General features: G+C 43.5%; 49 protein-coding genes (1 of these 49 only partly in view). 25 read left to right on the top strand and 24 right to left on the bottom strand.

The genetic code is table 11. The features are described from left to right. From rlmD to ACP26M_RS17085, 3 genes are all read left to right on the top strand, one after another. Positions 1-314: the end of a 23S rRNA (uracil(1939)-C(5))-methyltransferase RlmD gene (gene rlmD / locus ACP26M_RS17075; protein WP_426581720.1), read on the top strand. 1,096 nt of this gene lie to the left of the window's left edge; only the last 314 of its 1,410 coding nucleotides appear in the window; the start codon falls outside the window, past its left edge; the stop codon is at positions 312-314. Positions 315-431: 117 nt separating this feature from the next. Next, the gene (locus tag ACP26M_RS17080) at positions 432-827 is read left to right on the top strand and encodes a hypothetical protein (RefSeq protein WP_091172158.1); all 396 of its coding nucleotides are present in this window, start codon (positions 432-434) and stop codon (positions 825-827) included. 131 nt (positions 828-958) lie between these two features. After that, a complete protein-coding gene (locus tag ACP26M_RS17085; protein ID WP_091172302.1) occupies positions 959-1,471 on the top strand; it encodes a phosphoribosyltransferase family protein in 513 nt (170 codons plus the stop codon). Between the two features lie 134 nt (positions 1,472-1,605). Here ACP26M_RS17085 and ACP26M_RS17090 read toward each other — a convergent pair whose 3' ends face one another. The 4 genes from ACP26M_RS17090 to ACP26M_RS17105 are packed head-to-tail and all read right to left on the bottom strand — an operon-like array spanning position 1,606 to position 4,840. Then, on the bottom strand, positions 1,606-2,106 hold the full coding sequence (locus ACP26M_RS17090) for a shikimate kinase (RefSeq protein ID WP_426581723.1): 501 nt from the start codon (positions 2,104-2,106) through the stop codon (positions 1,606-1,608). Between the two features lie 10 nt (positions 2,107-2,116). After that, positions 2,117-3,175: an ABC transporter permease gene (locus ACP26M_RS17095; protein ID WP_426581725.1), complete on the bottom strand. Its 1,059-nt coding sequence runs from the start codon at positions 3,173-3,175 to the stop codon at positions 2,117-2,119. 4 nt (positions 3,176-3,179) lie between these two features. After that, a complete protein-coding gene (locus ACP26M_RS17100; RefSeq protein WP_426581727.1) occupies positions 3,180-4,343 on the bottom strand; it encodes a BT_3928 family protein in 1,164 nt (387 codons plus the stop codon). A 5-nt stretch (positions 4,344-4,348) separates the two neighbouring features. Beyond that, positions 4,349-4,840, bottom strand: coding sequence for a DUF1599 domain-containing protein (locus tag ACP26M_RS17105; protein WP_090534301.1), 492 nt, complete (start codon positions 4,838-4,840; stop codon positions 4,349-4,351). 177 nt (positions 4,841-5,017) lie between these two features. Between ACP26M_RS17105 and folP the strand changes: the two genes are divergently transcribed. Beyond that, entirely contained in the window at positions 5,018-5,872 is an 855-nt protein-coding gene (gene folP / locus ACP26M_RS17110; RefSeq protein WP_426581730.1) for a dihydropteroate synthase, read from the top strand. A gap of 158 nt (positions 5,873-6,030) precedes the next feature. Here folP and ACP26M_RS17115 read toward each other — a convergent pair whose 3' ends face one another. The 4 genes from ACP26M_RS17115 to recJ all read right to left on the bottom strand — a co-directional run bounded on the left by ACP26M_RS17115 (position 6,031) and on the right by recJ (position 10,913). Further along, complete coding sequence (locus ACP26M_RS17115) at positions 6,031-6,558, bottom strand: REP-associated tyrosine transposase (protein WP_426581732.1); 528 nt, start codon at positions 6,556-6,558, stop codon at positions 6,031-6,033. A gap of 205 nt (positions 6,559-6,763) precedes the next feature. Further along, complete coding sequence (locus tag ACP26M_RS17120) at positions 6,764-8,305, bottom strand: GH3 auxin-responsive promoter family protein (protein WP_426581734.1); 1,542 nt, start codon at positions 8,303-8,305, stop codon at positions 6,764-6,766. Positions 8,306-8,312: 7 nt separating this feature from the next. Then, entirely contained in the window at positions 8,313-9,053 is a 741-nt protein-coding gene (gene lptB / locus ACP26M_RS17125) for an LPS export ABC transporter ATP-binding protein (RefSeq protein ID WP_091172299.1), read from the bottom strand. 156 nt (positions 9,054-9,209) lie between these two features. Further along, positions 9,210-10,913, bottom strand: a complete 1,704-nt coding sequence (recJ, locus tag ACP26M_RS17130; protein ID WP_426581737.1) for a single-stranded-DNA-specific exonuclease RecJ — start codon at positions 10,911-10,913, stop codon at positions 9,210-9,212. 83 nt (positions 10,914-10,996) lie between these two features. On the opposite strand from recJ, the gene ACP26M_RS17135 reads away from it, so the two are divergent. Then, positions 10,997-11,770, top strand: coding sequence for an MBL fold metallo-hydrolase (locus ACP26M_RS17135; RefSeq protein ID WP_426581739.1), 774 nt, complete (start codon positions 10,997-10,999; stop codon positions 11,768-11,770). Here ACP26M_RS17135 and ACP26M_RS17140 read toward each other — a convergent pair. The 3 genes from ACP26M_RS17140 to gcvP form a co-directional block, all read right to left on the bottom strand. Beyond that, the gene (locus ACP26M_RS17140; RefSeq protein ID WP_426581741.1) at positions 11,767-12,186 is read right to left on the bottom strand and encodes a response regulator; all 420 of its coding nucleotides are present in this window, start codon (positions 12,184-12,186) and stop codon (positions 11,767-11,769) included. The two genes, ACP26M_RS17135 and ACP26M_RS17140, sit on opposite strands and share 4 nt — an antisense overlap. Positions 12,187-12,362: 176 nt before the next feature. Beyond that, positions 12,363-12,737: an antibiotic biosynthesis monooxygenase family protein gene (locus ACP26M_RS17145; protein ID WP_426581743.1), complete on the bottom strand. Its 375-nt coding sequence runs from the start codon at positions 12,735-12,737 to the stop codon at positions 12,363-12,365. A gap of 60 nt (positions 12,738-12,797) precedes the next feature. Further along, the gene (gene gcvP, locus ACP26M_RS17150; protein WP_426581745.1) at positions 12,798-15,689 is read right to left on the bottom strand and encodes an aminomethyl-transferring glycine dehydrogenase; all 2,892 of its coding nucleotides are present in this window, start codon (positions 15,687-15,689) and stop codon (positions 12,798-12,800) included. A 127-nt stretch (positions 15,690-15,816) separates the two neighbouring features. Between gcvP and ACP26M_RS17155 the strand changes: the two genes are divergently transcribed. The 3 genes from ACP26M_RS17155 to ACP26M_RS17165 all read left to right on the top strand — a co-directional run bounded on the left by ACP26M_RS17155 (position 15,817) and on the right by ACP26M_RS17165 (position 24,916). After that, positions 15,817-18,783: a gliding motility-associated C-terminal domain-containing protein gene (locus tag ACP26M_RS17155; RefSeq protein ID WP_426581747.1), complete on the top strand. Its 2,967-nt coding sequence runs from the start codon at positions 15,817-15,819 to the stop codon at positions 18,781-18,783. Positions 18,784-18,899: 116 nt separating this feature from the next. Further along, entirely contained in the window at positions 18,900-22,394 is a 3,495-nt protein-coding gene (locus ACP26M_RS17160; protein WP_426581749.1) for a gliding motility-associated C-terminal domain-containing protein, read from the top strand. Positions 22,395-22,561: 167 nt separating this feature from the next. Next, on the top strand, positions 22,562-24,916 hold the full coding sequence (locus ACP26M_RS17165) for a gliding motility-associated C-terminal domain-containing protein (protein WP_426581751.1): 2,355 nt from the start codon (positions 22,562-22,564) through the stop codon (positions 24,914-24,916). Here ACP26M_RS17165 and ACP26M_RS17170 read toward each other — a convergent pair. After that, positions 24,899-25,630 (bottom strand): pyridoxine 5'-phosphate synthase, encoded by a 732-nt coding sequence (locus tag ACP26M_RS17170; RefSeq protein ID WP_176622280.1) that lies wholly within the window; start codon positions 25,628-25,630, stop codon positions 24,899-24,901. The two genes, ACP26M_RS17165 and ACP26M_RS17170, sit on opposite strands and share 18 nt — an antisense overlap. Before the next feature lie 55 nt (positions 25,631-25,685). Between ACP26M_RS17170 and ACP26M_RS17175 the strand changes: the two genes are divergently transcribed. Further along, positions 25,686-26,009 (top strand): hypothetical protein, encoded by a 324-nt coding sequence (locus tag ACP26M_RS17175; protein WP_426581754.1) that lies wholly within the window; start codon positions 25,686-25,688, stop codon positions 26,007-26,009. A gap of 193 nt (positions 26,010-26,202) precedes the next feature. Next, entirely contained in the window at positions 26,203-27,204 is a 1,002-nt protein-coding gene (locus tag ACP26M_RS17180; protein ID WP_426581756.1) for a polysaccharide deacetylase family protein, read from the top strand. A 383-nt stretch (positions 27,205-27,587) separates the two neighbouring features. Here the strand turns inward: ACP26M_RS17180 and ACP26M_RS17185 are convergent, their stop codons facing one another. Then, positions 27,588-28,499, bottom strand: coding sequence for a serine hydrolase (locus ACP26M_RS17185; RefSeq protein WP_426581758.1), 912 nt, complete (start codon positions 28,497-28,499; stop codon positions 27,588-27,590). Positions 28,500-28,585: 86 nt separating this feature from the next. Here ACP26M_RS17185 and ACP26M_RS17190 point away from each other — a divergent pair, with 86 nt between their 5' ends. From ACP26M_RS17190 to ACP26M_RS17205, 4 genes are all read left to right on the top strand, one after another. Then, on the top strand, positions 28,586-29,041 hold the full coding sequence (locus tag ACP26M_RS17190; RefSeq protein WP_426581760.1) for a hypothetical protein: 456 nt from the start codon (positions 28,586-28,588) through the stop codon (positions 29,039-29,041). Positions 29,042-29,210: 169 nt separating this feature from the next. After that, positions 29,211-30,254 (top strand): tetraacyldisaccharide 4'-kinase, encoded by a 1,044-nt coding sequence (gene lpxK / locus ACP26M_RS17195; RefSeq protein ID WP_426581762.1) that lies wholly within the window; start codon positions 29,211-29,213, stop codon positions 30,252-30,254. Beyond that, positions 30,238-31,053 carry a purine-nucleoside phosphorylase gene (locus ACP26M_RS17200; protein WP_090534201.1) on the top strand — a complete coding sequence of 272 codons (816 nt, stop codon included), beginning with the start codon at positions 30,238-30,240 and terminating at the stop codon, positions 31,051-31,053. The genes lpxK and ACP26M_RS17200 overlap by 17 nt, the downstream gene beginning before the upstream one ends. Beyond that, positions 31,053-33,152, top strand: a complete 2,100-nt coding sequence (locus tag ACP26M_RS17205; RefSeq protein ID WP_426581764.1) for a putative porin — start codon at positions 31,053-31,055, stop codon at positions 33,150-33,152. Before ACP26M_RS17200 ends, ACP26M_RS17205 begins: the two co-directional genes overlap by 1 nt. 103 nt (positions 33,153-33,255) lie before the next feature. Here the strand turns inward: ACP26M_RS17205 and ACP26M_RS17210 are convergent, their stop codons facing one another. Continuing rightward, positions 33,256-33,813 carry an REP-associated tyrosine transposase gene (locus tag ACP26M_RS17210; protein ID WP_426581766.1) on the bottom strand — a complete coding sequence of 186 codons (558 nt, stop codon included), beginning with the start codon at positions 33,811-33,813 and terminating at the stop codon, positions 33,256-33,258. A 108-nt stretch (positions 33,814-33,921) separates the two neighbouring features. After that, positions 33,922-34,290, bottom strand: coding sequence for a glyoxalase superfamily protein (locus ACP26M_RS17215; RefSeq protein WP_426581768.1), 369 nt, complete (start codon positions 34,288-34,290; stop codon positions 33,922-33,924). Positions 34,291-34,518: 228 nt separating this feature from the next. Between ACP26M_RS17215 and ACP26M_RS17220 the strand changes: the two genes are divergently transcribed. The 5 genes from ACP26M_RS17220 to ACP26M_RS17240 all read left to right on the top strand — a co-directional run bounded on the left by ACP26M_RS17220 (position 34,519) and on the right by ACP26M_RS17240 (position 43,115). Continuing rightward, positions 34,519-35,553, top strand: coding sequence for a sensor histidine kinase (locus tag ACP26M_RS17220; protein ID WP_426581770.1), 1,035 nt, complete (start codon positions 34,519-34,521; stop codon positions 35,551-35,553). After that, entirely contained in the window at positions 35,553-36,254 is a 702-nt protein-coding gene (locus ACP26M_RS17225) for a LytR/AlgR family response regulator transcription factor (protein WP_426581772.1), read from the top strand. Before ACP26M_RS17220 ends, ACP26M_RS17225 begins: the two co-directional genes overlap by 1 nt. A 401-nt stretch (positions 36,255-36,655) precedes the next feature. Beyond that, complete coding sequence (locus tag ACP26M_RS17230) at positions 36,656-39,457, top strand: TonB-dependent receptor (RefSeq protein WP_426581774.1); 2,802 nt, start codon at positions 36,656-36,658, stop codon at positions 39,455-39,457. Continuing rightward, complete coding sequence (locus ACP26M_RS17235; protein WP_426581776.1) at positions 39,448-40,254, top strand: DUF4249 family protein; 807 nt, start codon at positions 39,448-39,450, stop codon at positions 40,252-40,254. The genes ACP26M_RS17230 and ACP26M_RS17235 overlap by 10 nt, the downstream gene beginning before the upstream one ends. A 350-nt stretch (positions 40,255-40,604) precedes the next feature. After that, positions 40,605-43,115 carry a TonB-dependent receptor domain-containing protein gene (locus ACP26M_RS17240; RefSeq protein WP_426581778.1) on the top strand — a complete coding sequence of 837 codons (2,511 nt, stop codon included), beginning with the start codon at positions 40,605-40,607 and terminating at the stop codon, positions 43,113-43,115. A gap of 193 nt (positions 43,116-43,308) precedes the next feature. On the opposite strand, the gene ACP26M_RS17245 is transcribed toward ACP26M_RS17240, so the two are convergent. Continuing rightward, a complete protein-coding gene (locus tag ACP26M_RS17245) occupies positions 43,309-45,117 on the bottom strand; it encodes a MutS-related protein (RefSeq protein ID WP_426581780.1) in 1,809 nt (602 codons plus the stop codon). A 63-nt stretch (positions 45,118-45,180) separates the two neighbouring features. Between ACP26M_RS17245 and rlmH the strand changes: the two genes are divergently transcribed. The 5 genes from rlmH (at position 45,181) to ACP26M_RS17270 (ending at position 48,376) form a co-directional block, all read left to right on the top strand. Continuing rightward, positions 45,181-45,654 carry a 23S rRNA (pseudouridine(1915)-N(3))-methyltransferase RlmH gene (gene rlmH, locus ACP26M_RS17250; RefSeq protein ID WP_426581782.1) on the top strand — a complete coding sequence of 158 codons (474 nt, stop codon included), beginning with the start codon at positions 45,181-45,183 and terminating at the stop codon, positions 45,652-45,654. Positions 45,655-45,810: 156 nt separating this feature from the next. Then, positions 45,811-46,749: a cation diffusion facilitator family transporter gene (locus ACP26M_RS17255; protein WP_426581784.1), complete on the top strand. Its 939-nt coding sequence runs from the start codon at positions 45,811-45,813 to the stop codon at positions 46,747-46,749. Between the two features lie 66 nt (positions 46,750-46,815). Beyond that, positions 46,816-47,097 (top strand): hypothetical protein, encoded by a 282-nt coding sequence (locus ACP26M_RS17260; protein ID WP_188834759.1) that lies wholly within the window; start codon positions 46,816-46,818, stop codon positions 47,095-47,097. Positions 47,098-47,161: 64 nt separating this feature from the next. After that, on the top strand, positions 47,162-47,569 hold the full coding sequence (locus tag ACP26M_RS17265) for a Dabb family protein (protein WP_091172094.1): 408 nt from the start codon (positions 47,162-47,164) through the stop codon (positions 47,567-47,569). Positions 47,570-47,656: 87 nt separating this feature from the next. Then, on the top strand, positions 47,657-48,376 hold the full coding sequence (locus ACP26M_RS17270) for a hypothetical protein (RefSeq protein WP_426581787.1): 720 nt from the start codon (positions 47,657-47,659) through the stop codon (positions 48,374-48,376). 31 nt (positions 48,377-48,407) lie between these two features. On the opposite strand, the gene ACP26M_RS17275 is transcribed toward ACP26M_RS17270, so the two are convergent. The 3 genes from ACP26M_RS17275 to ACP26M_RS17285 all read right to left on the bottom strand — a co-directional run bounded on the left by ACP26M_RS17275 (position 48,408) and on the right by ACP26M_RS17285 (position 50,046). Next, positions 48,408-48,914: a DUF5606 domain-containing protein gene (locus ACP26M_RS17275; protein WP_090534224.1), complete on the bottom strand. Its 507-nt coding sequence runs from the start codon at positions 48,912-48,914 to the stop codon at positions 48,408-48,410. Positions 48,915-48,993: 79 nt separating this feature from the next. Further along, the gene (locus ACP26M_RS17280) at positions 48,994-49,431 is read right to left on the bottom strand and encodes a peptidylprolyl isomerase (RefSeq protein ID WP_090534226.1); all 438 of its coding nucleotides are present in this window, start codon (positions 49,429-49,431) and stop codon (positions 48,994-48,996) included. A 111-nt stretch (positions 49,432-49,542) separates the two neighbouring features. Then, a complete protein-coding gene (locus tag ACP26M_RS17285; protein ID WP_426581790.1) occupies positions 49,543-50,046 on the bottom strand; it encodes a hypothetical protein in 504 nt (167 codons plus the stop codon). Between the two features lie 275 nt (positions 50,047-50,321). Between ACP26M_RS17285 and ACP26M_RS17290 the strand changes: the two genes are divergently transcribed. Then, on the top strand, positions 50,322-51,503 hold the full coding sequence (locus ACP26M_RS17290) for an asparagine synthetase B (protein ID WP_218117107.1): 1,182 nt from the start codon (positions 50,322-50,324) through the stop codon (positions 51,501-51,503). A 169-nt stretch (positions 51,504-51,672) separates the two neighbouring features. Here ACP26M_RS17290 and ACP26M_RS17295 read toward each other — a convergent pair whose 3' ends face one another. The 5 genes from ACP26M_RS17295 to dctA all read right to left on the bottom strand — a co-directional run bounded on the left by ACP26M_RS17295 (position 51,673) and on the right by dctA (position 57,567). Then, complete coding sequence (locus ACP26M_RS17295) at positions 51,673-52,203, bottom strand: hypothetical protein (RefSeq protein WP_426581792.1); 531 nt, start codon at positions 52,201-52,203, stop codon at positions 51,673-51,675. A 306-nt stretch (positions 52,204-52,509) separates the two neighbouring features. Continuing rightward, complete coding sequence (locus tag ACP26M_RS17300; protein ID WP_426581794.1) at positions 52,510-54,048, bottom strand: serine hydrolase domain-containing protein; 1,539 nt, start codon at positions 54,046-54,048, stop codon at positions 52,510-52,512. 294 nt (positions 54,049-54,342) lie between these two features. After that, positions 54,343-55,221 (bottom strand): succinate--CoA ligase subunit alpha, encoded by an 879-nt coding sequence (gene sucD / locus ACP26M_RS17305; protein WP_090534235.1) that lies wholly within the window; start codon positions 55,219-55,221, stop codon positions 54,343-54,345. A gap of 204 nt (positions 55,222-55,425) precedes the next feature. Beyond that, on the bottom strand, positions 55,426-56,040 hold the full coding sequence (locus ACP26M_RS17310; RefSeq protein WP_426581797.1) for a hypothetical protein: 615 nt from the start codon (positions 56,038-56,040) through the stop codon (positions 55,426-55,428). Between the two features lie 300 nt (positions 56,041-56,340). After that, complete coding sequence (gene dctA / locus ACP26M_RS17315; RefSeq protein ID WP_426581799.1) at positions 56,341-57,567, bottom strand: C4-dicarboxylate transporter DctA; 1,227 nt, start codon at positions 57,565-57,567, stop codon at positions 56,341-56,343. Positions 57,568-57,671 lie beyond the last annotated feature (104 nt).

The following is a 57,671-nucleotide window of genomic DNA, read 5'->3' on the forward strand; positions in this document are numbered from 1 at the left end:
ATATCACCAACACCAAGTTTTATGCCGGTGATATGAAGGATGTATTGGTAGCCGATTTCGTAGCAGAGCATGGCACGCCGGATGTGATCATTACCGATCCACCGCGTGCAGGCATGCACCCGGATGTGGTAGCCCGCTTAATGGAGATTGAAGCCCCTAAAATTGTTTACGTAAGCTGCAATGCCGCCACCCAGGCCCGCGATTTGCTGGTATTAAAAGAGAAATACGACACGGTAAAAATTCAGCCGGTAGATATGTTTCCGCATACCCAGCACGTGGAGAATGTGGTGTTGCTTGTTTTGAGAAGTGTATAGTTCATGGTTGATGGTTCATAGTTATCGGCTTGCTGATAATAGAATCTTAATCAAAAAAACCGGTGTAATCCCCTAAAAAAATCAACGAAATCAGCGTAATCAAAAAAATCAACGGTCATGAACCCTGAAGAACTGCTTAACGAAGGAAATGAACGCAACAAACCGGCGGCCGATAGTCCGCTGATAAGTTTGGAGCGCGACCTAAAATATTTTAACGAATCAATTAAAGAGGTATCGGAAGAGATCATGAACGAGGGTCTTTCTTCTTACCCCATTTTTATAGCTCACCAGCACGAACTTAGTTTAGGCGAATTAATCCTTGATCGTCATGATTTAAACTCGGAATGGAGCATTCATGCTTCTACATTGGAAGAATTTGTAGAACGAGACGTTATAAAGCCTGTACTGAAAGAACGCTTTATTAACAGCTACAAAGATCCGTACCAATTTATGTGCGTATTTGTAGTGGTTCCCGAAGGCGCAAACTTTGTGTTTTTCCCTTACGCTAAGTAAGTTTTATTTATATAAATTTGAGACGTGCGGCCCCTTCTCCCGAAGACGCAATATGGAATGGACTATTTTAGTTGAATCCTGCTTCCGCATAAAAGCTCCTTTAAAAAGAGCAATAAATAATGCTGATAAAAATGCCTGAAAAAAAGCTTCTCATACTAAATAAGCAACAGATCCAGCAAAAGCTCGACAGGATGGCCTACCAGATACTGGAGGATAATTTTGACGAGAATGAAATACTGATAGCCGGTATTCTGCCACGCGGTAACCACATTGCCGAACGCCTGAAAACCATACTTGACGGTATTGCGCCTTTCAAAAGTCGTATCATCACCATCGAGCTCGAAAAACAAAGCAGCAGCCTGAGCGCCAATATTGATTTTGAGGTTGAGGAATGCAGCAATAAAGTGGTGATACTGGTTGATGACGTACTAAACAGCGGTAAAACCCTTGCTTATGGCTTTGGTGTGTTTTTAGATGTTCCGCTCAAGAAACTTCGTACCGCGGTATTGGTTGACCGTAATCATAAAAGCTTCCCCATCACAACAGACTTTGCTGGTGTAGCCCTTTCAACCGTTATCAAAGAGCATGTTGATGTAGTGCTTGATGAAGAAGATGGCGAAGAGGATGCGGTTTATTTGAGGTAAGATAATTAATTTTGTTATTTACACCCGTCATTGCGAGGAACGAAGCAATCCCCTATTAGCAGGTCCGCCCTGTATAGTTAGCGATTGCTTCGTTCCTCGCAATGACGGAAATATAATTCTCTCCTTCCTGATTATTATACCCCCAACGCCTCTTCCAGCTTCTCAACCGACATATCAATCCCTTCAACAATATTTGTTGCCTGCAGATAAAAGCCTTCGCGTTCGGCCAGTTTGCCGGTTATAAATCCAATCAGTTCATCGCCTTTTTTCCCTTGCAATACCGGACGAATGGTTTTGCTGCTCTCCAACCTGTCGGCCAGGGTTTTGGGAGATAGTTTTATGTAGAGGGTTTTACCGTTGGCATTCATCCAATCCATGTTATCAAAAAAACAAGGCAATCCTCCACCGGTTGATACCACCGTATTTTCGGCATATTCAGTTTCTTTCAATACCTGCGATTCCAGTTTACGGAATGCATCTTCGCCAAATGAGGAAAAATATTCGGCTATGCTCATGCCTGCTTTGGCTTCGAGCACATGGTCAAGATCAATAAATTCATAGCCCCATTTAGCGGCCAGTTTGCGGCTCCAGGTTGTTTTGCCACACCCCATAAAGCCTACAATAAAATATTTCATAAAAATTTCTTCAGCTTAATTTTACCCGCGGATCAATCCAAACATAAATAACATCCACCAGGATACTGATCACTACAAATATAAACGCGATAAACAATATAGAGCCCATCACCACCGGAAAATCCGACATTTCCAAAGCATCAACAGTAGCTTTGCCTAATCCGTTATAACCAAAAATGTATTCCACAAAAAACGAACCTGCCAAAAGCGACGCAAACCAGTTGGCAATGGCGGTAATTACCGGGTTCATGGCATTTTTAAGTGCATGACGGTAAATAATCGTCCGGTTATTTAATCCTTTCGCTTTGGCAGTTCGGATGTAATCCTGCCCCAAAACATCAAGCATCGCATTGCGGGTAAGCTGCACAATAATAGCCAATGGACGCAAACCCAAAGTAATTACCGGCAGTACCAGATTTTTCAGCGTAATCACCTCCCCTTTAAACGGGTCATAGCTATACAAACTGCCCGACATATTTAAATGCGTGTAATTACTCAGCACAAAACCAAAGATCCAGGCAATGATAATCCCGGCAAAAAAAGAAGGGGCAGAAATGCCCAGTGTTGAAAAACTAATAGCCAGTTTATCAATCCAGGTATCTTTATTAACCGCGCTTGCCACGCCCAAAAAAACACCGATAATAATGGCGAAGATCATGGCCACAACTGCAAGCACCAACGTATTCGGGATCACTTCCATCAGCAATGAGGCTACATCCTTACGGGTTTGGTACGAACGTCTCAGGTAAGGCCATTTCAGTGCAAGTACTTTACTCTTGCTCACCGGGAATAGTTTTACATAGCCGTAGCGCTGTTGCTCGTCAGCCGTATTAAGATGGATACCTAATGGGGAAAGATCGTTCAGATAATAGGCGAATTGCACCGGGACTGGTTTATCCAGCCCAAACTCTTTGCGTACGGCCTGAAGCGATTGTACGTCGGCACGCTGCCCCTGGGTCATGCGGGCAGGGTCGACAGGTAAAATATTGAACAGGAAAAAAACAACAAACACTACCCCCAGCATTACTGCCAGCCCGTACATTAATTTGCGGAGCAGGTAGGGGATCATTTGGTTATTTCTGTAAGTATTCCTTTACTATGTCTTCGTATTTAGGCACCGAATGATAATGCCACTTATTAATAACGGTGCCATTCTTAATTAACAAAACGCCCGGATTGGACCTCACCATTGATTTCAGCGGAACACCGTCTGCATAAAAGATCTCGCTGATCAGTTTATGCTCTTTGGCAAACGCTTTGGCATCGGCTGCGGAATTTGAGGTGAGCAGTACGGTACGGATATTATAATTATCAGTCAAATTAATGGCCAATGCGTTGAGGCGACTGATCGCATCTTTATCTGTTTCGCTCAAATCATAGGCTACAATGAACAGGCTATAAAAAGGGCTCGAAAGTAATTCTTTGGTATAGTCATTCCGCTGTTCATCCTGAATAGCCAGGTCACGAATTTTAGGCTCATATCCCTTTTTTACCAGGCGGTTTTCCGGGTCACCAACAACCTCCCAACTGGCGTCCTTCCAGATATCGCTTTTAAGGTATTCCTTATCGTTCATCACCTTGGTAGCACCTGTCTTTTTGTTTTTGAGGTGATAGGTAAGTTCAAACTCGTCAAGAGGTGCACCGGGCGGGATCTTCATTTCATCGGGTAGGTTAGCACCTATTTTGTATGGCAAAAAATCAATGACCGGCGAAAAGTTGTAGGTGTATACGCCGAAGCCAACCGAAACTACGGCAGCACAGATCAGCCACTTATCGCCAACCTTCGCGCTAAATAATGGCTTAATTTCTTTGCGTTTTACAAACAATACCAGCACCAAAGCAAGCAAAACCATGTCCTTACTGAAGGACTGCCAGGGCGTTAAAGGGATAGCATCGCCAAAGCAGCCGCAGGTTTGCACCACTTTAAAAAAAGCCGAATAAAATGTAAGGAAGCCAAAAAAGATGATCAGCAATAACAATCCCCAGGCAACCTTAACAGCGCGGGCACCAATGAGCAAAGCGAAACCCAGCAACATTTCAAGCGCGCATAATACAATAGCCATCGTAAGCGCAAGCCCATTGAGGAAAGTCATATGAAAAACCTCAAAATACTCAACCAGCTTATACGAAAAGCCCAGCGGATCATTGGCTTTGATCGCTCCCGAAAATATAAACAACAAGCCCACCAATAAGCGTGGGATCCATATTACAGCGCTATTTGATGATGTATTTTTCATAAGCTTTATTTGCCGAGATGTATATTAAGCTTGATGAGCGCGAAAACGGCATAGTTCAGCATATCCTGGTAGTTGGCTTTTACACCTTCTGAAGCTTCTGTAAGGCCTTGATTATCTTCTATTTGTTTTACGCGGAGCAGTTTCATCAGTATCAGATCTGTCAATGAACTGATGCGCATATCGCGCCATGCTTCGCCGTAATCATGATTTTTGGCAAACATCAGTTCTTTGGTTTCATTCACCTTCTCGTCAAACATCTGGCTCACATGATCAGGGTTAAGCTCGGTCGACATTTCGGGGCCGCATTCCAGCTGCATCATGGCAATCACACAATAGTTAACAATGCCAATGTATTCGCCGGTGATATCATCGCCCACTTTTGAAATTTTCTTCTCTTCCAAAGTGCGGATGCGCTGGGCCTTGATAAAAATCTGATCGGTAATGGATTGCGGACGGAGGATGCGCCATGCGGTGCCGTAGTCGCGGGTCTTTTTCATGAAAAGGCCTTTACATATATTAATTACGCCTTCGTATTCTGCTGCTGTATTAGTCAAAAGATGATGTGTTTTGTTTGTTGTAACGTTGTAAAGCTTAAATGTTGGAAGGTTTTGAAGCCTGCGCCTGTAAAGTTAGTTAACTTTGCCGTATTATAACTTTGCAACACTTAACTAACCGTGACTAAAAATACATTTTTCCGTAAAAAAGTTACACTTAATGCCGGGGGCCGATTGATTGATCTTTCATCGCCAAAAGTGATGGGCATTATCAATATCACACCCGATTCGTTTTTTGCCGACAGCCGCAAACCCGGTGTTGATGAAGCCTTAAAACAAGCAGAAAAAATGCTCGCTGATGGTGCAACATTTTTGGACATTGGCGCGTATTCATCGCGCCCCGGAGCGGTTGATATTTCAGCACAGGAAGAAACAGACAGGTTATTGCCTGTTGTTGAAGCTATTGCTGCCCAATTTCCGGAAGCTATTATATCGACGGATACTTTCCGCGCCGGTGTTGCCGAAGCGGCTATAAGGGGCGGCGCACATATTATCAATGATATATCAGGAGGCATGCTTGATGGTGACATGTTTGCTATTGTTGCCCGCCTGCAGGTGCCATATATTTTGATGCATATGAAAGGCACCCCGCAAACCATGAACCAACTGGCAGAGTATGATGATGTATTTGGTGAGGTGTTTGATTATTTTATCTCGAAATACAGCGAATTAAAACGCCTTGGCGTACATGACGTGATCCTCGACCCGGGCTTCGGCTTTGCCAAAAAAGCTGAGCATAGCTATGAATTGATGAGCCGGATGAATGAATTTAATATGTTGGGTTTACCGGTGCTTACTGGCATCTCCCGTAAAAGGATGATCTACGGTTTATTGGGGAATACGGCGGAAGAGGCGTTGAATGGTACTACAGCTTTAAATACTATTGCATTGACGAAAGGTACCAATATTTTGAGGGTACATGATGTGAAAGAGGCCGTGGAGGCGGTGAAGATTTGGGAGGCTTACCAGATTTGAGCTTCGGCGGCCGGGAGGCCGCTTGATAGTTTGGCACTCGGCAGGAGCCGAGCGCCGGCGCTTTTTGTTTATTCCCCTACATACACCACGCTGACGCTCGGCTCCAGCCGAGTGTCGACTATTTTGCGGCCTCCCGGCCGCCGTAACCAAAACAAAGGTCACTCATCAACTTTAAAAACCGAATCCGGATTAGCGCTACTATACACATACGCGATCGGATCATTAACGATCATCGCTTCAACCGGGTTATTATGGATATAATCTGCCTTCTGATCAAATACTTTGGCAGTTATTAGTTCAGTCGGATGAGTTGTTCTTTGCCAAAACTGGTACTCGCTATTTTGTTGCGTAGTATTTGCAAAATACCGGAACATATAAAGCAGCCATTCTTTTCTGCTTTCTGTTTGACTATCAATTATCATCGCTATAATCCGCTTAGCGGTATAACTTTTCAAGTCTCTGATAATTTGAGGCAGCTTTGCTTCCTCAGATTCAACAATCAGATGAATATGGCTACTCATTATACAATAAGCATACACCTTTAAACCCTTGTTTTTTCTGCAAAATTCCAGGTTATTTAAAAAATCTTCGCAATATTCAGACCGGGTGAAAACATCTATCCAGCCAACTACCGTGAGGGTTACAAAAAACGGGCGATCTGTATTGGCTTTTCTAAATTCCGACATTCTTTGGCTTAGGCTTCGATTTTGCTACGGCGGCCGGGAGGCCGCTTGATAGTCGACACTCGGCTGGAGCCGAGCGTCAGCGTGTTTGTTTATTTATTTATTTTATTTCTATTTTCCCGCCACCGCTCGGCTCAAGCCGAGTGGTAAATATCCCCAGGCCTCCGGCCTGCTACTCACTATAACAACTTTATATTTTTCTTGCTTCTTAATTCTTAAAGTCCTGATTCTGAAAAGCCCCTTCCATCATTTTCAAAATAGCATCAACATATTCCCTGTCATTAGCCAGGCGTGGTACCTTATGCTGACCGCCTAATTTTCCCTTTTCCCTCATCCAGTTAAAGAAAGTACCATCAGGCGCGCGACGAACTATCGGGCGGCGAAGGGCAAGGTCTTTAAAACGTTTGGCGTCATAGTCGGAGTTGATGCGGCGCAGGGTTTCATCCAACAGGTCAACAAAACGCTCAAACTCGGCCGGTTTCTTTTCAAATTCAATAATCCACTCATGGGCACCGCATTCATTGCCGTTAAAATATACGGGAGCTGCGGTGTATTCCCTGATAATGGCGCCTGTTTGCGAGCAGGCCTCGTCCAATGCACGTTCGGCATTGTCAATGATCACTTCTTCGCCAAAGGCATTAATAAAATGTTTTGTACGACCGGTGATCTGGATCCTGAATGGCGAAAGGGATGAAAACTTAATGGTATCCCCTATCATGTAGCGCCACAGGCCGGCATTGGTTGATATGATGAGCGCGTAGTTTTTGTTCAGTTCCACCTCATCAAGGGTAAGCGTTTCAGGGTTTTCATCGTGAAGGTTTTCGATCGGTAAAAACTCGTAAAAAACACCGTAATCAAGCATCAGCAGCATATCGCCGGGCTCTTTGGTATCTTGTATGCCAAAGAAGCCTTCGGAAGCGTTATAATTTTCGAGGTAATACATATCCTCGTGAGGGATCAGCTTTTTAAACTGCTCGCGGTAAGGTGTAAAATTCACCGCGCCATGGAAATACATTTCCAGGTTGGGCCAAATTTCAAGCAGGTTATTTTTGCCGGTGATCTCCAGGATACGTTTAAACAGCACCAGGTTCCAGGTGGGTACCCCGCTGATACTGGTAACATTAACATCCTTGGTAGCATGGGCTATCTTTTCAATCTTTTCCTCAAAATTTTCGAGCAAAGCGATATCCAGGTGCGGTGTACGGTGAAACTCAGCCCACATGGGCAGGTTTTTCATAATCACTGCCGAAAGATCTCCAAAGGAAGTATCCGGACTTAATTGACTGATCTGGTGGCTGCCCCCGAGCGTCAGGATTTTCCCCGTAAACATACGGGCGTTAGGCTGATTATTGAAATAAATGGTAAGCAGGTCCTTACCACCTTTAAAGTGGCATTCTTCCAACGCTTCTTCACTTACCGGGATAAATTTGCTCCTGTCACTGGTAGTGCCTGATGATTTGGCAAACCAGCGGATCTCTGAAGGCCACAGCACATTTTTTTCGCCTTTAAGCATCCGCTCAATGTAAGGCTTTAATGTATCGTAATTTTGTATGGGGACGCGCTCCTTAAACTGGCCCAGATTTTCGATACTTTTATAATGGTGTTTTTTGCCCCACTCCGTGTTTTCAGCAACCGATACAAGTTGCTCAAACCATTCTTCCTGCACTTCATTAGGGTACTTCATAAAAAGCTCTATCTGGTGGATACGCTTTTTCATGAACCAGGTAAATACGGAGTTAAAGAGGGTCATAGGGTTATTATTGAGGAAAAACCTTTCTTTTAAGCACAAAGTTTGCCCCAAGATACACTTTCCTCACCATTTCATTCTCAGCCAATACCTCGGGTACGCCTGATTCTAATATTTTACCTTCAAAAAGCAGGTATGCGCGGTCGGTGATCGATAGCGTTTCCTGCACGTTGTGGTCGGTTATTAATATACCGATGTTGCGGGTACGCAGTTTGGCCACCATCGCCTGGATCTCCTCTACCGCAATTGGGTCAACCCCGGCAAAGGGCTCATCAAGCAAAATAAAGTTAGGCTCAGCAGCAAGCGCACGGGCAATTTCTGTACGACGGCGTTCGCCGCCCGATAGCAGATCGCCCCGGTTTTTACGCACTTTGTGCAAGCTAAACTCATCGATCAACTCTTCCAGCTTATCTTTTTGCTTTTCTTTAGACATATCGCCCATTTCCAGCACGGCTTTGATGTTATCCTCAACCGAAAGTTTTCTAAACACAGAAGCTTCCTGTGCCAGGTAGCCTATCCCTTTTTGGGCACGGCGATACATCGGATCTTGCGTTATATCCTGATTATCCAGGTGAATGGTGCCTTCGTTAGGTTTTATCAAACCTACTATCATATAAAACGAGGTTGTTTTACCTGCACCATTAGGCCCAAGCAAACCAACAATTTCGCCCTGCGCCACATCAAACGATACGTCGTTTACAACCGTACGCTGCTTGTATTTCTTAACTAAATTATCTGCTCTTAGTATCATTTTTTGTCTGAACCATGATTTATGGGATTCATGGATTACCCTGATATTATCTTCATGCCGTCATTGCGAGGTACGAAGCAATCCCCGATTAGCAAAGCCGCCCTGTATAGTTTGGGATTGCTTCGTACCTCGCAATGACGCTTTTTTTAACAACCTCTAATCTCCAAACCTTATCCCCTTCACATTCAACTGTATCGTTCTTCTTTCGCGCCAAACATTTTCTTCTATCGAATAACACATTTCAAACGGGACACCCGGCCTTAATTGTTCCAGGTACTGGCCGTGGTTAAAGGCTATGCAATCAAATGCTGCCGATCCTTCCTGCATTACGCTCATTTTAATGTGCGATCCGCCAACCAAACCGGCGTTACCACTAACATACACATTTTTACTTATGAAAACCGGCGCCATATTTTCGGGGCCGAAGGGAGCAAATTGATTTAGGATCCTGAAAAATTTCGGTTCTATCTGGCTTAAACGTAATTCGGCGTCAATTTGTATTTGCTGTATCAATTGTTCCGGTTTTATGGTAGAGCTCACTACCTCCTCAAATCTTTCAATAAAAGCTTCGAGGTTTTCCGGAGCCATAGTAAGGCCTGCAGCATATTTATGCCCCCCAAACTGGATCAGTAGGTCTTTGCAGCCACAAAGCGCTTCATACAGATCATATCCTAAAACAGAACGTGCCGACCCGGCTACATGCCCGTTTGAGCGGGTAAGCACAATGGTAGGGCGGTAATATTTTTCGGTTAGTCGCGAGGCTACAATACCTATTACCCCTTTATGCCAGTCCTCGTTAAATAACACAGTCGATTTACGGGCAATCAATACCTCATTACTTTCTATCATGCCAAGCGCTTCGTCGGTAATGTTAAGATCGTGCCCTTTTCGCTCGGTGTTACGCACATTGATCATGGCGCTTTTTTCTTTGGCAACGTCTTTATCTGTTGCTATCAGTAATTCAACGGCATGTTTGGCGTCATCTATCCTGCCCGCCGCATTAATGCGCGGACCAAGCAAAAACACTACATCCGATATGTTGTAAGGCCCGGTACGGCCAGCTATTTCCATTAACGCTTTAACACCGATGCACGGATCGGTATTTATTTTTTGCAGGCCGAAGTGTGCCAGCACCCGGTTTTCGCCAGTGATGTGCACAATATCGCATGAAATACTGATCACCACCAGGTCGAGATAGCAGTTTACTTCTTCAACCGGGATATCATTCTTTTCGGCATAGGCCTGGATCAGCTTGAAGCCAATGCCGCAGCCGGATAATTCTTTATATGGATATTCACAATCTTCGCGTTTAGGGTCAAGCACTGCCACCGCATTCGGGATAGATGTGCCCGGTAAGTGGTGATCGCAGATAATAAAATCGATGCCTTTTTCATTGGCATAGTCAATTTTATCAACTGATTTAATGCCGCAGTCGAGCGCTATGATTAACGTAATACCATGCTCGGCAGCGTAGTCAATCCCCTGGGTAGAGACCCCATAACCTTCTTTGTAGCGGTCGGGGATATAATATTCAATATTGGCATACAGCTTTTTGAAAAAACTGTAGGTTAGCGCAACAGCCGTAGTGCCATCCACATCATAATCACCGTAGATCATGATCTTTTCGCCTGCTGCCATGGCCTGTTCTATACGGAAGATGGCCTTTTCCATATCCTTCATCAGGAATGGGTCATGCAGGTGCCGGTGATCGGGCCTGAAAAAATAGCGGGCATCTTCAAAGGTGGTGATACCACGCTGCACAAGCATAGCGCTTAATACGGTATCGATATTGAGTTCGGCGGCTAATTTTATTACATCATCATGGTTTGTATTATCCTTTAGCGCCCAACGTTTATTCATATCTTTGCAGCTTGAAACAGTAAATATACTTATGCTCTGTTAAAGAGCCAAAGTTACATTCAAAATCTGATACTACGTTTACTATGGAATTTTTTGCTTTAGGTGAGGGCTCATATTCGGTTGATGCAACCAAGAAATTTATCCCGTTCAACCCGGAAACTGACAACCCCAAAGATCGCCCGGCTTCGTTGTTCATTCACGTTAACCCTTTCCTCATCAAAACAAAAACCGATTTAATAGTATTAGACACCGGTCTTGGTTTTAAAGATACGCGCGACGAGCTCATGCTGCACCAAAACATCCGTAATGCGGGTTTCGATCCGGATGATATAACCCTGGTAATGATGTCTCACCTGCATTATGACCACTCAGGCGGTTTGGTAGTTGAACGGAATGGTAAATTAGTACCCAGCTTTCCGCAGGCTGAGCACGTGATCAATAAACAGGAATGGGAGTTTGGGATCAGCGGCAAAGGCTCATCGTACCATGTTGAAATATTTGAAGCGTTACAGGCCGGAGGAGCTAAGATAACTTTCGTTGAAGGCAGCGGCGAGTTTAAACCGGGCATCAGGTATGAACATTCGGGTGGTCATTGCCCTGCGCATCAGGTATTTTGGTTTGATATAGAAGGCGAGAAAGTATTTTTTGGTGGCGATGAGCTTCCCGAACCAGAGCAGCTGCTGAGGAAATTCATAGCTAAGTACGATATGGATGGCCGCAAGGCTATGATGCTGCGGGAAGAATATGGTAAAAAAGCTGCCGCCGAAGGATGGAAATGCCTGTTTTACCATGCTAAATCATTCACTATCGGAACCGTTGAAACAGAAGGAGACCATTTTAAGGTTAAACCGGTTTAATTTTCGGCAGTTACCTCAAAAAGCTCTTTTATTTTTTCAACGTTGAGCGGCTTGGAGATAAAATCTTTCACCAACGGATATGAACGCGCTTTGTTAATATCGTTGCTGAAAACAGATGATGAAATAATATAGATCTTGCTTTTGCCCAGGGGATCAAGGTTGAGGCGCTTATACTCATCCAAAAATTCCCAGCCATTCATAATGGGCATATTAATATCAAGCAAAATATAATCGGGTAGTTTATTAGGGTCTTTACGCTGAATATCAGAAAGTTGCTCAATCGCATATTTTCCATTCAGGCAGGCCATAATTTCTGTATTAAGTAAAGCTTTCTTTATCAGTTTTATGGAGATAAAGTTATTTATCTCATCGTCATCAACCAGTAATACACTTATGGCTTTATTGTTAATATTCATATCTATAATTTAAGCGCGTTGTTTTATACGAGACCGCGATTCAAAAAGTTATATTCCTTATAGTTGTAAATTATAAAAAACAATACATTTAAACGGCTCCGCACCGTGAATATTTTATTTGATCTGGCCAATTAATAAGGTTCAAAAAAATACGAGACAGGAATTAGCCATTGAATTTAAAAGGCGTAGTCATGCTCCACCCGGCAAATGCGTACTTTATAATTCAGGTACCATTTATCGCGCCCCTGCTGCTGGGCAAACAGGTGCCGGGCATTAGCTTTCCAATTCTTAATAGCTTCTACCGACTGCCAATAAGACACCGTTATTCCAACATTGTTACGCGCCGATTCAACGCCCAGAAAACCTTCCTGCCGCCGGGCCAGTTCAACCATTTCAACAGCCATATCGCCATAGCCTTCCTCTACACCGGTACGTAGGGATGTGAATATTACCGCATAATAAGGGGGCTGTGGTGTTTGGGCGATAAGCCCCTCTAAATCTCCCCTAAAGGGGGAGACTTTTGTATTGCCTTCGGGATTAGCTGAACTCATAATATATATTTCTGCGAAAAATAAAAACCCTCCTTGTTTAGGGGAGGGTTGATTTAAAATCTATTCAATCACGCTTTCTTCAAACTCATACTCTTCCAGCGGAGGACATGAGCAGATCAGCGTTCTGTCGCCATAAGTGTCATTAACCCTGCCTACCGAAGGCCAGAATTTGTTGGCAGCAACGTAAGGCAGCGGGAATGCCGCTTTTTGACGGGTATAAGGATGCTCCCACTCGTTACCGGTAATTACAGCTACGGTATGAGGTGCATTTTTCAAAGGGTTATTTCCCTTGTCAGACAGGCCATCAACCACATCGGCAATTTCATGGCGGATAGAGATCATGGCATCGCAAAAACGGTCGAGCTCATGCTTAGGCTCTGATTCAGTCGGCTCAACCATTACCGTACCCGCAACCGGGAATGATACGGTTGGTGCATGGAAACCATAATCCATTAAACGTTTAGCAATATCCGTAACCTCGATACCTGCCGATTTAAATGAGCGGCAATCCAATATCATTTCATGCGCGCAACGGCCATTAGCACCAGCATATAGTACAGGGTAATGCTCCTGTAACCTGGCTTTAATGTAGTTGGCATTCAGGATAGCATAACGGGTAGCGTTAGTCAAGCCTTCGGCACCCATCATGGCAATGTAAGCATGTGATATGATGAGGATAGATGCAGAACCCCATGGTGCTGCAGATACAGCATGAATTGATTTACCCCTGTCGATATCAACCACAGCATGGCCTGGCAGATAAGGCACCAAATGTTTTGCAACACCGATCGGGCCCATGCCGGGGCCACCGCCACCGTGAGGGATACAGAATGTTTTATGCAGGTTGAGGTGACAAACGTCGGCACCGATATTGGCCGGACTGGTTAAACCTACCTGGGCATTCATGTTAGCACCGTCCATATAAACCTGGCCGCCGTTTTCATGAATGATCTCACAAATTTCGATAATGCTTTCTTCAAACACACCATGCGTTGATGGATAAGTAACCATCAGGCATGAAAGCTCGTTTTTGTATTGCTCAGCTTTGGCGCGCATGTCGGCAACATCAATGTTTCCGTTATCATCGCACTTAACCACCACTATCTTCATGCCGGCCATAGCTGCCGATGCAGGGTTGGTACCGTGTGCCGATGAAGGGATCAGAGCAATATTACGGTGGCTGTCGCCCCTGTCATTGTGATAAGCGCGGATTACCATTAAACCCGCGTACTCGCCTTGCGCACCGGCGTTTGGCTGCAGGCTCATGGCTGCGAAACCGGTGATTTCGCTTAGCCAATTGTTGATCTCATCAAACAACTGCATATAACCGCCAACCTGGTCGGTTGGGGCAAATGGATGAATTTTACTAAACTCGGCCCAGGTAACAGGTACCATTTCGGTAGTAGCGTTCAGTTTCATGGTGCAAGAGCCTAAAGCTATCATAGAGTGGCAAAGCGAAAGATCTTTCGCTTCCAGTGATTTGATATAACGCAGCATTTCATGTTCAGACCGGTGGGTATTGAACAGGCTGTGCGTTAAATATGCAGAGGTGCGCTGAAGTTCTGTAGGAATAACCGTTTCAAGGCTTGCATTAACGCCATCAAAATCAACATCGTTAAATGTTTTACCTTTAACTTTGGCAAAGAACCTTACTATCGTTTTGATATCCTCAACCGAAGTGGTTTCATCAATTGCTATAGTTACTATTGAACCTTCGTAGTTAAGGTTCATTTCGTTATTTAATGCTTCCGAATGGATAGGACCAACAAGGTTGCCCACATCAAACTTAACAGTATCAAAGTAAGCTTCGTTCAATTGCTCATAGCCAAGCTGCCCTAAGGTTTTAGCTGTTAATACGGCTAAACCGTGGATCCTTTCGGCAATCGCTTTGATACCATCCGGACCATGATATACGGCGTACATTCCAGCCATAATAGCTAATAGTGCCTGTGCTGTGCAGATATTTGATGTAGCTTTATCGCGACGAATATGCTGCTCGCGGGTTTGCAGGGCCATGCGCAGGGCATAATTATTGGCGCTGTCGATAGTAACACCGATGATGCGGCCCGGGATAGAACGTTTATACTCTTCTTTAGTAGCGAAGAAAGCGGCATGAGGGCCGCCAAAACCCATCGGTACACCAAAACGTTGTGATGAACCAACTATGATATCGGCGCCCCATTCGCCCGGAGGGGTTAATAGTGCAAGGCTCATGATATCGGCAACAACGGTAAGCTTAATACCTTTTTCATGTCCTTTTGCAGCAAAATCGGCGTAGTTATAAACCGCGCCATTACCTGCAGGATATTGTACAATAGCGCCAAACATATCGTCGGTTAAGTCAACGGTACGGTGGTCGCCTATTCTCAGCTCAATGCCATAAGGCTCTGAACGGGTTTTTAAGATATCAATAGTTTGCGGGAACACTTCTTCGGAAACGAAGAAAACGTTGGCACTGTTGTTTTTACGCAGGCTGTATTGCATAAACATAGCCTCGGCAGCGGCAGTACCTTCATCAAGCAACGAAGCATTGGCAATTTCCATACCGGTAAGGTCAATAACCATGGTTTGGAAATTTAGCAAAGCCTGCAGGCGGCCTTGTGCAATTTCGGCCTGGTACGGGGTATACTGCGTGTACCATCCGGGGTTTTCAAGAATATTGCGCTGAATAACGCCCGGTACAATTACATCATAGTAACCTTTGCCGATGAATGACTTGAAAACTTTGTTTTTTGAAGCCGTTTGCTTTAAGGTGTTCAGGTAATCGAACTCGCTTTTTGCCGCGGGCAGGTTAAGCGGTTTGGCAAGCCTGATCTTTTGCGGTATGGTTTGCCCTATTAATTCATCAAGCGTACTTACACCGATGGTTTTTAACATTTTGGCCGTGTCGGCCGAGCTTGGAGCAATGTGCCTCGACTGAAACTGCTCCTGATAGGTTGTATTCAACTTCATGAATTAATCGTCCCTCTTAAATTTACCGCAAAGGTACGATTTTGCAACATGAGTAACAATTAGCTAATATGATATTGACAATGCATTTACAGGAAAAAAATGTAATTTGGCTCTTGAATACCTAAACATGACGGGCAGGCGAGTTTTACTCTTTATCACTATTTTTCTTTTCATCAGTTTTAAAAGCTTTTCGGCTGTTTTTACGGTAACCAGCAATGCCGATTCGGGGCCGGGTACCTTGCGCGAAGCATTAACCTTAGCCGCGGCCAATGGCAGTGCGGAAAAAGATTACATTTATTTTAATTTACCGGATTTGAGCGAGGCGGGAAGGACGATAACATTGTTTACACAATTACCGGATGTTTCATCAAATTTAGTAATTGACGGAACTACGCAGCCGGGTGTCAAGTTTGGAATGAGCGATGCCAAAGTAGGCTTATTTTATCGTACCGCGGTTGAACAGTACCTGCAAGGTTTAAAAATCTCGCAGCAGCATGATATTACCATATTGGGTTTATATCTCAACAATTTAACTGATGTATCAGGTGCTTCTATGTTTTATGACTGGTCTGCTTTTTTTATAGAAAACAGCAATAATATTACTATTGGAGAGGCAGGCAAGGGTAACGTTGCCAACAATTTTTTTAATCCATTGCGAACCTATGCGCTTCAAGACAACACCGAACATATTGAAAATTTAGTCATTAAAAGCAATTTTTTTGGTATCGCGCCAGACGGTGTGACTTTAGCGCCGCTCAAAATAAATCTTGTAGGAATTAGCAATGTTTTAGGAGCTGTAACGATAGGTGGTAGCCAAGCTGAGCGCAATATATTTGCCACGGGATTAGCATTTGGAGAGGGCAATGGAGGAGTTATTAATCCTGCTGCTATTATCAATATCAAATTTAATAATATCGGAGTTGATTATTCAAGTCAAGTCTCAACCCATTCGGCATTCGGTTTAATGTTATCAAGCAGCGATAACAATGATAATTATACATATAATGTAGAGGACAATATATTATCAAGCAAAACATATCCGCCTCTTGATATAACCAGTCCGGGAAAACGAGTGGTAATTTTAAGAAACTATATCGGTATCGATAGAACAAAGTCTCACCCTTTGGAAGTGGGTCCTTTAGGGGGTATATCCATTTTTCAGGATCATGGCATAATGCTTATTGGTAGCAATAATCCGGCAGATGCAAATGTTATTGCCTATTGTAAGCCTCTCAGAATCACGACCAGCGGCCAGGTTTCATTCAACAAAAACAGTTTTTTTTGCACACATGACATTTATCCTGTTTACTTCGAAAGTGATTATCAACCCTTAACCGTAGCCAACATAACGCACTTAACAGCCAGCAATATCACTGGAACAGCCACGCCTAATTCGGTGGTTGAGCTTTTTTATACCGATGACTGCAATACCTGCTCCCCAAAAACTTATTTCGCTTCAGCAAACACAGACAATAACGGCAATTGGGCTTATAACGGCTTAGTTAAAGGGAGCGTTATCGCATCAGCTACATTTAACGGATCCACCTCCGAGTTCACTAAACCATACCTTTTTCTAAATGTAGATGACAGCGAGGTTATTAAAAACCCAGCGAATTGCGGTCAGTCTGATGGTTCTATAAAAAATATAAAACTTTACGACCTGGCTAATACCAACAATACATATAGCTATAGTTGGACAAATGAAAGCGGCATTGAGGTAGGACACGACCTTGATTTAACCGGCGTACCAAGCGGCACCTATACGCTCGAGGTTAAGGGAAGTGGATGCGGCTCAGCATTTTCAAAACCGATTCAGCTTCAATCACTCACTATCAACCTTGACCTTTCTAATTTAAAAACAACCAATCCGGGCTGTAATGGATCTACTGGTTCAATTACCGGCATAACCGCATCAAACGGAACACATTATCAGTGGATAAATAAAATCAACAACCAAATTGCAAGTAATTCAAGCGATCTTAGGGATGTTGGACCAGGTACTTATCAGCTGACTGCAAGCAATGATTTCGGATGCAGCGAAAAAAGCATAGAGTATACCATAAACACCACTCAACCCACCACCTACCCTGTTTATCCCTTCTCCATTACTAACAGTTGTTCCGGCCAAAATAGTGGTTCCATCACCCTTACAACTGATCCCCTGGTTAAAACCATGCGCTGGATTGATGGCAACGGCCAACCCGCGGGCACAGATGTAAATCCGCACGGCCTTAAACCCGGCACTTATAAAGTTTACTTTACCGATGCAAACGGCTGTGAAACGCTTTATCCGCATGATTTTACCGTTAACGAAATTGATCCCCTGCAAATAGTGGCAAACTCAGAAACCCGTACCGACGATCAATGCGGATTAAATACGGGAAGTATAAAAAACATTCAGGTTAAAGGCGGCACACAGCCCTACACCTATTTATGGCTTAATGTAGCCGGTGAGCATTTGTTTACATCGCAAGATCTTACAGACGTCGGTGCCGGGGATTACACGCTGCAGGTTCAGGACGCCAGCGGTTGCGGCGTTATGGCAAGTCGCATTTATACTGTTTTAAATGAAAACAGCAGCATAGATGCGCCGATAATTGCCCCCTTGCAATTATGCGCTCCGGGCGAAGCTTTGCTATCCGTCAGTTCTCCATCTGCCGGGAATACCTATCGTCTTTATGATTCGCAAACAAGCACTCAGTACCAGGATGAACAAACCAATGGCATCTTCAAAATCAAAGCAAACCCCAATAGCACTTATTATATAAGCCGGGTTAGCGGCCAGTGCGAAAGCGAACGAACCCAGGCGCAAATAACCATCAGCTTATCTGCTATTGATATCCCAAACGCGTTCACACCTAATGGCGACGGTAAAAATGACTACTGGAAAATAAACAATGCTCAAAACTATCCGCAGGCAATAGTCCAAGTATTTACCAGGTACGGGCAAAAAGTATTTGAATCAAAAGGTTATAGCGTACCATTTGACGGAACTTATAATGGCACCAGACTTCCTTCGGGAGTGTACTATTATATTTTAAATCTCGGTAAAAGCTGCAATTTGCTCTCAGGCAGTTTGTCAATCATCAGGTAACTATACAGCATTTCACCATTTTGATGTTGTTTATTGTATAACCACCACCTGATCAATATAATATTCACAGTGTACTTACAGCAAAAAAGTGTATTTTGCAGCTGATTACCTAAATCATGTTTATCAAAAAATTATCACTCTTAGTACTACTCATATCGATCTTGTGTTGCAATGTGGCCCTCGGTGCTACATTTATAGTAACCAGCAATATAGATGCCGGTCCCGGAACACTTCGCGAAGCCTTAACAAATGCAGCAGCTAACGGTACCGCAACACAGGACATCATCCAGTTTAAATTACCGGGAACACTCGTATCTGATAGAACCATCAGGCTAAGAAGCCAGTTGCCTGCCATTACATCTAACGTTGTTATTGATGGCACAAGTCAAGCTGGCATAGCTTTTGGCGTATCTGATGCACGGGTTATCATTGAGCCTGAAACAACGCCTGTAAATTTCAGCGGTCTTTTTATTAACGGCGATCCAAACTCGGGAGGGGCGGTAGCAAAAAGCATTGAGATCTACGGCCTGTATATCCGCAACTTTGCCAAGATCACCAATTTCTCCAATCCCGATTTTAACCAGGGTTCGGGTATTTATATTTTAGGTGATGCCTCAAATATCATAATAGGCGCGCCGGGCAAAGGCAACGTTATATGCGGAAACCTTAATGGTATTGTTAATTATTCAAACTACTATAACGTTAACGGCCTTGCCGATGCAAGCATTCAAAGCAATATAATCGGTTTACTTGACGACGGCTATACAGCCGCCAGCAATTTTGACGGATTGAACCTTTTCATCAGCAAAACTGTTAACATAGGTGGTGCAAATGCCAATATGGGCAACATCATATCGGCCAACGCTGTAAACATCGGTATCGGCAACACGTCCAATTTTACTGTGGTGCCAGGGACTATCAATATTCAAAATAACAAAATAGGCACTGATTATACCGGCAAAAAGGATTTTAAAAACATCCCGATATTTCAGCAGAACGCGTTTATGAAGGCTTATGGCATCAGTATCAATGCTACTAATACTACGGCGAATATCAGCGCCAATATTATTTCGGGGCAACGTTTTGCAGGGATCGCTATTGAGCAGGCTACATTTAATATTACAGGTAATAAGATAGGCACTGATATAACCGGCACGGCCGATCTGGGAAACGGCGAAGGCATCAGGGTTGGCGAAAGTTCGTCGGGCACCATTGGAGGGCCGAATGCAGCAAATAAAAACTACATTGGTTATAATCAGTATGGCATTGAATCCCTTAACAGCAGGCATACACTCATAACCCGGAACAGCATTTTTTGTAATAAAGATTATGGCATAAGCGTCATGAGTAATTATTACACCGTTCCTTTTGTGCAGGTGCTCAATTTTGGCAGTACAGCGGTATCGGGAGTAGCTACACCAAACTCGGCTATCGAACTTTTCTTCTCAGACGATTGCGGAACTATATGTCAGGGCAAAACCTATATTACCACCGTTCAGTCGGATGCGAGCGGCAAATGGACATATTCAGGCAGTATCGCCAAAGCAGTAATAGCCACTGCTACCGATGGCAGTAACAACACTTCTCCGTTTTCATCGTTGGTAATACGTGATGATGATATAGTTGTTAAACATTATACCTGTACCCCCGGCAGCATCACTATAAAGCAAGACAGAAGCGGGTTATTATTTCACTGGGATAAAAAGGAGCAGAACGGCAGCCTTACAGCAATAAAAGATGGTCAGAATGTTTCGGGCCTTTTACCCGGCACCTATCAGCTCACGGTTCAATACCCGGGTGGCTGCCAGAAGGTAACACAACTTTTTGAAATAAAAGATCTTCGGATCAAGATCCAAAACGTAATTGTCCCTGTTCCGGAATGCCGCCAAAAACTGTTCCCTTTTAACGTAAACTTTACCGGTGGTGCAGGCAATCTCACTTTTACATGGAAGGACAAGAACGGCAACGTAGTGGCCAATACCCAGGCCCCCTACCTACCCGAAGGCTCTTTTACTGTAACTATTCAGGACGAGGCCGGCTGTTCGGCAACATCAACCCTTACGCCACCTATAAAAGCCAAACCGGGCCCCGATTATGACTTATCTACAATGGCTGTGACCCCTGCCCGTTGCGGTATAGCCGACGGCAGCATAAAAAACATTACACCCATCCCCTCAGGGATAGGTACACTTACCTACAAATGGCTGGATGCCGCGGGCAAAACCGTTAGGACTTCAAAAGATCTGGTAGGAGTTAAAGGCGGTACCTATACCCTCGTACTCACAGATCAAAGCGAGTGCAGTCCTTATTCTACCCCGCCGATAACCATTACAGAAACATACTCGGTAATCTTTTATGGCGGGGCTGTAACCCCCGCGAAATGTGGGGAAAATAACGGGGCAATAACGGGGGTTTATGTTCAAAATGCAGACAAATATCAGTGGTATGATCCAAATGGCAATCCCATCACTACTAACCAGACTAACCTTGATATTTTTGATCTCGCCGATGGTACATACCGGCTAAATGCGTTAAATACTCATACGCAATGCAGCAACGACGCCTATTTTACGGTTAACCGTTTGGCACCCGTGGTATTTACCATTAAAAACCTTATTAACACACCTACTACCTGCGGGCTCAACAATGGCAGCCTGCATATTGATTTTGAGGGAAGTATAAAGCCAAGTTCTTATCAATGGGTTGATGCAGCCGGTACAACAGTAAGTTACGGTACCGATGTTCCAAACGCCGCTCCCGGTTCATATACGCTTCATGTAACCGATAAAAACGGATGTGCTTCTGTGCTCGGCACCTGGGTAATACAGGCAACCCCTTTGCTACAATTTTCGGCAAATAATGCCCCGGTAGCCAAAACAGATGAGTGCGACCAGCTATTGGGCAGTATTACAGGCATTGATGTTTCCGGCGGTGTACCTCCATATAAATTTATCTGGACCGACGCGACGGGCAATACCGTGGGGAACGATAAAGATTTAATAAATGTGGGCAAAGGCACTTATTCATTGACAGTTACTGATAACACTACCTGTGCAATTCCGTTACCATTCAGCAAGGAGGTTGGCAACCAAAAATTTATCCCAGACGCACCGGTATTAAACGACCAACGGATCTGCCTGCCCGGAAAAGTGGGCCTGTCTGTTTTAAACAAAACTACAGGCATGTATAATTTATATGTCGATGCTGCGTCAACAACGCCGCTTCAAACCAGTAATACCGGCAATTTTGAAGTATTAATAACCGAAACCAGTGATTATTATATCTCATACAGCATAGGGTCATGCGAAAGCCCGCGCACCAAAACACATATCGAAGTTGTATTGGTCGACGTAAAATTCTCCAATACCATAACCCCCAACGGCGATGGTGTAAATGATTACTGGAAGATAGAAGGCCTTGAAAAATTCCCCGGCACCTTAGTTCAGATCTTTAACCGTTACGGAAAAAGGATATTCGAATCAAAAGAATACGCCACGCCATTTTCCGGGCAGTTTAATGGCTGGCTGCTGCCTTCGGGGGTGTATTATTATATCATTAACCTCAATACTCCTTGTAAGCTGCTATCGGGCAACCTTACCTTGATCAGGTAAATTTAACAACATCATGAATAACCTGCCGCTCCCCTTTGCGGCGGGTATATTACATACAATATATCAACAAAAATCGTAACTTACTGGCAGGCAATATCAACCAATACTAACACCAGTTTATTGCCCAAATCAATTTATAAACTAACATTCCAGATTGTGTTGCCGCCATGAAACACAAGTTGTTTCTGTTCACGCTATTTTTATTGCTGACCTGTTTAAATGCAGAGGCCACGGTATTTACCGTTACGAGTAATGCCGATACAGGAACAGGCACACTGCGTGAGGCCCTTACTAATGCAGCCGCTAACGGCACAATTCAGCAGGATATTATTAATTTTAACCTGCCGGGCAGCGTGACCATCACACTTTTTACGCAGCTCCCCGAGGTTACCTCTAATTTAATTATCGACGGCAGCACACAGCCAACACCCAAACTCGGCAGAAGTGACGCCAGGGTTTATATCATACCTGATGTTAGCTATACTTTTCCGGGGACTAAGGCAGCAGCCCTGTTGATGACCGAAGTTACCAATGTGGAAATATATGGCTTATGCATAAAAGGCTACAGCAGCAAACTCACAAACTTTAACGGCAACCTTCTCTTCACTGCTATATCGGCTTACGATTGTACCAATATTACCATAGGCGCACCGGATAAAGGAAATGTTTTTTGCGATAACATCTACGGTGTGTATTGCGGCACCAACTCACTAACGGACTCAAAGAATAATGATAACATCAATATCCAATCAAATTTTATTGGTTATGATGAATCGGGAACAAATGTTGTTGAATTAGGGTATGCGCTTGATATAACCGCCGATAACTCATTAGTGGGTGGCCCTACCTCCAAAGAAAGAAACTATTTTGCTACCGCGATAGCCTTAAACGGAACTGATAATAAGTTTATCAACAACTCACTTTCACTTGATGTGAACGGTCAGGATAACCGCGGAAACGCTTCAATTCTTTTACACTTCCAGGGAAGCAACGTGCAGGTAACCGACAATGACTTCTGTGTTACAACGTTTCAGTTTGTATCAGTAAATGGCTTTTACTTTCTGCGCAATAAACAAAGCAATATACCTGGAAATTCGGGGATGTCGTTATTTAAATGCCACAATGCTTTTATAGGCGATGATAATGATAACGACATTAATATTTTCAGTAATGATGGCGGCGCATTCTATGCGGTCGAATCAACCAATATTACTATCGCCAAAAACAGTATTTCCTGCAATACAAACCCTTACCTTATATCAAACGGAACAGCGATTCCCAACATAAATGTAATTGTAAACAGTGCCGCCGAATTTTCAGGAACGGCATCGCCCGGAGCCGCAATTTATATTTATAATGATAATACTGATTGCCAGGTTTGCAATCCGGTACAATACCTCACTACCATTATTGCAGATGCAACAGGTAACTGGAAGTTTACCGGCGATTTTCATAATAAAAAACTGGTGGCCAACGCTACACTTAATAACAGTTCGTCCGAATATACCCAACCGGTCATTTCGACATCGGCGGCCGATTATGTGAAGGTTAATCCAACTTGTTTTAAAAACAACGGATCAATCACCCTGCAAAATTTAAAGAATGTTATTGGTATCGACTGGTATAATGATCAAAACCAGTTAGTTCAATCCGGCGGCCCTAAACTTAAAAATGTGGGTGTTGGCACTTATTATGCTAAATGTTACAACGGCAATTGTTTTGCCCAATCTATCCCTATAACCTTAACCAGTTCAAATCCCGGCATTGATGATTCAGGGCTTCAAAAAGTGAGTGCTTCCTGCGATGCGGCCAATGGCAGCATCAGTAATTTAAAGCTTATCAATACAAACGGTGGTACACCACCATTAAGGTGGACAAATGAAGCCGGAGATGTAATACGCAACACACTGGATATCGACGGGCTTCCCGGCGGAACATATACGCTAACCATAGATCCGGACGGCTGCGCTGTGCCCTATCACATTACCCTGCTTAACCAGGAGCTTGTTATCGATCCGCCCATAATAAGCAGCTTTCAATTGTGCGGTCCGGGCGAAACAATAATACCAGTAAAAAACCCGGTAGCAACGTCAACCTACAGGCTTTATGATAGTGAAACCAGTACTACTCCGCTTGATGAGGAACCCAATGGCAAATTTAAAGTGAACGTTACCGCCAACCGGAGTTATTATATAAGCCGTTTTAGCAACGCTTGTGAAAGCACCCGCACAAAGGTTGATGTAAGTGTAGGCCTTTCAAACCTTAATATCGCCAATACAATTACGCCCAATAACGATGGTATAAACGATTACTGGCAAATAGTCGGCATGGAGAACTATCCGGCGGCAACCGTAAAAATATTTAACCGGTATGGCAAAAATATTTTTAACTCCATAGGATACGCCCGCCCGTTTAACGGCACCTATAATGGCAAACCATTACCTACGGGCAGCTATTATTATATCATTAACCTAAGCTCGGGCTGTGGCTTATTATCGGGCAGCTTAAGCATTATCCGTTAACGATAATTGCCTCAGGTACATTTGGATAGTGTTTTCCAGGCCATAGTACAAGGCATCACTTACCAGGGCATGACCAATGCTTACTTCGAGCAGGCCAGGTATATTTTCTGCAAAATATTTCAGGTTATGTAAATCCAGATCGTGACCGGCATTAAGGCCTAATCCCGCCTGTTGCGCAACTTTTGCGGCCTCGATATAAGGAGCAATAGCAAGTTCTTTCCCCTGCGGAAAATGAGTAGCATAGCCTTCGGTATAAAGTTCTACACGGTCAGTACCGGTTTTGGCGGCGCCCTCAACCATTGCAGGTATTGGATCAACAAAAATAGATACCCGGATGCCGGCTTCTTTAAATACCGCTATCATATCTTTTAAATAATGATAGTTGGTGATGGTATCCCAGCCATGATTTGAAGTGATCTGCCCTAATACATCAGGTACCAGGGTAACCTGCTCTGGCTTATTGGCCAGCACCAGGTCGATAAATTTTTGTTCCTGGCAATTACCTTCAATATTAAACTCGGTAGTAACAATTTTCTTAAGCTCAAACACATCGTTATAACGGATGTGGCGCTCATCGGGCCGGGGGTGCACCGTGATTCCCTGCGCGCCAAAACGTTCACAGTCTTTAGCAACCTGGATCAGGTCGGGATTATTGCCGCCCCGCGAATTACGAAGGGTGGCTATTTTGTTGATGTTGACAGATAGACGGGTCATACTTCAAAGTTATAGATCATTTAGATAAGTTGGCAGATATATTTAACTTTAAACCATGAAGCCTAAACAAATCATTATCGAACTGGGCGTACTGATAATACTGTATTTATTTATTGCATTTGGTATACGCTTTTTGCTGGGTATTTTTTGGGGAAATTCAAGTTTCGACATAGCGCTACATGACACCTATTTCACACTTCCATTCAACTGGATAGATTTTACTTTATTTCCGTTTCTATTGCTTACAGCTATCGTTTATTTGATCCGGTCATTAACCAGTCGTTTTAAAAAGCAACACATAAATATTATCCTGATAATAAGCAATTTGTCTTTAATAATTTCAACTTTTAATATTTACAAAACAGTTCTGTTTTTTTAACAGCATACAACTCATACCGGGGATGGATGGACAGTTTATCCTCCCCTTTCTGCGCTTGACCGACAACAACCGGGGCCACTGCCTTCAGAACGCTTGCATTTCGATCATTATGTACTGACTTTTATTATCATTTTTATGCTGATATTAGTTGTCAGTACCTTTGTTGCCGGCAAAAACTGGGATGCAAAACCTCATGAACAAAACATTCACTAATTTAATATTCGCGCTATTTTGCACTTCTACCATTTTTATTGAGCAAACATCAGCGCAAACCATCTACCGTAAAATCGGGAACTACAAGGTTTACTATGGCTGGGCGCATAATTATCCGCAAGACTGGATGATCCTTCGCCGCTTTGATAATGAAGGGCGCAATTACCTGTTGATGGTGAACCCGCAAACTCTGGAAACCAAAATAAACGAAAGCAGCTTTTATCAGATCAAACCCATGACGATGGAGCAGGCGGGTGAGTTTTTTAAAAGTACACCTTATCAAAAGGCGCTCAGTAAAGCCGAAAAACAATCTGTCAACATTCAGGACGCAGGCATCGAAAGCGGCATCCCCAAACAAACCGGCATCAGCCTTACTGCCGACCTATGCCCATCGCACCGCCCGTTGGATAAACGCATTTTTACCGACATTTTCACTGAATTTAAAAAAGTAGAACGACCAGTACCAATAGCGCTTTCCATAACCGGCATCTGGATGCGCCAGCACCCGCAGGACCTGGCCTGGCTAAAACAAATGCAGGCCAACCGTGAGATCTACATTACCTGGATCAATCATTCCTTCAATCACCGGGTTAGCCCGAAAGCTCCGCTTAAAGAAAACTTTTTACTTGAACCAGGAACAGATATTAGTTATGAAGTACTGGAAACGGAACAAGCCTTGCTGCGTAATGGCCTGTTGCCGTCGGTGTTTTTCAGGTTTCCCGGCCTGGTATCTGATCAGCAGTTAGTATACCAAATCACTAACTTCGGCTTGATCCCGGTTGGCACCGATGCATGGCTCGCGAAAGGCCAACAGCCTCAAAATGGCAGCATTGTATTGATACATGGAAACGGCAATGAACCTGTGGGCGTTAACGATTTCATTAAACTACTGCAGTCAAAAACACGATCAATTGCCGGTAAGCAATGGTTACTTTATGATTTACGCGAAAGTGTGGATGAAGAGTTTAGTGAAGCGCCGTGAGGGAAGCTGGCAATGCACAGTGGCAGTTACCAGGTGCAAATACGCAGACTTACGAAGTTTAGTTTTTTGAGTATGATACCCTAAAATAAAAGCCCCATAGCACTCGCTGCATGGGGCTTTAAACCTAAACCTTATCACAAATCCGGGTTTGGATACCCGTAATTGAATTGTAAATATAAACATGATTTTTAATAATTGTATGGGGTTTGTTACAATTTAATTCTTTTGCACCATATAACATCCATTTATATAAATCTCATATTTTTTTCACCTTAATTTAACAGTATATTCACAATAGAGGCCTGCATCTATCTATCCGGATACGGAAAGCATATGTTTCCCAAGATTCACGCTACGGGAAGCAGCAATGACCTTTTAATTATCTACTCATTCAACATAAACTTGTCAATCCCGTATGCCGGTTGCCACTTATCTCCAGGTTCAAAATAATGCCAAAGCAGCGCCGATACTTTTTTGATCAGCAATCCGGCTTCATTGTCGGGTGTCCAACTGGTATCTTTGTTATGATTAGTAATGATAGAAAACACATAATCTCCATGCGGGGCATTCACCAGCACGGTTTCTGACCTTGATTCATCAACCGCTCCCTGTTTGGAAATGGTATGTATATAAGGCGGAATTTGCGACAACGCGTGCTCATCCCAGTAAATGCGGCCCATGTTACGGTACATCCGCTCGCTGGCTGCCGGACTTACCGCCTTACCTTCGCGGATCATGGTGAACAGGCGGCACATTTCGCGCGGGGTACTTACTCCCCAACCATAGATACTGCGGATAGCTTCCCTGCCCGGCACACGTGAATTTACCCGCATTACCTTAAAGCCATTTTGATTAAGCCAGTTGTTAATATAATCGCCGCCCACCAGCTTTTGCAGCCACAAGCTTGCGGTATTATCGCTCATGGTGATCATGAGCATAGCCACCTTGCTCAGCTGCACTGTGTCTTTATCTTTGAACGAGCCCAGCAAATCCTCACCGGCATAAAGCAATGAATCGCGGTAAATTAATTTTTGATTATACTTTAGCTCACCTTTTTCTATCTTATCCATCACCCCGCATTGAATGCTCGCTTTAATCATACTGGCTGTAGGGAACAGCGTATCTGCATTGATCTCCGCCGTTTTGCCGTTTTTCAAATTATGTACATAGATGCCAACCTGGCCCTGAAAATCTTTGACAGCTTCATTCAATTTAGCGCTGAGTTTACTGTCGGTTTGTGCAAATGCCGGTGCAGCTAACAATGTTAACAACAGTAAGGTAAGTTTATGTTTCATGTGATGGCGATCTAAAAAAATGAAAATACAAATTTTAATATAACAGACAATCACTCCTTTATATTTGCTAAAACATCCGTTAGCCCATGAACCAGTTTGTTGATATTACCAACCGCAAAGTGCTGTACCGCTTAATGCTTAATCTTCAGCCCGAAGCAGCGCCACTTTGGGGCAAAATGAAACCGCAGCAAATGATCGAACACCTTATTGACCAGGTTCAGTATACTAACGGTGTAAAAATACCAGCCTGGGATGGCCCGGATGATAATACAGCGGCACGTAAACACTCCGCCGTTTATACCGATGCCGAAATACCCCGTAATATCTTTTTGGAAGAATTGGCTGATACCTTAATCTACCCTAATTTGGAAACTGCTATTAATCAGCTAATGAAAGAACTTGACACTTTCGACAGGTATTTCAATACCCCCGATGTTAAAGTGATCCACGGCGCCTTCGGCCCTATGGATTATTATGAGTGGATCATATGGCACGGAAAGCATTTTACGCATCATTTGAAGCAGTTTGGGGTGATAGACTGATAGTAAATCGGCATCAAATATTAACTTTGTTGTTCTTCAGAAATTTAAAAGAAGAAAGACGTCGTTGCGAGGTACGAAGCAATCCCAAACTATACAGAGGGGCTTGCACTGCTGACCTGCACATCGGGGATTGCTTCGTACCTCGCAATGACGGCCCGCAAAATCATTTATGAAATTCCTCCGCTGGCTTTTAATCCCGTTTTCGCTGATCTATGCCCTGGTTACGGCTATTCGCAACTGGTGTTATGACCGGGGAATTTTCAAAAGCACTGGTTTTGACATACCGCTGATCGTAGTCGGCAACCTGGATGTTGGCGGTGCCGGCAAAAGCCCTATGACCGAATATTTGATCAGGCTGTTGAAGGGTAATTATAAAATTGCCACGCTTAGCCGGGGCTACGGTCGTATTACCAAAGGTTTTTTGCTGGCATCTGGCGAAAGTAAAGCCTCGGATATCGGTGACGAACCTGCGCAGTTCAAACATAAATTCCCGGATCTTGATGTTGCCGTTTGCGAAAAACGGGTTGATGGCGTTGAGCAGTTAAAAGACGATCATGATCTTATTATTTTGGATGATGCCTACCAGCACCGTGCGCTTGAACCTGGCATGAGCATTTTGCTTTTTGATTACGGCCGTGTTAACGAACCTCATTTCCTGCTCCCGGCGGGTAACCTGCGCGAGCCATTCGACGGGCGTAAAAGGGCGGATGTCATCATCATCAGTAAATGTCCGGCTTCACTTACCGATCTGGAACAAGGTCGCGTGATTAAACGGGTCAAACCGTATCCGCACCAGTCGCTATTTTTTACCACCATAAACTATCTGCCGGCCCAAACTATCTATGGCGCCCCGGTTACAAGTGCCATCGACGATCAAACCGCGGTTTTCCTCCTTACGGGAATAGCTAATCCAAAACCCTTATTGGCACATCTAAAAAAGCAAACACCACTGGTTGTTCATCATAATTATCCCGACCATCACCGTTTTAGCTTAAAAAATATCAGTAAACTTGCCGATGAATTTTCGGCCTGTGCATCACAAAAAAAAGTGATCATCACAACAGAAAAGGATGCGCAGCGTTTAGGGGAACAGGACCTGCTTCCGATGGTTAAAAAACTGCCCATTTTGGTGCTGCCCATAGGCATTAGTTTTTTAAATAACGAGCAACAACAATTTGACGAATTAGTACAAACATATGTTAGACAATATTGAAGGCACTGCCCGGTATATCAAAAACCGGATAGGCGATTTTGAACCCGAAGTGGGTATAATTTTAGGTACCGGCCTTGGCGGCCTGGTAAAAGAAATTGAAGTTGAAAAACAACTCATGTACTCCAACATTCCTGATTTCCCTATCTCAACATTAGAGTTCCATTCGGGCAAGCTGATTTTTGGTACCCTTGCAGGTGTTAAAGTTGTGGCCATGCAGGGCCGTTTGCATTATTACGAAGGCTACAATATGCAGCAGATCACCTTCCCGGTTAGGGTGATGAAATACCTGGGCATCAAAACGCTGTACGTATCAAACGCCAGCGGCTCGCTTAACCCCGATTTTAAAAAGGGCGACCTGATGATCATTGAAGATCATATTAACTTGCAGCCTCAAAACCCGCTGGTTGGCCGCAATTATGAAGAGCTTGGCCCGCGGTTTCCGGATATGAGCGAACCTTATCGCCATGATATGATCGAAAAGGGTTTAGCCATCGCTCAAAAAAATAACATCACCTGCCATAAAGGGGTATATGTAGCCGTAACCGGCCCTAACCTGGAAACCCGTGCCGAATACAAATACCTGCGTATCATTGGCGGCGATGCCGTTGGTATGAGCACCGTACCCGAAGTAATTGTTGCTAACCACATGGGGATCCCGACGTTTGCTATTTCGGTATTAACAGATGAAGGCTTCCCGGAAGTGCTTAAGCCCATAACATTGGAGGAGATTATTGCTATTGCGCAGGAAGCCGAACCCAAAATGACCCTGATACTTAAAGAACTGATAGCCGGTAATTAATGCGCCAAAAGCTCAAATATATTTTTTTATTGCTGATGTGCCTGTCGGTACAGGCTGCTTTTGCGCAGTATGGAAACCGCACTAACCCGCGTAACCTGCCTACGCGTGATACCGCGCGCCGTCAGGAAAAACAAATGACCGACGATCAACTCCTGGACAGCTTAAGGCGTAAGGAAGAAAACAAAAAGGATTCGGTAGTTTTTAGCTCCAAATTTATCCGTGTTACCAACGAGCGTTTGCTGAATGATAGTACGCAGCTCTTCCCGATTGACACTGGTATCACCAACTTTGAGATTTATAGCCCGCTCATTGATCCGCGCAGTCCCCGCATTCATTTAGGTAATATTGGTTTGTCACAACGGCCTTTGCTTTTTGAACCCAGCAGGACCATAGGCTTTGACCTGGGCTTGCATGCGCTTGATATTTACGCTTTAAAGCCTCAGGATATTAATTATTATAACACGCGTGTACCTTATACCAAGCTTACATTATATAATGCCTTTGGCGGCTCGGCCATTCAGTTGTTCAATATCGTTCATACGCAAAATATAAAACCCAACTGGAATATTGGTTTTAACCTTAATTTCAACGGATCAAGGGGTTTCTACAACTTTAACAACGTGCTGGGCCAAAACGTGAGCGATTTGAATGCTTCTATTTTTACGTGGTACGAATCAAAAAGCAAACGGTATAACCTGCTGGCCAACCTTTTGTTCAACAACCTTAAAGCCCCCGAAACCGGCAGCATTCTCAACGATTCGGTATTTACCAGTACCAATGTAAATAACGCCTTTTCAAAAGACAGGGCAGCAGTACGTTTACCGTATAGTTATGAAAATTGGAATGATAAGGGCCTTTACATTAAGCAGTTTTATTATTTAGGCCGGATAGATAGTTTGAATAAGGGGAAGGACAATTCAAAGATCCTGCCTACCCAACGGGTATCGCATACCCTTCATGTATCAAACAGCAGGTACCTGTATAAGCAAAGCGGTGTAGATACCTATAATGTATTCCCCGATTATTATTACAGCAATAACCGGTCAAGGGATTCAACAGTCGTCACGCATATTCAAAATGAGTTTTCATATAGCTTTTATCTGCGAAGTAAATCGGTAAAATTTGTAAAGAACGAACTTAAGCTTGACTTAGGGCTTGTGCATGATTTTTATTCGTACAACCAATATGTTAGCGATACCACCCTTAACCAGTATGGCGCAAAATATATTCATCAGGATAAAGTACAGCACAATACTTTCCAGGACATTACGCTGAAAGCTAAATTGGGCTACCGTTTCAGCGATCGTATAGCCCTTGATGCCGATTTCAGGCAAATTGCGCAGGGCCGCGACTTTGGCAATTATTTGTATGATGCCAAACTTACCCTGGCTGGCGGCAAAAAAACCGGCAAGATCATTTTAGAAGCCTATTCACAAAACAGCTCGCCTCCGCTGGTTTATAATAACTGGGTCTCCAATCATTATATTTTTCATAATGATTTCAGTAATCAAAAAACTACCAGCGCATCGTTTAATTACATTAACAATGCCCTGCAAATTGATTTAAAAGCCGAATACTTTTTGATCAGCAATTACCTGTATTTTACAGCGCAGGATGGCGGTACCGATGCGCGCCCGGCTCAGCTTAACAACTCTATCAACCTGTTAAAAGTAAGTTTGGGTAAAAACTTCACTTACCGGAGCCTGCATTTTGATAACTATGTAGTATATCAAAAAACCGACTATCAGAATACGCTTCGTACCCCGGAAGTATATGCTTACAGCAGCTTATATGTTAACAGGGTTTTGCTTAATGTACTGCATGCCAGTATGGGTATAAATGGAAGGTATAATACAGAATATGTTGCCCCCTCTTATGCCACGGGATTGGGCCAGTTTTATAACGGCGCGAACGTAACGTTTTCATCATACCCTATATTTGGCGTATTTTTCAAAGCAACCTTGCAGCGTACCAACCTGTTTGTTGCTTATGATTACATCAACCAGCGTGCCTGGAGTAAAGGCTATTACACGGTTAACCGTTACCCACAACAGGATGCTATCCTGAAGTTTGGCGTTTCGTGGACGTTTTATAATTAATAAAGATCATCCGATACTAAAAAGCATTTTCTGGCGCCTTTTCTGGCGCAAGTCTTGTGTGGCTGGCATGAGGGTGGATGACTTGTGCCTTCTGGAACTAATATCAATATGCCACCTCAACTTCCAACAAAACCCCTCCCTTTTCTTCATAATTAGCGGCGCTACTATAAACATATGCTGAAGGTTCGTTAACCCACCCTGCTTTAACAGGATTTTGGTGAATGTAATTCAACTTTTGATCAAACATATTTGAGTGTGGCTCAATTTCTATCGGATGATTTTCTTGTTGCCATAACTGATAATGGGTATTATTTGTATTTGCTTTTCCTGTGTCAGCAAAGAGTTTAAGCATCCAGAGTTTTCGGCTTTCTGCCGGGTTTTCTATAATTTCCCTGATAATCTTAACAGATGAAAACTTTTTCATATCCCGCATAATGGCTGATAGACTTTGATCCCCTTTTTTGCCTATGAGCAAATGAACATGATTGCTCATAATAACAAACCCATAAATAATTAAACCTTTTTCCTTTATACAATAACGAAAACTATCAAGTAAGATATCAGGATAAATGTTTCTTGTAAAAACATCGACCCAATGAACAACGGCGAAAGTCACGAAGTATATCCCCTCCGGATTAGCGAATTTGTATTTAGTACTCACGCACTGAAAATAGTTAAATACAATTATAAAAGTATAAAGAAAGCACAAGTGAGCGCCCCCTCCAGCCAACCACACAACACTTGCGCTAAAACGGAAGAATCAACAGGCTTACCTCTTCAACTCCTCACTAAAGGTTAACCTGTTACCAAATGGGTCGTGAACCGTCATCATAATAGCCTTGTCATTCCATTCGGGCACTTCCAAACCAGGACGGTTATATTTATATTTTTTGGCGATGAGGTGGGCGTGGTAATCCCTTAGCTCACTAAAGTCATCGATCGCTATGTGGCTGCCGGGACTGGCATCGCCATGGTGTTCGGAGAGGTAAAGCACTACATCGCGCAGGGAAATTTGGATATATACCGGCACACCTTCGGGTTTGTGTTCCCAATCGGTTTTAAAGCCAAGCCAGTTGATATAAAATTCAATGGCTTTATCATAATCAAAAATTCGGAGGATGGGTTTTGTTATTGACATAGGTAATTAGTTATTAAACAAATTTAACGGAAAATGCCACCTTTTTTATACAGCGAAACCGCTTGTTTTCAATTAGCTGCCTTCAAATGTTAATAGATGTTAAATATGCCTTGTGCAGCACCTGAAATTGGGTTTCCATACAACAGATACCGTACTTTCGTCGGCACATTTTGCCCCATCGTCTATTACATTGAGTGCGGGTTTAAAATGAGGCTACCTTAGCATGATATGTTTACACGGATAAAGCCGGCGCTGATTATCGAAATTTGTATCCACCTGTTATTTTGGGCATTGATCATTTTTACGCCCATCATTTCCAGGCCGGATATGCGCGGTTTTCCGCAGCCTGCTTTTTCACCGGGACACATTATCAGTTTTAACCTGGTGCTCGCGGCCGAATTTTATCTGAACGCTTTTTTCCTTATTCCCAGGATCTTAAAAAATAATATCTGGCTTTACTTTTTTGCCTTGCTTGCCTCCTTTGTGGTGTTCAATGTAATACTAATGGAAGTACGGCATTATTTCCCTGTGCCTCATTTTCCCTGGATGGGGCAGCACCGTCGCCCTCCGGGGCCGTTCCTGGTTATTTTCCCCTTATTATCGGTTACCGCCGGCAGCTTTGCCTATCATTACCTGGCCGATCAATTTAAGGCTATCAACAAAAAAAAGGATATTGATAATGCTTCGCTGATCTCTGAACTGGCTTTTTTACGCTCACAAATCAGTCCGCATTTTATTTTTAATGTAATTAACAGTGCGGTGGCGCTTTCGCGTTTAAACCCTTCGGCAGTTGAGCCTACACTCATTCAGCTTTCCAAATTGCTCAGGTATATGCTGTATGTAACCGATGCCGAAAAAGTTATGCCTTGCCAAAAGGAAGACTACCTCCGCAGCTATATCGAACTTCAACAGCTCCGGTTCCGCGACCAGGTAAAGGTCAGTTTTAGCTCGGATATTAAAGCTCCTGAAAAAAGCATTGAACCCATGCTGCTGATCCCCTTTGTGGAAAATGCTTTTAAGCATGGCACGGGCGATATTGAGTCGCCGGCTATAGCCATCACACTTTTTACCGATGAAAAAAACCTGCGTTTCAGCGTACAAAACGTGTACAACCCAACCGAAGAGAGTAAAGATAATGCCTCGGGTATCGGTCTTGCCAATGTTAAACGCCGGCTTGAGCTGTTATATCCCGGCAAACACAACCTATATATCAACAAAAACGAGCATGCTTATATAGTTATGCTGCAACTGGAACTTAAATGATGCGATGTTTAATAATTGACGATGAGCCGCTTGCGCTCGACTTGCTGGAAGATAACCTGAAACATGTAAATACCATACAGGTAGTAGCCCGGTGCCGTAACGCGGGTGAGGCGATCATTGCCATGCAAAAAGAACAGATAGACCTTATCTTCAGCGATATATACATGCCCGGCATCAATGGTTTACAACTCATCAGGAGTTTGACACAGAAGCCCATGGTGATATTTGTAACCGCTTATGAAAAATTTGCGGTGGAAGGCTTTGAACTTGATGTGGTTGACTACCTGGTTAAGCCTGTACCCTTAGACCGCTTTTTGAAAGCCTGTCATAAAGCGCTCGATTTGTATGAACTTCGTCGCAGCTACGTACCTCAGCCTATCACTAAAAACTATTTCTTTCTGCATGCCGATTATAACCTCGTTAAGATCAGTTTTGACCAGGTTGAATACATTGAAGGCCTTAAAGATTATATTAAAGTACACCTCATCAATCAGCAAAAACCGGTGTTGTCCCGCATCAGCCTCAAAGCTATTGAACTGCAATTACCGCCCGACCAGTTTTTCCGGGTACATAAATCATACCTCGTTAACCTCGATCATGTATCCCAAATGCGCCGTGCCCGCATCAAACTCATCAATACCGAGATACCTTTAAGCGACGGTTATCGCGATGTGATCAACAGGATGATTGGGAAGGTGTAACGTATTCCCCTAATCATCTTGGTTCTGTTTTTGAGGTCTTTGCCTTCAGACAAGGTTAAAAATATGTCATTGCGAGGAACGACATGGGTTTTAGCGCCGGGTGCGACGTGGCAATCTCGTAGACCTACCGATCAGATATTCATTGGCTACGAGATTGCCGCACTGCGCTCGCAATGACATTTTTCTCAGACAATTTCCAATCAACATATGCAACCACCCGCCATTGCCTCTAACTAATATTCTTTTTCCAACCTGCAACTACCACTAACAACTGCTACTAAGCAAAAAAGCCCTACCACACATCCGGGCATCTGGTCTACAGAAAACATCCTATGGTCGATTTTATTTGAGGCGCTTCAAAACATGGTGCATTTTCGGCATCGAAGAAAATATACCCCTACATGAAGAAATTTTCCCTAATGTTAATAAGCTCCCTGGTTTTGTGCGGTACGGTGGCTCATAGTCAGCAAACGCAGCAAAAACTTAAAAAGATTGTGGTTAACCATTTTTTTTCGTGCCCGCTTGATGAGCTCTTTGATACACTGGCCATGAACTATAAAGTCCGCATAGTATTTGAACGGGAGCCTTTACATGAAATGGACGTTGTGGAGCACTTTTTTGAAGAACCGCTTAAAAATGTCATTGCCAAGGTTTGTAATGAAAACAACCTGCATTACTGGATAGAATCAACCGGCACCATCTACATCCTTCAAAATACCGACGACCTGGCGCGGCTGCAAAAGCTCAATAAGTTGTCATTGCAGGCAGCCAATGCGGTAAAAGCTAAAGAAATTGAGTTGCCCAAAGCCAAACCCAAACATTTTTTGGTGAGTATTAACGGGCGGGTAATTGATCAGCAAACAGGCGAGTCGCTGCCATCGGCTACGGTTAAGATTAGGGGTACCGATCTTAACGTAATGACCAATGCCGACGGTTATTTTACCATGTTCAGGGTACCATCAGATACATCGGTAGTGGAGGTCTCCTATACAGGTTATCAAACCGATTATTTCAGGCTGAGCAGCGAAAAGCTGAATTCGCCGCTGATCTGTGGGTTATACTCATCGCTCAACAGTTTAAATGAGGTTACCATTACCGGCAAAAAAAGTGGTGTTATGAATACCGATAGCAGGCAGGTTGGCGTGTTACAGCTTTCGCCTGCCAATTTGGATAAGCTGCCAACTATGGGCGATAAGGACGTACTGCGGGCATTTCAGCTGATGCCCGGTGTAAGCGGTACCAACGAATCGTCATCAGGTGCTTATGTACGTGGCGGTACCCCCGACCAGAATTTGGTTGTGCTTGACGGCTTTACCATTTACCAGGTTGATCACCTGTATGGCTTTTTCAGTGCTTTCAATGCCAGTGCCATTAAGGATGTGCAATTATACAAAGGCGGCTTTACGGCCAAATATGGCGGCAGGCTTTCGAGCGTTACCGAACTCAACGGCAAGGAGGGTAACAAGAACGAAACTAATATTGGTACCGATTTGAGTTTGCTGAGCGCCAGCGGTTACCTGGAAACGCCGCTTTCTGATAAATCGACCTTGCTGTTAGCGGTAAGGCGCTCATACCAGGGGCCGTTTTATAACAAGATCTTTAACCAGTTTAATCAAACATCAACCACGCAGGGCGGCGGTCCGGGTGGTGGTGGCCGGGGCGGATTTGGTGGTGGCGGTTTCGCCAACCAGATTACCCCAAGCTCCTACTTTTATGATTTTGATGCCAAATACACGTACAGTATCAGTCAAAAAGATAAGGTATCATGGACTTTGTACACAGGTACCGATAAAACAGATAACAGCAGGGAACTGGGCCTGCCATCGTTCCTGTCGTCGGGCAGCAGCGGTATCAACATAACCGATTATACCAAATACGGAAACCTGGGCAGCAGTATCAAATGGTTCAGGCAATGGAATAAAAAGCTATATTCAAACAACTATATTACCTATTCATCCTATTTTAATGATAGGAACAGGAGCACTTCGGGCTTTGCACAGATTGATACCAATGGCATTTCACATACGCTGAGCAATGGCACGCTCGAAACCAACAACCTGAAGGATGTAAGCTATAAATCTGAATGGGAATGGACAGCAAGCAACAAATACAAATTACTTTTCGGCGGTTTTGCATCCTACAAAAAAATAGATTATGAGTATACCCAAAACGATACCGGCAAACTCATCAACCAGCATAACAATGCCATGTTAGCGGGTTTCTACACCGAGCTGGCTATCGACCCAAACAATAAATTTCATATTCAGCCTGGTTTACGGGCCAGTTATTTCGGCCCTACATCCAAACCGTACTTTGAGCCCCGGCTGTCGGCAAGTTATAGCCTTACCGATAAATTTACCATAAAAGGCGCAACCGGGCAGTTTTACCAGTTTGAAAACCAGGTGATCCGCGAGGATATACTGGCCGGGAACCGTAATTTCTGGGTACTATCAAACAACAGCAATATCCCCGTTGGCAGGTCAAGACATTTCATATTGGGCACCAGCTACGAAACAGACGAGCTTTTATTCAGCGTTGAAGGATACTACAAAACATTGAGCGGCCTTACCCAGTACACTGTAAGGCAAACACAGCCTGCGGGCGGCGGCTTCAGGATAGAGGCTAACCAAAATCAAACGCAAACCGTTACCGAAAACTTTTATGAGGGAACTGGTCGTGCCAAAGGCGTTGAATTTTTGGTGCAGAAAAAAATGGGGCGTTATACCGGGTGGATCAGCTATACCCTTGCCCAGGCCCAGAATAAATTCTCGGCTTTTGGAACCGATTATTATGCTGCCGACCAGGATGTGCGCCATGAATTTAAATCCATCAACATGTACCATTACGAGCGCTGGAATTTTGCTGCCACTTTCCTGTTCAGTACCGGACATCCTTACACTGCCCCCCTATCCAGCTATACCATTAAAACCGTTGACGGCAACAGCATCACTTACCTCAACATCAGCGATAAAAATGCCGAACGTTTGCCGGCTTATCACCGGCTGGACATGTCAGTGTCATATGACCTGCTGAAGATAGACGGGCATAAAATAGGCTCCATAGGCTTGTCGCTGTTTAACGTTTACAATCATACCAACACCTGGTACCGCGAATACCAAATGCAGAACAACCAGGTTATTACCACCGACGTTAACTACCTCGGCTTTACCCCTAACGTTACATTAAGCTTAAGATGGAAATAAAAACATACATACGATTTTTTGCACTGATAGCCGGCTGCCTGATGATGGCATCGGCCTGCAAAAAAAACTCTTCTGATACGGATGCGGTGAACAAACCTGTTGTTGAAGCATACCTGGTTGCCGGCCAACCGCTTTCAGTAAAAGTTTATCAGCAAAAAGACCTGACGGATACTGCTACTTATGGATCAGGTATTACCGGGCTGGCAATTAATGTAAGCAATGGTACGCAGACCGTAAAACTTACCGAAGGAACAAACGGAACTTACACTTACAGCGATGCCTGGTTCGTAACTGCCGGTAAAACTTATTCCATGCAGTTTACCTATAACAATGTGGTTGTGAGCGCGTCAACAGTGATGCCGGGCAAACCAGTTGGATTTAAACTAACCGACAGTGTATTCCATGAGCCTAATACGCTTGATCAGGCTTATAACGATAAGGTGCGCGCCACCATTACCTGGACCAACCCCGATTCGTTGCAGCATATGCTGCTTTTCAAAAACACCGATAGTAATCCTTTTGAGATCATAGCGGTAAGGAACAACAGGAACCCAAGTTTCGAAATCAATACCGAACGTGCCTCTACATACAGCATAACGCAAACCACTTTCAAATACTACGGGGTTTATAAAGTAATATTGCTAAGGGTAAACGACGAATACATTAATATATTAACCAGCAATACCCGGGGCAGCTCACAAAACCTGGTAAATACCCCAACCAATATTGTTAACGGGCTTGGTATTTTTACCGCAATGCAGGCCGATACCTTGAATTTGAGGGTAACGACAGAGTAAAATCTGATAATTGGTATTGAATCATCTATTGGCGCAAGTTTCCCCGGTCCGGGCTGACTTGCGCTTTTCCTAAAAAACGGCGCTGAATCCAGATTTACGAAGTTTCAAAACTTTGTAAATCTTCCCTGGTGTCGTCATTAATCTCCCCTAAGTTTTATCACTCGTAATTGACATGGTTTATATATTGTCGCCTCGTCGCAAATCCCCCTTTTAATCCCCCCATTGTAAAATCCCCGGTTACATCATAATAGTGTAACTTATACATTACAAATGCACTATTTGTAAAAAAATAAAAATTCAGCATGTAACATTTAAAGTATTTTCGCCTCCAATTACCAAAATAATACTAAATGAAACGTTTTTACATACTTATTGCATTATTCTGCTTCGCGTTATCGGCTCAAGCCCAGTTTGGTGTGGGCGGCGGCGGACCTACAACAACAGGAAGAATATCAGGCACTATCATTGATTCGCTAACCAAAAAACCAATGGACTACGCCTCGGTTGGTTTATATCGCAGCGGAGGCAAATCGCCAATTACCGGTGTTGTAACCGATGAAAAAGGTAACTTTAAATTGGACAATATAAAGCCGGGCGTATATAAGCTGGCTATCTCTTTTATAGGTTACCCAACTAAATATATTGATCAGGTAACCACTACCCCATCAAAACCAGATGCTAAGCTTGGTCAGGTACTGTTGGCCCCAAGCTCACACGCGCTTAAAGAAGTTTCCGTAGTTGGCCAGGCCGCATTAATCGAAAACAAGATCGATAAGATAGTTTATAACGCGGAGAAAGATCTTACTGCCGCTGGCGGCAACGCTACCGATGTGTTACAGAAAGTGCCTTTGGTTGCTGTCGACTTAAATGGTAACGTATCCATCCGCGGCGACCAGAACGTACGCGTATTGATCAATGGCAAGCCATCCGGTGCTACATCGGCAAGTTTATCGGATGTGTTGAAAACCATCCCTGCCGACCAGATCAAGAGTATCGAAGTGGTAACTTCGCCATCGGCAAAATATGATGCAGAAGGTTCGGCCGGTATCCTGAACATCATTACCAAGCAAAAAAATGTTTCGGGTATCAGCGGTTCAATCAGCGGTGGTGTTGGTACACGTCAAAACAACGGCAACGCCAATATCAACTATAACCACAACAGGTTTAGCTTATCGGCAAACGCCGGTGGTAACGCAACATGGCCTCAAACCTCGCTTACCTCAAGCGATCAGAATTTTAATTACAATGACCCTACCAAACACTATGAGCAAACATCTACCGGAACCAGCCGTGTTAAACGTCATGGTGTAATAGGTTCTGTTTCGGCTGGCTATGATTTTAACGCGTACAACAACTTACGTACTTCTATCCGTTTAAATCAGGGTGGTTTTGATCCGCATTCGCTGTCAACCACAAATCAAACTTATTATTTTGATCACACCAAAGACCAGTCTTACACTTCTGATGGTCGCGGTCACAATAGTTTTGGTGGCTTTGACTGGAACATTGATTACACCCACAAATTTAAAAAAGAAGGTCATGAATTGGACCTGTCTGCACAATGGAGCCATAGCAAAATTGTTACCGATTATACTAACTTGTATTCGGCGGTGTTTGATTCCCTTCAAAACAATATTAACGGTAAAAACAACGAGTATACCATACAAGCCGACTATACTTTACCTGTAAGCAAACTGCTTAAGCTGGAAGCCGGCGGCAAAAACATCATCAGGAGGATAAAAAGTATTTCGGATTATTTTGTACCGGACGGAAACGGCGGTTTTGTATTCAGCGATCCAAACTCAAACAGGTATAATTATAACCAAACAGTTTGGGCCGGTTATACCGTATTAACTTTCTCTCTGCCTAAAGGCTACTCCATCATGACAGGCGCAAGGCTTGAAAATACGGATATTCACGGCGAGCCAATCAATAGTGCTCAAAATCTTAGCCCTTTTGACCAAAACTATAATACGTTTATACCAAGCTTAACTTTTCAAAAGGCACTTACACCTACTCAAACTATCAAATTATCATATAGCAAGCGTATAACACGCCCAAGCTTACAGTTTTTGAACCCGTTTGTTAACAGAAGTAATATTACAGCGCAAACAGTTGGTAACCCCGACTTAGCGCCCGAAATATCGCAAACAGTTGAATTGGGTTACAACACATTCATAAAATCGTCTGTGATCAACCTGTCTGCTTATTATAAGCATACATCAGGCTTAATTGAAGGTATAGTTGAAAACCTGCCACCTAATGGTGATCAGAATGCTACTTTAACTACCTATCAAAACATTGGTGTAAATAACTCATATGGCGCAAGCTTTTTTGGTTCGGTAACCCCATTCAAGATCCTGACCATACGCGGACAAATCAACGCTTACACCTATAAGCCAACCGCTATCGACCAGTTTACGCATCAACAAACACAAACCAATACTTATGTGCAGTACAACGCATTTTTAAGTGCTCAGCTTACACTGCCAAACAACTTTATAGCTGAGGCATTTGCTGTTGAAAATTCGGCACGCCGCACCATTCAGGGCTCAAATCCATCGTTCAGCATTATGGGCTTTGGCTTTAAAAAACAGTTTATGCAAAAGAAACTTGCATTGGGTATTAATGCCATTGAGCCATTCAATACTTACAAAAACTTTAACACCGACATAAAAACGCCAACATTTACACAAAGCAGCAAATTCGCGTTCCCATTCCGTTCGTTTGGTGTAACGTTTAGCTACAGCTTCGGTAAATTAAGCTTCAGCAACCCTAATCAACAGAAAAAAGGCATCAACAATGATGACATGAAACAAGGCGACCAGGGTGCCGGCGGTTCACCTACAGGAGGCCGATAATATTTAAGAGTCAAGACTGTTAGAGTCAGGATATAAGAAAAAACTAAAGAGCCGGGAGCGTAAATGCTTCCGGCTCTTTAGTTCTTATACGTCATTGCGAGGTACGAAGCAATCCCCAATATGCAGGGGGCTTTGCAAATCAGCCCTGTACAGTTCGCGATTGCTTCGTACCTCGCAATGACGGCGAAGAGAGTTACTCCGCATCCACCTCAATCCCTATCTGCTTAAGCAGCAATGAGGCATTAAAAGTTTTGCATTCACCGTGCTTGATCTTGTAATCAAACAGCATTTCGCCGTTCACTACCTGGATATCAAAATAAAAATTACGTACGTAATCAGTATATTTGGTTTCGAGATGGGCTATCTGCAAATCGTGAGTGGCTACCATACCCACCGCATTTTTGCGGATGAGCTGCTCGATAACCGCTTTTGAGCCGAGGTATTTATCAACCGAATTGGTACCGCGCAGCATTTCATCAATCAGGAAAAACACTTTAGGCTCATTTTCGACCGCGGCCAGCAGCATCTGCAGACGGTCGAGCTCGGCCTTAAAAGTCGAAGTACTTTCATTCAGCGAATCCTTGATCCGCATATAACTGATCATGGTGATCACCGATACCTGCATACTTTGGGCGCAAACAGGTGCACCGCTTAACGCAAGTACCGTATTGATACCTACTGTGCGTAAAAAGGTGCTCTTACCGGCCATGTTTGATCCGGTTATGATATCAACCTTAAAGGTATTATCCAGTTCGTAATCATTTTCGATACGTTTGGCTACATCAATAAGCGGATGGGCAATGGCTTTAGCTGTAAGGGTATAGCCCGGCCTGTCGTCAATAACAGGGAAACTCCAATCCGGGTAGTTTACTACTAAACCGGCCAGGCTCAGGAGTGATTCAAATTCGGCAATGACATCAAAAGCGGCTTCAAGGCTGTCCTGATTTTGACGTTTCCAGTTTTCGATGGCGATGATCTGGCGGATATCCCACAAGAAAAACAGGTTGAGCACAAAGCCGATCAATAGGTTAAGATGATAATTAAGCTTATTGATCAGCTCCCCCAGTTCTTTTATTTTGGCCGATGTCTTGTCTGTTTTTAGCTGTTGCGCCAGGGTGTTGCTATAACCGGCCTGCCATTTCTGATCTTCAATGCACTTAAATACACCGGCGTAATTGGCTAAAGTATCGCCTATTTTACCGGCAATGAGGTCGGCCTTACGAATATAGACCGCTTTAGAAAATACCACACCCATATTAAACAAGCCAATCACGATGGCCGCAAGCTTCGCCGGCGAATAAAAATAAGCGACAACCAACAACGCCGTAAACAAGTAAGGCGCTATTTTGGTATAAGCGGCAAGCCATTTTTCGCCTGGCATATCGAGCGGAATGTGCAGGTATTTGAAAAGGTTTTTAAGCTGGTTCACGTCCTGCTTTATGGCGAAAATGAGCCGTGTTTGCAGATCGAGCTTCCAGCTGTTCTTAGCGGCTATTTCTTTAACGGCTTCCTGTCGTTGTGATACGGTTTGCTTGCTTGCCGGGGCATTGAGCCAACCCGCCAGTTTATTATTACCCGGCGTGGTGGCGGTGCGGTTGATGAGCTGGTATAAGGAGGCATTGCCGTAAATATCCAGGTCGGAAGTGTAAAAGTGTTTGTCGTTAGCGTAGCGTGCGCCATCGTTGTAGATATTGCCATGGGTTTGGATACTGCCTATCTCGTTTTCATTTACCTGTTGCAGGTCGTCATAATACTGTTTCTGCTTTTCAAAAGCGCTTTGGCGCCCTACCAGCCAGGCAAAGGCAAAAACCAGCAATACAAAAGCAATGGCGATGATGCTAAAATTGTCGAAGTGAATGGCAAAGGCTATAGTTACAGCCACCATAGCAAATATGCCGAGCCTCAGCAGCGAATAGGTATTGGCAAGCTTTTTATATTTGGCCGCTTCTGTAGCGGCGAGGCTTGCTCTTTGCGTATAATCGTTTATAATTTTTTGTTCCATTTGCAGATAAATTCAACCAAAATAAACACATATATTTTAAATAAACGTTTATTTGTTTCAGATATGAAGATCACGTTCCTTACCGTTGGAAAAACAGAGGATGCCTATTTAAAGGAAGGCATTGATAAATATGTAAAACGGCTAAAACATTACACCAAACTGGAGCTTGCCGAAATCCCCGAGTTGAAGAACACCAAAGCGCTGAGCCCCGAGCAGCAAAAGGCCAAAGAAGCCGAGTTGATCCTCAAGAAAATCACCCCGCTTGATTTTGTGATCCTGATGGATGAAAAAGGAATGGAATTTACATCAAGCCAGTTTGCGGCTTATATCAATAAAAAAGAAGTTACCACATCTGCCAACTTAATATTCATCATAGGCGGGCCTTATGGCTTTGATACCTCCGTTTACAAGCGGGCTAACGACAAGATCTCTCTTTCGCGCATGACATTTTCGCACCAGATGGTACGCCTGTTTTTTGTGGAGCAACTGTACAGGGCATACACCATTATGAAGGGAGAGCCTTATCATCATGAATAATCCGAACCATGATTTTTAGGATTTAAGGATTGCCCTGATGATTGATCAAATAAACAGATACGGAGCGGGATTATGACCACAACGATGTTACAGCAAATGCTTATTTCAGGAAATCCTAAAATCATGCGAATCAAGGTTTTTCCCTACCTTTGCTAAATGTCAGCAGGTCACGATCATTCGCACTCACATTCGCACGGGCACCATCATCACGACCATGCCCCTAAGCTTGATCATTTAAATTCGGCTTTTATTTGGGGCATAGTGCTTAACTCGGTGTTTGTAGTGGTTGAGGCTATTACAGGTTTTGTTACCCACTCTTTGTCCCTGTTAACCGACGCCGGTCATAACCTGAGCGATGTAGCCTCGCTCGCGCTGGCCCTGCTTGCCTTTAAGCTCACCAAAGTAAGCGCTAACAGTAAGTATACCTACGGCTATAAGCGGTCGACTATCATCGTATCTTTTTTTAACGCGGTAATATTATTTGCAGCCGTTGGTTTTATTATTTATGAGGCGGTAATGCGCTTCATGAACCCCGAAACGGTATCGGGCGGCACCATGGCCTGGGTTGCTTTTATAGGCATTGGCATTAACGCTTTTACAGCCTGGCTGTTTGTGAAAGACAAGGATACCGACCTCAATATTAAAGGCGCTTACCTGCACATGGCTGTTGATGCCATAGTATCCTTTGGTGTGGTGATATCTGGTATTATCATATACTTCACCAAACTATACTGGATTGACAGCGCAGTGAGCCTGATAATAGGTTTTGTGATATTACGCGGCACCTGGAGCCTGCTTACGGCGAGCCTGCGTTTAGAAATGGACGGCGTACCTGCCGAAATGGACCTGGACAAGATCAAAGCCGAACTAAAAAAAGCCAAAGGCGTGGTTGATATACACCACATGCATGTTTGGGCGCTCAGCACCACCGAAAATGCGCTTACAGCCCACCTGGTGATCAAGCCTGAAGCCATGGCCGATTTTGATAATATCAAGCATGACCTTCGCCACCGACTGGAACATCTTGATATCAGCCACAGCACTTTTGAACCCGAATTTTCGGAAGAAGGGTGCAAGCAGCCGGAGTGTTTGTAGGCTGCTTCTTCATATTTCATAAAACCCCTCAGTTTTCTTATTTTTGAGGTAAACAATTACCTTAACATGAGCAAAGCCCAAACCTTAAAAGTACTATCCGTTATCACTTTTCTTGAAATCGTCGGAATGATGGCATGGCCGGTTATATTAGGCTGGGGGCAGCTTATGAGCTCGGCGGGACTGCTGCTTTCCGTAATATTCGTTTTTCCGCTTATCTACTATGTGGTTTTTATCATATTCCTGTCCCGCTATGCGCAGAGAGATGTGCAGGATCAGAACATCGGGCTTGTGATATTTTTAAATGTGCTGCCTGTTATTGTGCTGCTTTATGTTTTGGATGTGTTTTGATTGAAACAACTTATAAACGTTTTAAATAATTCTTACTACCTTGAAAGCGATTATTTAACCTGTCATGAAATCAACCCGAAGAAAATTCATAACCACAACAGCGGCACTGGCTGCAGGTACAGTTACAGCATCGGCAATATCCCTAAAAGAGCAAAAAGAAGAATGGCCAATAGTTCACCATGTGTTTTTCTGGCTTAAAAATCCGGGATCAACAGAAGACCGTGATAAATTGGTAGCCGGAGTTAAAACCCTGGCCAAAATTGAAACTGTACGCAAGCTGCGCGTAGGTATTGTAGCCAGTACCGAAAAACGCGACGTAGTGGATAACTCCTGGGCCGTATCTGAACTGATGTTTTTCAGCGATCTGGCCGGACAAGCCACTTATCAAACCCATCCTATCCACCTGGAGTTTATTAAAAACTGCAGCCATCTTTGGGAAAAGGTTATTGTTTATGATGCGATGGATGTATAGCTTTTAACAAAAGCTTAATCAGATTCCTGCAAACCAATCATTTATGTTTGAGTTAATTAATACAAGTTAACCAAAACACTAAATGATATGAAAGTTAAACACCTGGCTATTTGCCTTGCTATTTCAAGCTTCACATTACATTTAAGCGCCACCGCTAATGCAAAAAGCGGAGCCGCCTGTCACAAACCAACAAAGGCTGCTCCTGCCGTTGAAGGATGGTATTTCAGGGCTGTAAGTGGCTATCCTGCTGCCATTGCCTTTGAACCTGTAGTATTATTCAAAAATGGCGAATACTTTGACGTTGGTGATGAGCCAATTGAAACGCTGGATGTAACAGCCGCTAAAAGCAGCCGCCCTAAAGCCTGGGGAACCTGGAAAAAAACGGGCGCAACCTTTTATCTCACTAATAACGAAGGAAAAACCTATGATTATAAGTTGGGTGAAGGCAATTGGTTCCCGGCCTATCCGTATACAGGCAGTATTAAGCTAAAAAAAGGATATGAAAAAGTAAGCGGCGGCGATTATGGCAACGGCACAAATGCCCTGGTAATCAAAAAGATCAATTTTATTGATGATACTCATTTTACTGAAGGATCAAACGGCGGAATCATGACACCTGCTGCCAGCGCCTGGAAAAAAACCGGAGGCAAAGGCGGCACCTACAAAATTTACGGCAACACCATCGAACTGAATTATGGCAGCAAGGTGATCAAAAAATCATTTGCCTTAGGTGCTTCGGGTTCACCTGCGCATCCGACAAATACCATGATATTTATAGGGGGTGACGCTTATACCGATACTGAATAAAGAAGAGATTGCTTAAAACAAAAAAAGCCGATTATTCGGCTTTTTTTGTTGCTTTTTTAGCTTTTGCTTTTGAAGTTGTTGGCTCGGCTTCCGGTTCAGCAGTTACTGCTTCGGCAACCGGTTCTTCTGCAACCGGGGCGGGTGCCTGGGTTGGATCGGCCTCTTCAAAAATTGGAAGGGGCTTTAATATCTGGAACCAGGATATTACCTTTTTAATGTCTGATGAGTAAACTTTTTCTTCATCATGATCTGGCGCTACTTCATAAAAGAAGGTACGCAACGCTTTACCGTCGGCTTTAACGTCAGGTATGTTTGATGCTGACTTCATGCGCTCAAGCACATCAGTTAACCTGATATCATCCTCAACACCAAAAATGGTGATCTCACTTAAAGCAGCTAATTTGGCTGTAGAAAGGTTGGCTATCAGTTTTGTTTTCTGTGCATCTAAACTTTCCAGCACATAGCCGGTTTTATTTTGTGCCAAAGCTTTCCATAAACCCGGTTTTCCTGATACCGATACAATTCCCTGTAAATTCATATATTTTTTGTTAGTAGGATTGATGAGGCGAATGATTTACGTAATAACAGGTAAATCACCCGCCCTATCAACTATTCACTTAATCCTCTATAACTTCGATTCCTAAAATTTTATCTCCCTGGCGAATAGCGTCAACAACGTCAACATTTTCAATCACTTTACCAAAAACGGTGTGGTTACGGTCAAGGTGGGCAGTGTTTGTGCGATTGTGGCAGATGAAAAACTGTGAACCACCAGTGTTGCGGCCTGCATGTGCCATTGAAAGCACACCACGGTCATGGTATTGGTTGTTGCCGGTAAGCTCGCAATCAATTTTGTAGCCTGGGCCACCAGCACCGGTACCGGTTGGATCGCCGCCCTGAATCATAAAATTAGGGATAACACGGTGAAAGATCACGTTATCATAAAAGTTTGATTTTGCTAATTTTTTAAAGTTAGCAACGGTATTAGGGGCATCCTGATCGTAAAACTCTACGGTCATGTCGCCTTTTTCGGTTTTGATTATTGCTTTGCTCATGTTTTTGTTTTTTAGAAAACAGTTGGCAAAGGTAATAAAATTGAGGATTAAAGAAAAAGGTTAAAGGCGAAAGGTTAAAGGTGAAAGGTGAAAGGTTTGAATATTTATTAATTACCAGGGTGTAAAAGTCATGGTAAGTAATCTTTGTTTTGGCGAATAACTAATCTCGCCTTTTCTTTTTGAATCAAACATTTTAATTTCCGAAAGCGGCTTTTTATAATCTTTACCCAATTCGGCCAGTTGGGCAAAAAACCAGTCGAGTCCTTCCTGATCACCCAAAGTATTGGCAAACCAGGCCAGTTTTTGCAGTTCGGCAAGGCTCACTTTTTCGTCGGCGGTAAAAACGTAAGTCCATTTAACTATTGCCAGCTCATCGGGCTTGCCAATTAGCTGGGCCCGGCTTCCATTGGCATCTGTGGCGACAAAATTTGGCAGCAGGCTGATATCTGTGTCCTGCTTAAAAACAAGACTGCTGTCGGCTTCTGTAAGCTTTTTAATCAACGCATCACGATTGAGGCGCATACCCGAACTTCCGTTCTGCGCGTGCGCGGCCAAACAGGATATTAATAAAACACCGACAAGGAAAATATTTCTGACAATAACAGATAAACTCATTTAAGGCCCAGATTTAACAACGCCATAAAGCTAAAACAACATGCATAAAGCCAGAAGCCCTTATGTGTTAAAAATGGTTAAAATACATTAGCCCTTTATTCGTTACATTTGATAACCCGGCAGTAAACAAATTAACAAGGATCGTGAATAATTCATCAGGCAATAACTTTTCACCTCTTACATTTCGTCTATTACTTATAAAGCTAAAGTTCCTTTTACCTTTCGCCTTTTACCTTTTACCTTTAACGTCGCGGGCTGCATCTATCTTAATCCCTATGGATGATGAGCAAAAGGACCATCTGAAATCGTACGGGATAGCTTTCTGGGTGCTCAAAAACGGCGAAGAAGTCGACTGGCTGCTCAACTATCGTGGTGGCAGTTTCATGATGAAGTACGGGCAAAAAGTTGAGGAAGAGTGCAAGATCCGCGGGGTAAGCTACGAAGTTATTGCCGATGCCAAAGCCACCGAAATTATTACCGAAGTAAGCGATCCATCGGTAAATATGGACCTGGTTAAACTGGAGAAAGCCCCCCGCATGGCGGTTTACTCCCCCAAAAACAAGCTGCCCTGGGATGATGCAGTTACCTTGGTTTTAAAATATGCCGAAATTCCGTACGACGTAGTTTACGACGAAGAGGTGATCCACGGCGAACTGCCTAAGTATGATTGGCTGCACCTGCACCACGAGGATTTTACAGGGCAATACAGCAAGTTTTATGGCGCCTTCCGTTACGCGCAATGGTATACCGATGATATCAAAATCCAGGAGACCATGGCCCATAAACTGGGCTTTAGCAAGGTATCAAAAATGAAGCTGGCCGTAGCCCAAAACATCCGAGATTTTTGCGCAGGCGGCGGCTTCCTGTTTGCCATGTGCTCAGGTACCGATACTTTTGACATTGCACTATCGGCTGCTAATACAGATATCTGCGAACGTATGTTCGACGGTGATGCTGCCGACCAGGACGCGCAATCCAAACTCGATTTTAGTCAAACGTTCGCCTTTCAGAATTTTACGCTGGATATGAACCCCATTTCGCATTCCTTCAGCAATATCGACGTTACCACCACCCGCCAGGTTGATCGTACCCGGGATTTCTTTACGTTGTTTGATTTTTCGGCCAAATGGGATGTTGTGCCGAGCATGCTTACGCAGGATCATGACAAAGTAATAAAAGGTTTTATGGGCTTAACCACGGCCTACAACAAAAGCATGCTCAAACCCGGCGTTACCATCATGGGCGAAATGAAAACCGCCAATGAAGCCCGTTACATTCACGGCGAATACGGCAAGGGCCAATGGACCTTTTACGGCGGCCACGACCCTGAAGATTACCAGCATGCTGTAAATGATCCGCCGACAGATTTGAAACTTCATCCCAACTCCCCCGGCTACAGGCTGATATTAAACAATGTGCTGTTCCCAGCTGCTAAGAAGAAAAAGCAGAAAACGTGATTGCTTTTAAAAGATGTATAATAAAAATGTCATTGCGAGCGAAGCGTGGCAACCGCACGGAGGCATAGCCGCTCTGTATAGCATGCGATTGCTTCGTCGTTCCTCCTCGCAATGACATGTTTTTTTAACTGGTATTCATAATAAACTCACGTCATAAACAGATGCAAGTTCAAAAAAGACCTGCCTGCGGGAATTTTTGCTGGTCTATATAATTAAACTGCTTCTTAAAATAAACCCGGGGTACTTTGCTTAAAAACGTTTCTATTATCTTATCATATAATAGCGAAGGCACTGTAAATTTGGTAATGAGTATCTTTTTATCATCAATGGTATAAATCACCATATAATCATACTTCCCAAACTTACCCATATCCTTTTGCTCATACAGCTCAACCCTAACAAGATCAGCCCTGTTTAATACAAGGGTTTGATCCTGATATATTAAAGTGGCCACTTCTCTGCCGTCACTTATAATTAACTGTTTCCCTCGATCATATTCATTAAACTGATTTATCACCCTAACAACATAAACCTGGAAGTAAAGAAACGTTGCCGGCAAAAGTGCTAAAAACAGCGCAATTAATGGATGCTGGTAAACTTTGATAACAATGAAAATAATTAAAGCAACATTAACGGCCATAATAATCACCTCACCTGTAAGCTTATTATTTTTAAAAGTGTATACCTTGGGTTGCTTCATTTATCCATAAATATACCATAACGACCTTAAACAAAAAAGAGGCTGTATCATAAATCAATTTCGCGAAGACGTAGGTCGGCCTCAAAATGGAATGAAAAAAGGGCAATTTTCAAATCGAAAATTGCCCTTTTTGATAAGTAACTGACCGGTATCAAAATTTTATCCTGATCTCGCTCGTTTGCAACGAGTGTGTAACCTGGGCTTGCGTTTATAACGCACGAGCGATGCAATCGCCAAATCATATTAAGTGCTCATTGCAAACGAGCGCAAGGTTAAAGAAGCAGAAAACGTGATTTTAACAATTGCTTATTGCACCACATCAAAATGAAACTCCTGCACCAATGGTGGGTTTTCGGGTGTAAGTGTAAAACTCACTTTGATATTTCCAGTTTCACATTTGATAATAAAATAGCCACGTAATTGATTTTCGGGCACCACATTGCCTGTGCTTATTATTCTGCCTGTTTTTGCAAAAGCTTCAGTTGCGGCTGCTTGAAGTTTATCGGGGAAATAATCCATAAAAAAGTTATCAGCAAAAATGCCGCTTTCTTTAGCCTTGCTCCAATCAGCAATAACTTTAAGCAGATCATTTTTACGTTGCTCTAATATGGCTGATGCCGGCAATTGCCGTGGTTTTATACCCGAAAGAGCCAGTAAAGTATCCAGAGCCTGGTTATTGGGATAACCAGCACGGGCATAGGTCAGGTTGGCAAATGAAACAACGCCCACACCGTACTCCGGCAAGATATTCCACTGACTGCCGAAACCCGGTAAGCCCCCTGTATGACCAATGTATACGCGGTTGTCACAATCCTTTGCCCAACGTAGGCCGTAGGCATAGGCACTGACATTGGGGCATGGTCTGCCCGTGGTTGTTTTGGCATTTACAGTTAAATAATTCACATCCCAGGGGTACTGCATTTCCCGGATAGAACTACGTTTTACTGGCAGGGCTTCGGCATCATCGCGCGGGGGCCAGGCATCCATATGCACAGCCATGTATTTGCTAAAATCCTCAATAGTGGTTATCAGGCCGCCCATCGCACCGTAAGCCCCGTCATGCAGCAGAGGCTGTTCAACCCATTTACCATCAAGCCAGCGGTAACCATGCGCCAGTTTATCTTTGGGTACTTTAGTATATTCCCAATAGGTATGTATCATACCTAACGGTTTAAGGATATTATCTGTGATGTATTGCTCGTAAGTTTTGCCCGATACTTTTTTGAAGATATATCCCAGCGTAGCAAAACCAAGGTTGCTGTACTCATAGCCCTGACCAGGATTATTGGAAAACGAAATGCCTTTTTTGTATAGCGCCAGGAGTTCATCATCACTAACTCCAAGTTGCCTGTCGCCCCATGGGTTATCTTCCGGGTAACCTGCTGTATGCGTAAGCAGGTGCCTTATGGTTACAGGGACCGCATCTTTGGTCAAATATTTCAACCCCTTCATCTCGGGGATGTACAGGTAAGCCGGATCATCAAGTTTTAGCTTGCTCTCATCCCTTAGTTTTAGGATAGCCATAGCGGTAAGGCTTTTGGTCATGGAGGCGATCCGAAAATCCGACGATGAATCGGCCTTGATCCTGGCATCAATATCAGTATATCCTAAGCCACCGGTATGTACCAGCTTACCATCAACCACAATGCCATACACCAATCCCGGCCAGTGATTATCTTCAGCATATTTTTTATAAAGCTGGTCAATTACCGGAAAAGTAGCCTGGATCTTTTTTAACCTGTCGGGATCAGTAAACATTGCGGGCTTGTAGGGTTGGGCAGTGGAGGTGTAACTTACTGTAGCCAACAAGAGGGCAAAGGCGGATTTAAGTAGATTTTTGACCATATACATATATACGGAAAAATTGTCTGAATCTGAATTGCAGAATCCGTATCGCTTTGAGCTATTTCATCCATTTGAATACTGTTAATAAAATATGTCATTGCGAACGCAGCGTGGCTATCGCACGGAGGCATAACCGCCCTGTATAGCATGCGATTGCTTCGTCGTTCCTCCTCGCAATGACATGTTTTTTGAGATTTAAGAAGTAATCATCTTAAACTAAAAAATCCCGGCCAAACATGACCGGGATTTTCAAATATTATAAAGCTTTTCGCTTTCGGCTTTCCGCCTTAAGCTTTACGCTAACTTAGCCAGTTCTTCAGCCATGGCAGCGCCAATTTCAGCAGGCGACTCAACCACGCGAATCCCGCACTCGGCCATGATCTTCATTTTAGCAGCAGCTGTATCATCAGCACCACCTACTATAGCACCTGCGTGGCCCATACGGCGGCCCGGAGGCGCAGTTTGACCAGCAATGAAACCTACTACAGGTTTAGTACCGTTCGCTTTGATCCAGCGGGCAGCATCGGCTTCCATATTTCCGCCAATTTCACCAATCATGATTATACCATGAGTTTCAGGATCGTTCATTAATAATTCAACAGCTTCTTTGGTTGGTGTACCAATAATTGGGTCGCCACCGATACCGATAGCTGTAGTGATACCCAAACCGGCTTTAACCACCTGGTCAACCGCTTCATAAGTTAAAGTACCTGATTTTGAAACCACGCCAACGTTACCTTTTTTGAAGATAAAGCCAGGCATGATACCAATTTTGCTTTCATCGGCAGTGATGATACCAGGGCAGTTAGGACCAATCAGGCGCGCGTCCTTATCGGTAAGATATTCTTTTACCGCGATCATATCCTTTGTAGGGATCCCTTCAGTGATACAAACAATAACCTTAATGCCGGCTTCAGCAGCTTCCATAATAGCATCTGCACCAAAAGCAGGGGGTACAAAAATGATGGATACATCGGCACCGGTTGCCACAACGGCATCTTTAACCGTGTTAAAAACCGGCCTGTCTAAATGGGTTTGACCACCTTTGCCTGGTGTAACACCACCAACTAACTGAGTGCCATAAGCAATCATTTGCTCGGCATGGTATGAACCCTCTTTACCGGTGAAACCTTGTACAATAACTTTTGAATCTTTATTTACGAGTACACTCATTGGTTTTTTCGTTTTAGTACGGCAAAGCTAAAGTTTTTGCCCGAATGTCAAACCCTATTGTAATCTAAATTTATATGTTAACATAAAAGTGACTTTTAAGGGCTGGGGTACGATATTCAGTTGTGTCACGCAAAGGTGCTAAGACTCAAAGGTGGTTAGTTTCAGTACAATTGAAGTTTAGCATATCTGCATAAAATTACTTAATTACCTGTCGCTAATTTCCGTCCATGGATTTGTGAGTATTCCAAAGTTATCCTTAAGCGCCCCTTCGGCCTGCTTTGTTTTAAGAAACCATAAATGGTCGGTAGTTTGATCGTCCTTATCTATAAACTCAAGCCATACGGTTTTGCTATTTTCCATGCTGATCCACTTCACAATTACCGGATGATACATAATTGTTGTTTCCTGAACGGCACCATAGCCATCCTCAGTAACCATCACCCTGCCTACATTTCTGATTTTATAGTGTTCGATAGCTTCTTTATTTAATACCATTAAACGTATACTAACTTCAGATTTTTTAAATAAATCCAGATAGTAAAAAAACTCTTCAAAACATTTTTTATCATTATCTGGATTTCGGTTGCTGATTTGCCAATGCCATCCCCCGCCGTCTCCAAAATGCTTTTTTAAATGACCTAAAAGCCAGGTGCTGAAATAAGTAAATTTGGGTAAATCATTTTTTCTTAATTGTTCTTCTCTTGCAGCCATTGTATAACCATTAACAAAACTCTCAAGCGATTGAAACGTATGTTCATTCCCTAAAAACATTGCCCTCCGCAGTTTTATATGGCCAAGTACATCATAAATATCATTCAACAGGTATCCTGACATAATAGTAGGTGAGTATTATATAAAAATAATATGGGCGTTGCCTGCGGCCCAGGCTATCCGCTCATACGCCTGCAGGCATTACGCTCATTGGCCGGTATCCGCTACTATCCTTAATGCATTTGTCTGAATCAGAATTTTCAGGATTAAGAATTTACAGAATGGAAAGCCAATTCAATAAATTCTAACAATTCTTTTAATTCGGGTTCAGACAAAATCGGTGTAATCAAAAATCAATCGGTGTAATCCCAATAAAAAAATCCGAAATCGAACATCCGAAATCCGAAATCATTCTCTTGGGGCAAACTCCCCCTCACTTTTCGCAATTACAATAGTAGCAACACCATTACCTATCACATTGGTAATAGCCCGCGCTTCCGACATAAACCTGTCAACACCTATCAATATCGCCAAACCTTCTACCGGTATTATTTTGATGGCTGTAAGCGTACTGGTCAATACAATAAAACCGCTGCCGGTTACGCCTGCCGCGCCTTTGGAGGTGATCATCAATATGCCGATTATGGTTAGCTCCTGCCCCAGCGAAAGCGGGATATTAAACACCTGTGCCAAAAATATCACACACATGGACAAGTAAATCGTAGTGCCATCCAAATTAAAAGAATACCCTGTGGGGATCACCAAACCAACCACCGATTTGGAACAGCCAAACTTTTCCATCTTCTCCATCATGGCCGGTAACGCCGATTCTGACGAGGATGTTCCCAGTACGATCAGGATCTCCTGCCTGATGTATTTCAGATATTCCCAAAGGCTGAATTTAAACAGCCGGCAAATAATATTCAATACCACAAATATGAACAGGAACATGGTCAGGTAAACCGAGCCCATCAACAGGGCCAATGGTTTTAGTGTTTGGATGCCATATTTGCTCACCGTAAAGGCCATCCCTGCAAAAGCCCCTATCGGCGCCACCTTCATCACTATCTTCATGATATTAAAAAACACTTTCGAAAGCTTATCAAATAGCTGAATAACCGCTTCGCCACTTTTACCCATCCAGCTTAACCCAAAACCAAACAGTATCGCAAAAAAAAGAATCTGCAAAATATCACCTTCAACAAAAGCTTTGAAGATATTTGAGGGGACTATATGGGCAATAAAATCGCCCCAGTGCATTTCGGCGGCGGCTTTTTCGTATACGGCTAATTTGCCGGTATCCATTTTTGCAGCATGGTTTTCAAAGCCGGCACCCGGTTTAATAATATTGGCTACGGTAACACCGATTACAAGTGCGAACGTGGTTACGATCTCAAAATACAACAAAGCTTTACCGCCTACCCTGCCCACTTTTTTCATATCGTTCATGCCGGCTATGCCCAGCACAATAGTTAAAAATATGATGGGCGCAATCAGCATGGTGATCAGACTGATGAACGTTTTGCTGATGAGCTCGGCAGTCGGGGCAAAGCCTTTAACGTATAAGCCGGCTACTACCCCAAGGGCAATGGCAATAAGTACCTGGAAAGTTAGGTTTGATAGGAGGCGTTTCATGATTGATCCCCCCGGCGCCCTAAAGGGGGAGCAACAGGTTGGGACGGCAATATAATAAGTTATTGTTTCAGGCACAAAAAAGCCCCGTACCGGAAACCGGCACA

The sequence above is a fragment of the Mucilaginibacter sp. R-33 genome (assembly GCF_049949235.1).
Classification (GTDB): domain Bacteria; phylum Bacteroidota; class Bacteroidia; order Sphingobacteriales; family Sphingobacteriaceae; genus Mucilaginibacter.

Coding starts and splice junctions, on each gene's coding strand:
- ACP26M_RS17080 (WP_091172158.1), top strand. CDS start 432: ATGAACCCTGAAGAACTGCTTAACGAAGGAAATGAACGCAACAAACCG.
- ACP26M_RS17085 (WP_091172302.1), top strand. CDS start 959: ATGCCTGAAAAAAAGCTTCTCATACTAAATAAGCAACAGATCCAGCAA.
- ACP26M_RS17090 (WP_426581723.1), bottom strand. CDS start 2,106: ATGAAATATTTTATTGTAGGCTTTATGGGGTGTGGCAAAACAACCTGG.
- ACP26M_RS17095 (WP_426581725.1), bottom strand. CDS start 3,175: ATGATCCCCTACCTGCTCCGCAAATTAATGTACGGGCTGGCAGTAATG.
- ACP26M_RS17100 (WP_426581727.1), bottom strand. CDS start 4,343: ATGAAAAATACATCATCAAATAGCGCTGTAATATGGATCCCACGCTTA.
- ACP26M_RS17105 (WP_090534301.1), bottom strand. CDS start 4,840: ATGAAAAAGACCCGCGACTACGGCACCGCATGGCGCATCCTCCGTCCG.
- ACP26M_RS17115 (WP_426581732.1), bottom strand. CDS start 6,558: ATGTCGGAATTTAGAAAAGCCAATACAGATCGCCCGTTTTTTGTAACC.
- ACP26M_RS17120 (WP_426581734.1), bottom strand. CDS start 8,305: ATGACCCTCTTTAACTCCGTATTTACCTGGTTCATGAAAAAGCGTATC.
- lptB (WP_091172299.1), bottom strand. CDS start 9,053: ATGATACTAAGAGCAGATAATTTAGTTAAGAAATACAAGCAGCGTACG.
- recJ (WP_426581737.1), bottom strand. CDS start 10,913: ATGAATAAACGTTGGGCGCTAAAGGATAATACAAACCATGATGATGTA.
- ACP26M_RS17135 (WP_426581739.1), top strand. CDS start 10,997: ATGGAATTTTTTGCTTTAGGTGAGGGCTCATATTCGGTTGATGCAACC.
- ACP26M_RS17140 (WP_426581741.1), bottom strand. CDS start 12,186: ATGAATATTAACAATAAAGCCATAAGTGTATTACTGGTTGATGACGAT.
- ACP26M_RS17145 (WP_426581743.1), bottom strand. CDS start 12,737: ATGAGTTCAGCTAATCCCGAAGGCAATACAAAAGTCTCCCCCTTTAGG.
- gcvP (WP_426581745.1), bottom strand. CDS start 15,689: ATGAAGTTGAATACAACCTATCAGGAGCAGTTTCAGTCGAGGCACATT.
- ACP26M_RS17155 (WP_426581747.1), top strand. CDS start 15,817: ATGACGGGCAGGCGAGTTTTACTCTTTATCACTATTTTTCTTTTCATC.
- ACP26M_RS17160 (WP_426581749.1), top strand. CDS start 18,900: ATGTTTATCAAAAAATTATCACTCTTAGTACTACTCATATCGATCTTG.
- ACP26M_RS17165 (WP_426581751.1), top strand. CDS start 22,562: ATGAAACACAAGTTGTTTCTGTTCACGCTATTTTTATTGCTGACCTGT.
- ACP26M_RS17170 (WP_176622280.1), bottom strand. CDS start 25,630: ATGACCCGTCTATCTGTCAACATCAACAAAATAGCCACCCTTCGTAAT.
- ACP26M_RS17175 (WP_426581754.1), top strand. CDS start 25,686: ATGAAGCCTAAACAAATCATTATCGAACTGGGCGTACTGATAATACTG.
- ACP26M_RS17180 (WP_426581756.1), top strand. CDS start 26,203: ATGAACAAAACATTCACTAATTTAATATTCGCGCTATTTTGCACTTCT.
- ACP26M_RS17185 (WP_426581758.1), bottom strand. CDS start 28,499: ATGAAACATAAACTTACCTTACTGTTGTTAACATTGTTAGCTGCACCG.
- ACP26M_RS17190 (WP_426581760.1), top strand. CDS start 28,586: ATGAACCAGTTTGTTGATATTACCAACCGCAAAGTGCTGTACCGCTTA.
- lpxK (WP_426581762.1), top strand. CDS start 29,211: ATGAAATTCCTCCGCTGGCTTTTAATCCCGTTTTCGCTGATCTATGCC.
- ACP26M_RS17200 (WP_090534201.1), top strand. CDS start 30,238: ATGTTAGACAATATTGAAGGCACTGCCCGGTATATCAAAAACCGGATA.
- ACP26M_RS17205 (WP_426581764.1), top strand. CDS start 31,053: ATGCGCCAAAAGCTCAAATATATTTTTTTATTGCTGATGTGCCTGTCG.
- ACP26M_RS17215 (WP_426581768.1), bottom strand. CDS start 34,290: ATGTCAATAACAAAACCCATCCTCCGAATTTTTGATTATGATAAAGCC.
- ACP26M_RS17220 (WP_426581770.1), top strand. CDS start 34,519: ATGTTTACACGGATAAAGCCGGCGCTGATTATCGAAATTTGTATCCAC.
- ACP26M_RS17225 (WP_426581772.1), top strand. CDS start 35,553: ATGCGATGTTTAATAATTGACGATGAGCCGCTTGCGCTCGACTTGCTG.
- ACP26M_RS17230 (WP_426581774.1), top strand. CDS start 36,656: ATGAAGAAATTTTCCCTAATGTTAATAAGCTCCCTGGTTTTGTGCGGT.
- ACP26M_RS17235 (WP_426581776.1), top strand. CDS start 39,448: ATGGAAATAAAAACATACATACGATTTTTTGCACTGATAGCCGGCTGC.
- ACP26M_RS17240 (WP_426581778.1), top strand. CDS start 40,605: ATGAAACGTTTTTACATACTTATTGCATTATTCTGCTTCGCGTTATCG.
- ACP26M_RS17245 (WP_426581780.1), bottom strand. CDS start 45,117: ATGGAACAAAAAATTATAAACGATTATACGCAAAGAGCAAGCCTCGCC.
- rlmH (WP_426581782.1), top strand. CDS start 45,181: ATGAAGATCACGTTCCTTACCGTTGGAAAAACAGAGGATGCCTATTTA.
- ACP26M_RS17255 (WP_426581784.1), top strand. CDS start 45,811: ATGTCAGCAGGTCACGATCATTCGCACTCACATTCGCACGGGCACCAT.
- ACP26M_RS17260 (WP_188834759.1), top strand. CDS start 46,816: ATGAGCAAAGCCCAAACCTTAAAAGTACTATCCGTTATCACTTTTCTT.
- ACP26M_RS17265 (WP_091172094.1), top strand. CDS start 47,162: ATGAAATCAACCCGAAGAAAATTCATAACCACAACAGCGGCACTGGCT.
- ACP26M_RS17270 (WP_426581787.1), top strand. CDS start 47,657: ATGAAAGTTAAACACCTGGCTATTTGCCTTGCTATTTCAAGCTTCACA.
- ACP26M_RS17275 (WP_090534224.1), bottom strand. CDS start 48,914: ATGAATTTACAGGGAATTGTATCGGTATCAGGAAAACCGGGTTTATGG.
- ACP26M_RS17280 (WP_090534226.1), bottom strand. CDS start 49,431: ATGAGCAAAGCAATAATCAAAACCGAAAAAGGCGACATGACCGTAGAG.
- ACP26M_RS17285 (WP_426581790.1), bottom strand. CDS start 50,046: ATGAGTTTATCTGTTATTGTCAGAAATATTTTCCTTGTCGGTGTTTTA.
- ACP26M_RS17290 (WP_218117107.1), top strand. CDS start 50,322: ATGGATGATGAGCAAAAGGACCATCTGAAATCGTACGGGATAGCTTTC.
- ACP26M_RS17295 (WP_426581792.1), bottom strand. CDS start 52,203: ATGAAGCAACCCAAGGTATACACTTTTAAAAATAATAAGCTTACAGGT.
- ACP26M_RS17300 (WP_426581794.1), bottom strand. CDS start 54,048: ATGGTCAAAAATCTACTTAAATCCGCCTTTGCCCTCTTGTTGGCTACA.
- sucD (WP_090534235.1), bottom strand. CDS start 55,221: ATGAGTGTACTCGTAAATAAAGATTCAAAAGTTATTGTACAAGGTTTC.
- dctA (WP_426581799.1), bottom strand. CDS start 57,567: ATGAAACGCCTCCTATCAAACCTAACTTTCCAGGTACTTATTGCCATT.